Genomic DNA, 57,671 nt, shown 5'->3' with positions numbered 1-57,671 from the left:
TCGTCGCGCAATAAAATATTGTAGGGCGGACGCAGTTGTTTGATCAGCGTTTGTTCGAGCAGGAGGGCTTCAGTTTCCGTGCGCGTGACGGTTACCTGGACGTCGGCGATACGCCCTACCATGGCCTGGGTTTTAGTATTCAACTGGCCGCGGAAATAGCTGGCAAGGCGCGTTTTTAAGCGCTTGGCTTTGCCTACATAGAGGGTGTTGCTTTGCTCATCAAGCATCCGATAAATCCCAGGCGAGGAGCTTACCGAGCTCAAGAACTGTTTTGAATCAAAGGTCATATCAGCGTGTAGGTACCCAATAACAGCAGGAGAAAAAGGGGGTTATATTTGGGTGCCGTCAAACCCCTCGACCAGCCCGTGACGAAGCGCTAGGTGAGTAAGCTCGACGTCGGTAGCCACCTGTAGTTTATCAAAGAGTCGGTAGCGATAGGTATTGACCGTTTTAGGGCTTAGATGGAGGCGATCGGAGATATCTTGCACACGCTGGCAGTTAACAATCATGAGCGCAATCTGTAGCTCACGGTGGGAGAGGTGGCTAAACGGATTATCCTCATCGGTAAAGTGTGACATAGCCAGCCGCTGGGCGATTTCTTGACTGACATGGCGTCGGCCATGGAACACCTGGCGGATGGCGTCGGTCATTTCTAGGGCATCTGCCCCCTTGCTCAAAAAGCCCGAGGCGCCGGCTTCGAGCATGCGGCGCAGTACGCTGTCTTCCATGTGTGCGGTTAAGATCAGCACCTTAACGTCTTTCATGCTGCGGTTAATACGCCGAGTGGCTTCAAGCCCGCCGATGCCTGGCATGCGAATGTCCATCAACACGATGTCGGGTTTTAAATGGCGGCATTGGGTTACCGCACTTTCACCGTCGTCGACCTCGCCCACAATTTTAATGTCGCGCTCTTCGTTTAGCAGGTGAGCAATGCTAGTTCTGACTAGGTGATGATCATCGGCGATAAGTACAGTGATCAATGGACAGGCTCCTGCTTGGAAACATCATGGGCTCAGGCGTTGGCCTCGGGCGCTGCTTTATCGTGTCAGCTGCATATAGAGTGCCACAGCTAACGACAAAGGAGAATTAGTTGGCCGCTGATGATGTGGATACTTGACCAAGATAAATGTTCAACGTAGTATTCGCCTCGCTGTTGACAGATAGCATGTGGGGCCTTAGCTCAGCTGGGAGAGCGCAACACTGGCAGTGTTGAGGTCAGCGGTTCGATCCCGCTAGGCTCCACCATTATTTTGCGTTACAAAGATTCCAGAAAAAAGCCTCGTTTAACAACGAGGCTTTTTTTCGACTTTAAAAGCTGATTACGCAGCGATTTTTCCTAGCAGTAAAAATTCAATTAGCGCTTTTTGCGCGTGCAGACGATTCCCGGCTTCCTGCCAAACTACCGCACGCGGGTCTTCGAGCAGGGTGTGGCTAATCTCTTCGCCGCGATGCGCGGGCAGGCAGTGCAGAAAGAGTACGTCCTGGTTGGCTTGATCAAGCATCGCTTCGGTGACTTGGAAACCTGCAAAGTCGGCCTCACGTTTCGCCTGTTCCTCTTCTTGGCCCATAGAAGCCCAGACGTCGGTGGTGATTAAGTCAACCTGTTTTACCGCTTCCTGTGGGTCGTGCAGCAGCGTCACTTGATCGCCAGCGGCCGCCATAATGTCTGCACGGGGCTCGTAGCCTTTGGGGCAGCAAATGCGCAGATGAAAACCAAACTGGCGAGCGGCATTGATCCAGGAGTGGCACATATTGTTGCCATCACCGATCCATACCGCTGTACGTCCTTTTACACTGCCGCGTAGCTCGGTCCAGGTCATCACGTCGGCAAGTAGCTGGCAGGGGTGGTAATCATCGCTCAAGGCGTTAATGACCGGTACGCTGCTGGCGCTGGCGTAGGTTTCTAGCCCTGCGTGGGAGAAGGTGCGAATCATGACCGCATCGACCATTTCAGACAGTACGCGAGCGGTGTCTTCAATCGGCTCGCCCCGGCCTAGCTGGGTATCCCGGGGGGAGAGAAATAGTGCGTGGCCGCCAAACTGCGCCATTCCCGTTTCAAATGAAACCCGCGTACGCGTTGACGATTTTTCAAAGATCATCGCCAGGGTGCGGTTGGGTAATGGTGTATAAACAGGACCTTGGGCTTTGAGATTGGTTTTGATCGTAATGGCGCGCTGGATCAAATAGTCCAGCTCATCCGGGGTCAAATCTAGCAAGGTCAGGAAATGGCGTGTCGCCATAAGAGCTTCTCTCCGCGTAAAAACACTATCCTAGCGATGCTGCAGGGGATGCGCAACGCGGACGGCATGCGTAGAATGCCCTTTACACGTTAAAGCCGAGCGCTCTACTCAGGTACTAGTCTTAAGTACTATTCGGGTTCAAGAACCCGGTTCAAGGGCCAAGCCAAGTAGATGGGTGAGAGGGTATCGGTCATTGATAAGCGAGGAGATAGTATGAGCACGACTGCCGAAAACATTCAGCGTCAAATTAGCGAAAATCCGATCCTGATTTACATGAAAGGGTCGCCCCAACTGCCTCAGTGCGGGTTTTCTGCCCAAACCGTTCAAGCGCTGATGAGCTGCGGAGAGCGTTTTGCATTCGTTAACGTTCTGGATAACCCGGATATTCGCACCGAGCTGCCCAAAATTGCCAACTGGCCGACCTTCCCCCAGCTGTGGGTAGAAGGTGAACTCGTGGGGGGCTGCGATATCGTGGTTGAAATGCATCAAAATGGCGAGCTTGAAAAGCTGGTAAAAGCGGCCGCTGAGCGTGCCGGTGCGGCGGAAGGCGGTGATAACGCCTAGGCGTTGTCGATTACTCCGTCTGCTGCTGGCGGTTGGCGGGCTGCGGTGCAGCCGCTAGAATGGCGTTTGTTATCGCATCGTCTTTGTTATGCATCTTGGCACTTGCCTCGCGCTGGCTACAGCGTGAGGTAAGGCAGCCCGCCGAAGGATATACAGCTTCATGAGCTATCAGGTTCTGGCCCGCAAGTGGCGGCCGCGCACATTCCACGAACTCGTGGGCCAGGCCCATGTTCAACGCGCCTTGGTCAATGCCCTTGATCAGGGCCGTCTGCACCATGCTTACCTATTTACGGGTACCCGCGGGGTGGGCAAAACCACCTTGGCGCGTATTCTTGCCAAATGTTTGAATTGCACCGCCAATGGCCGTGGTGATGAAGGCATTACCTCTACTCCCTGTGGACAGTGCGATAGCTGTCAAGCGATTGATGAAGGCCGCTTTGTTGATTTAATAGAGGTCGATGCGGCGTCAAGAACCAAAGTAGAAGATACCCGGGAGCTGCTGGATAATGTTCAGTACGCACCGACTCAAGGGCGTTATAAGGTGTACCTGATTGATGAGGTGCACATGCTTTCCACCAGCAGTTTCAATGCGCTGCTGAAAACGCTGGAAGAGCCGCCTCCCCACGTTAAATTTCTGCTGGCGACCACCGATCCGCAAAAGCTACCGCCGACGGTTCTCTCGCGCTGCCTCCAGTTTACCCTCAAACATATGCCGCCAGAGCGCGTGGTTGAGCACCTGACCTATGTACTGGGTGAGGAGCACGTTGAGTTTGACGAAAGTGCGTTATGGCTATTGGGTAAAGCAGCGGAAGGTTCCATGCGTGATGCCATGAGCCTGACCGATCAAGCCATTGCGTTTGGTCAGGGGGCGGTGCGCCATGCGGATGTGGCCGCCATGCTGGGCACCTTGGATCACCGCCATATTCTTGGGCTGGCAGAAGCCCTGGCCGATGTGGATGTGCAGCGCCTGCTGGGCGAGGTAGCCCAATTAGCCGAACAAGGCCCTGACTTTGCCGCGGTGCTGGATGAGCTTTCGAGCATGCTACACCGACTAGCGGTGGCGCAGATGGTGCCGGACGCCGTGGATAACAGCCACGGTGATCGTGACGTTATCCTGCAACTGGCGAGCCGCTTTACCGCTGAGGACATTCAGCTCTATTACCAAATTGGTATTCAGGGCCGCGGGGACATGGTGCATGCCCCTGATTTGCGCAGTGCGTTAGAGATGACGCTGCTGCGCATGCTGGCGTTTCGCCCTCAGGGGGTGCCGAAACCGCCGCGTACCCCGCTACCGCTGCGCCGCGAGCCTTCAGAGACGGCAGCGACTCAAGCGTCAGTGGTGGAGGCGGCTTCACCAGCGCCGCAGCCCGCGCCAGAAGCTGATACCCCGTCAGAAGCTCCGCCGCCCGAATCTCAGTCAAAGCCGCCAGCAGAGCCCCATCCGCAAGCGTCCGTGCCTGCTGCCGAAGAGAAACCTCCGCTGCAAGAGCCACCTCCTTGGACTCTCGAAACTGATACAGCAGCGTCCGAGATTGATGCTCCCCAGCAAGCTGCTGAGCCAGCGGCGATGGCTGAGCCTGAGCGTGCTAATGAGCCAGAGCCAACCGTAACCCCTGAACCAGCCGCTGGGGCTGAGACTGTAGAGCCCACCACGGCTGAGGCGCCAACAGCTCAACCAGAGGCTCTTTCAGAAGCCAGTCCAGAAACTCAGTCAGAAGCCATTCCCGAAACCGTTCCTGAAGCCGTTCCTGAAGCCCTGTCAGGCAAGCTGGACAATGCTAAGTGGCTGGAGTGTTTTGACTCCCTGGGCTTGGGCGGCTTAACCCGTAACTTGGCGGGCAACTGCTTGGTCGAGAGCGACGACGGCACGTTGCTGACGCTGCGCTTAGATCCCAGTCAAGAAGCAATGCAGGCTGAGGTACACCAAACGCGTATTGAGCGGGCGCTCAAGGAGCAGGGTATACCCCGGCGAATAGCGTTTTACGTTGCCGAGTTGTCTAATAGCCTGGAAACGCCCCGCCAGCGCGAAGAGCGCCTTAATAAAGAGCGCCATGCCCAGGCGGTTGATCTACTCAATCACGACCCACATGTACAGAAGTTACAGCAGGCGTTTGGGGCAAAGCTGATAGAATCCAGCGTAAAGCCTGCCGACGCGATACGCTAAGCGCTTGTCATTGAGTCGAAGCATTAACATCTTTTTAACTAGAAAATTTTAACTACGTACGTTGGAGATCAGACCATGCTTAAAGGTGGAATGGGCAACTTGATGCAACAAGCCCAAGAAATGCAGGAAAAAATGCAGCGCGCCCAAGAAGAGGTAGCGAAAACCGAAGTACAGGGCGAAGCGGGTGCCGGTATGGTGAAGGTCACCATGAACGGTCGCCACGACGTTTCCAACGTGTCCATTGACCCCAGCGTGATGGAAGAGGACAAAGAGTTGCTGGAAGATTTGTTAGCGGCGGCGGTCAACGACGCAGTGCGCAAATTGGAAGTTAGCTCTAAACAGAAGATGGAAGAAGCCACGGCGGGTTTAAACCTTCCGCCTGGCTTTAAGATGCCGTTCTAAGCAATGCGTTTTTCTCCTCTCGTTGAGCAGTTAATGGAAGCGTTTCGCATACTGCCAGGCGTTGGGCCCAAAACGGCCCAGCGCATGGCGATGCACCTACTTGAGCGTGAACGACCAGGTGGGCAGCGACTAGCTTCGGTCATTCAACAGGCGATTGAAGAAGTCGGTTATTGCCAGCGTTGTCGAACGCTCACCGAAGCTGATATCTGTGCGCTGTGTGAGAGCCCGCGTCGGGATGATGCGCTGCTTTGCGTGGTGGAATCGCCCGCCGATCAACTGGCGATTGAAGAAGCCGGTGGCTTTAAAGGGCGCTATTTTGTGCTCCATGGGCACCTTTCGCCGCTAGATGGCGTGGGGCCAGAGTCGATTGGTTTAGACTTGCTGGAAGCACGCGTTGCTGAAGGGCTCATTGAAGAGGTGGTGTTGGCGACTAACCCCACCATCGAGGGTGAAGCGACTGCCCATTACATTGCTGCGCTGCTATCTGAACATGGCGTCAAACTTTCTCGGCTCGCTTATGGCGTTCCCATGGGCGGTGAACTGGAATACGTTGATGGCGGTACCTTAAGCCGTGCCTTTAATGGTCGTCTGCCGTTTGCCAGCGAATAAGCCTACCTAAAACGCAAGCGCGGTAGCGTTTGCGCCAACTTGGAAGAATGCTTTTGTCCTCTCTTACTCCCTCTTATCAATGGCTTGATACCCCTGATGCGCTTGATGCGGCATGCGAACAAGTAGCCGATGCGGCCGTGATTGCTCTGGATACCGAGTTTTTCCGAGAGAACACTTTTTTTCCAGTCCCCGCGCTGATTCAATTCACCGCCGGTGAAGAGGCTTATCTGATTGACCCGGTGGCCGTCCCGTGTACCGATAAATTTCGCGCTCTGCTGCAGAATAGTGCCATCAAGTTGCTGCACGCTTGCAGCGAAGATCTAGAAGTCTTCCAACACTGGGCGGGGGTATTGCCAGAGCCGCTCATTGACACCCAGGTGGTACAAGGCTTCTTGGGCGAAAACCCTGGCATGGGGTATCAAAAGCTGGTCGAATTTTGGGTCGGTGAAACCCTGCCGAAAGAGGAGACCCGCTCGAATTGGCTAGTGCGCCCGCTGTCGCCTGCGCAGTGCCACTACGCCGCGCTGGACGTTATCTATTTACTCAAAGTCTGGACGCTGCAGGCTGAAAAGCTTGCCATATTGGGGCGCCGTGAGTGGGTCGACGCTGAGTGCACAAGCCTAATTGAACAGGCGGGCCGCAGCGTTGATAACGACCAACAGTGGTATACCCGCCAACGCCAGCTATGGCGCCTCACGCCCCGTCAAATGGAAGCGTATCGGCTGATGACCACCTGGCGTGAAGGCGAAACGCGCCGTCGCAACTTGCCGCGTAATTGGTTGATTAGTGACAAGCTGCTGTTTGCGATCGCCGAAAAGATGCCGAGCAATCGCTTCGAGCTCGCCGAGGTGGAAGGCGTTAAGCCGATGCTCATCAAAAAAGAGGGCGATGCACTGCTGGCGATGGTCAAACAGGCCCAGCACTGCGATGAAATAGCCCTGCCCAAGCGCTGGCCGGACCCCATGCACCCGACGTTCAAGTCACGCTTTAAAGCGCTCAAGAAGGTGGTAACCGGCAAAGCCGATGACTTGGGGGTGGCACCGGAAATGCTGATGCGCCGCCGGGATATTGAAACACTGGTGATGCAGGACTTGGCGGGTGAGCCTTTCACTTGGCCGACCGGTTGGCGGGGCGAGTATTTGAATGGTGCGCTGGCCCAAGCCCTTGAGGAACGACCATCATGAGCGACAAGCTGATTTGCGAGGTTTTCAAAAGCTCGCGTAAAGATGAGATGTATTTATACCTCGATAAGCGTCAAGGATTTGCTAACGTCCCAGAGCAGTTACTGGAAACGTTTGGCAAGCCTGTGCCGGTGTTTACCATGCTACTGACCGCGGACAAAAAATTGTCACGGGTGAATGCCGCAGACGTGGTGGAAGGTATTAAAGAGAAAGGCTTCTATTTGCAAATGCCGCCGCCTAAAGAAGCCTATTTGCTTGACGTGCATCGCGCCCATGTTGCCTCGCGTTCTAATGCACGTTCTGATCAAGAGTAGCGACAGGCAGTTATGAATTTTCTTGCCCATGCCTGGCTGGTGAGCGCCGGAAGCGATGATTTTCTCTACGGAAATTTAATTGCTGATGGCGTTAAGGGTCGCGATTTAAGCGCTTGGTCTAGCGCCACTGCGCTGGGTATTCGCCATCACCGCCGGGTGGATGCCTGGGTAGATAGTCATACCTGCGTTGTTAATGCGCGACGCCGTGCGCCAGCTGACCAACGTCGCTATGCGGGTATTGCTCTGGATATGGTGTGGGATCATTTCCTGGCCCGGGATACGGCGGGCCAGGCGGATCAAGAGGCGATTGTGGAGCGTTGTTATCGGCTGCTCTCCGCGCGCCCTGCGCCAAATCGGTTGGCGGGTATGATGCCGATTCTCGTCAAGCACGACTGGTTAAGAGGCTACGCTGACTTTGCTTTCACCTGCAGGGCGATTGCCGGTATCGGGCGGCGTTTGTCTGGCCCCAATCAGTTGGCGGCCTTAGTGCCTTGGCTCCACGATGATTATCAAGCGCTAGAAAATGACTTCCAGACACTATGGCCCGAGCTATTGGCTGAATTAAGCTACTAAGCTACACCCCATAATAAAGAGTTTTTCCGTGACAATGAGGCATGACAGGAGGGAGACAGCGATGCGCGAACGTTTTTGGGAGCGCTTTACCCTTGAAGAGCTAACGCCCCAGGAGTGGGAGGCGCTATGCGACGGCTGTGGGCAGTGCTGCCTGCTAAAGCTGCACGATGAGGATACCCAGGAGTTGGCGGTGCTCAATGTGGCTTGCCGCCTGCTGGATATCCACAGCTGTCAGTGCAGTGATTATGCCAACCGCTTTGACAGCGTGCCCGACTGTACTCAGCTGACCCCTGCCTTGGTCAAAGAGTTTACCTGGCTACCGCAAAGCTGCGGCTACCGGCGGGTGGCGGAAGGGCGCAAGTTGGCAGGCTGGCACCCGCTGTTAAGCAATGACGCCGAACGGGTTCACCGCAAAGGGGTGAGCGTGCGCAGCTTTGCGGTGTCCCAAGATGAAGTGCCTGAACAGCAGCTAGAGTCGCACATTATTGCCGTGCTGCCGATGTGATGCCAACCATGCCTGCAGTGCTTCAAAAGGCATAGGCCGGGCGAATAGATAACCCTGAAACACATCGCACTTCAACGCCATCAACTGCTGTTGCTGCTGAGGCGTCTCTACCCCCTCCGCGACGACCGTCAGATCGAGGTGGTGAGCCAGGGCAATAATACCCTGTACGATAGCCGCGTCTTTGCTGTTGTTGGCGATATTGTTGATAAAACTGCGGTCAATTTTTACCTTATCAACGGGTAGGTGGCGCAGGTAACTCAGGCTTGAAAAGCCAGTGCCAAAATCGTCAATGGCAACGCTGATCCCCATTTCACGCAGCGCATGCAGCGTCTCAATCGCGGCGTCGGTATCGTTCATCAATATGCCTTCGGTTAACTCAAGTTCTAGCGATGTTGCGCTGAGCCCGGTGGCTTCAAGGGTAGCGCTGAGCGAGCTTAAAAAACTTGGCCGGTGAAACTGCATCGGCGAAAGGTTGACCGATATACGGCAGTGGCTGGGAAGCCGCGGCCGAAGCCTCAGGAAATCCCGCGCGGCGCGCTCTATTACCCACTGGCTTAAGGCGATAATTTGTCCTGTCTCTTCAGCAATAGGGATAAACAGCACCGGTGAGATAGCGCCTTTGGTCGGATGGTTCCAACGGACCAGCGCCTCGAAGCCCTTAACGTGCCCATCGGCCGTTAACAACGGCTGATAATGCAGTTCAAACTGCTCATTCAGAATCGCTTCCTGCAATTCATTTCTCAGCGTCACCCGCTGGGTTAGTTTTTGATTAATATCTTGAGTGAAGGTTTGTAAGGCATTGCGGCCTTGCTGCTTGGCTTTGTACATCGCCATATCGGCTTGCTGAAGCAGCTCTTCAGGTTGCGCCAGCTGTTTGTCATTGAGCGCAATGCCAATACTGGCTGAAAGATAAAGTTCATGTCGATCAATACAGTAGGGCAGTGCAAGCGCTTCAAGCAAACGCTCTCCAATGTCCTGCGCTTGCTGGGGGCTATGCAAATCCGGTAGCAGCAATACAAACTCATCGCCCCCGAAACGGCACAAGGTGTCGGAAGGCCTGATCGCCTGCTCAAGCCGTCTAGCGACGTTGATAAGCACTTGGTCGCCAATGCCATGGCCCAGGGTGTCGTTGATCGGCTTGAATTCATCCAAGTCAATAAACAGCACCGCTAAATGTTGATTGTGCCGCCGGGCGAGCTCAACATCATGGCGCAGATGATCCTCAAACAGGGCGCGGTTACCAAGGCCCGTCAGTGCATCGTGGGTGGCATGAAAAGCGAGCGCGTTCTCATGGTCCCGACGCTCAGAAATATCGTTAATACTGCCCACAAAGTGCGTGATATGACCGTTATGGGAGCGCACCGGGGAGAGAAATAGGTTATTCCAGAACGCTTGACCGTTTTTGCGGTAGTTACGTAGGGTCAAGGTGATATCGTGCTGCTGAGTAAGAGCATGCTGGATATCGGTCATTTGCTCTGGGTCGGTATCTTGGCCTTGTAAAAAACCGCAGTTGCGCCCTTTTGCCTCTTCCAGCGAATAGCCTGTTATGGCCACAAAGGCGGGGTTTACATAAACAATGGGGTAGTCAGGTTGCCGTGCCTCGCAAATTAAAATGCCATTGCTGCTGGCTTCAATGCTGCGCTGATAGATACGCAACTGGGACTCTTTTTGGCGCAGCGCGGTCATCTCCTTGGCAATTCCGTAAACACCTACCACTTGATCCATGACCACCGTGGGTAAAAACGAGACATCCAATTGGCGTACGTTGCCCTGTTGGCTGATGATTTCCAAATCGAAACGCTGGGCGATACCCATTAATGCTTGTTGGAAAGCAGTACCCACGATGGAGTGGTGTTCAGGCGCAACAACCTCTTTCCAATGACTGCCAATAATCTGTGCTTCGTTAATTTCAAGCAGGGTGAGTACGGATCGGTTGACGCTTAAGTGATAGCCGCTCAAATCTAGCGAAAACACTGCATCGGGGTTTTGTGTAAACAGAGAGCGAAACCGCTGTTCGCTATCTTGCAGGGTCTCTTTGGCTTTCGAAAGCTCACGGGAACGTTGGGCACGGGCAGATATCAAGGCAAGGCTGAAAATCAATTGATAGGTGAGTAGCAGGCCGGAGAGTCCAACACCAGCAGCAAGAAAATTGGTGGTGAGGAGGGGCTGATTTGATCGTTCCGAGAGTGCCAAAGTGATCACTGTTCCGCCCGGTAACGCCACCGTGTGCTGCGCTAGCGTCATTGCTGGTGGTGCTATTGAAGCAGTGGGTAGCAAGCCCTCCCCTTGGTTAATCAGGTGACCATTGGCGTGGATTATATGCAGCGTAAAAGCGCCGTTAACCGTGCTGGTTTCTTGCTCTACGAGCCGCGCTATATCGATAACGGCGACTAGCTGGTGGGGCTGGTCCTGAGGTTGGATGGAGAGAAGCGCTAGCGTAGGGCGTTCAAAATCGGGGAATGACCACTGAATGACACTTCGTTGCTGATTAAGCCAGGTCAATGTAGCCAGGTTAATTAATTGATCATCTAGCCAGAGTAGCGCGCTGCCATGGCGTGAACGGCGCCATATATCATTGGCGAGCGGGTTGAAGTATGCAATGGCGAGTATGCTTGGATAGTCTGTCCAGTAGCGCGCAACCTCCCGGCTGCGCGATGCTGGGTCTTCAAAGACCTGGTGCCAGCGCTCCGCCAAGCGTTCCAGTACAATCGCTCGCGATGCCAGCGTCTGGTTAATATTAACCGCAATGCTTTCCAGGTTCTGCTGAGCCCCTTGGCGCATCTCGTGGTGTTGATCCCAACTGACTAAAAACCAACCGCTCATACTTAAGCTAACGCCTAGGATGCCAAACAGTACGGCGGCATTGCTTAAGGATGTTTTTAGATGAGGAATATGCCGACTCACCATTAGCATCGCGATACCAAATAGAAAACCGACTAGGCCAGGGATAAGCGCGCTGGCGCGGGGTAACCAGTCCGGCACAGTTAAACCATAATGGACGGCAAAGGTAATGCAACCCACCACCCATAAAAACAGCCCGCCGAGCTGCCAAATAAGCCGCTGCCAACGTCCTTGAGGGCCGACCCAGAGGCAAAATGCAGCCATAAACAGTATGGGGGCGGTTTGGCTAGGCAGGCGTTGATGACCACTCAGCAGGGAGACCGTGTCATAAGTGGGGTCTAGGGCATTGTGGATCAGCGTATAGCTGGCAACCGCAGCCAGTGCGATAGAGGTTACTTTGCGAAAACGTTCGAAGTTAGCCATCACTGCGCTGAGGCCTAACCCGCAAAGTAAAATAACCAGCGCACTGTCCGGTAGCAGAGCGAGCGCATCGGGCTGGTGAACATCAGGAAAAAAGCCCATCAAGAAGCCACCTGCACCAATCACAATGGTGGCCACCAGCAGCATCAGTAAGCCCGCTTGAAGTGCCAGTTCGCGATTATTGACATCCATTAGTTATTATTTATGCATCCAGTGAAGGGTGTGTTTACGCCGATTCACATAAGGTACCTTTAGAAACCAATAGCTCACCAGGGGATATCATCAACGCAAGTTGGAAACATCTTTTTATTAACGCCAGCTGAATTTATTAAGTTTATGTATTTAATATTATTTTTGTATTCTGAGCTTAAGTTGAGTGGGGTTTTCTATGCATAAAGGATATGAGTGTTTTGATAAAAAATCTCAAGCAATATATGCATAGGCCTGCTGTACTTGCCGGAGCGCAGCAGGCCTGTGAGCACTTTACTCAGTGATTGCCAGTGTTTGCGGGTTCAGGCCCAGCGCCCAAAGAATAAACGCATCTTGCCGGGCGGTATCGCGCCAGGCCTTGAAGCGGCCAGATGCGCCGCCGTGGCCACTGCTCATATCGGTACGCATCAGAATTGGCGCTGATCCCTGTTGCTGCTGGGACACCTGGGCATAGAACTTGGCGGGCTCCCAGTAGCTGACCCGGGTGTCAAACCAACTGCCCTCAATCCACAGGGCTGGGTAGGTTTGGGGCTGGATATTGTCGATCGGCGAGTAAGCGCGGATTCGGGCGGCAACCTCTGGCTCCTCTGGGTTTCCCCACTCGCTGTACTCCGCGGTGGTTAGCGGTAGCTCTGGATTCTGCATGGTGCGCAGTACGTCTAAAAAGGGCACATCCAGCAGCGCCGCGCAAAATTTTTCCGGGGCACGATTAATACAGGTACCGACCAGTAACCCACCGGCGCTGGCGCCATAGGCTGCTATGCGCTGTGAATCGCTAATACCCTGTTCGACAAGTGCTTCACGCGCGGCCAGGAAGTCATTAAAACTGTTTTCCTTGTGCTCCATTTTACCGTTTAAATACCAGGGCTCGCCGCGTTCGCCACCACCGCGGACATGGGCAACCGCAAAGGCTGCACCGCGCTCCAGCAGCTCCAACCTGGCGATCGAGAACCAGGGGTCGAGCGCATCACCGTAGGCACCGTAGCCATACAGCAGTGTGGGTAGGGCCTGGCCCGCCAAGTCGGCGCGCATCACTACCGATACGGGCACCTGTTCACCATCTTGGCTGGTCGCCCAAAGGCGACGGCTGATTAACTGTTGCGGCTGTAAATTGCCGTAAACAGGTACCCGTTTCAGTAGTGTGCGTTCGCCGCTGATTAGATCAAGTGCGAACCAGCTGGGCGGCTGGGTAAATGACTCTTCACGTAGATGCACTATCTGTGTATCGAAGTGCGGCGCATCTTCCAGCATCTGGGAGCAGGGTTGTTCGGGCAGTGCCAGATACTCATCCTGCGTGCATCCGTGCTGGGCATCGAACAGCAAACGCCGCAACCGCACCTGCGCCTGTGCATGATCGCGCTCCGCCAGTATCAGCCCCCAGGCGAACGCATCAACGCCTTCCAGGGTAGCTCCTTCACGGTGGGCGATTAACGTTTGCCAATTCAATTGGGGCTGACCAAGCTGACTTTCGGGCAGGAAGTCGAGCTGGAAGTGAGCACCCGCCTGATTATGCAGACGATAAAAGCTGCCTGGGCGATGATCGATGCTGTACTCAACCCCTGCCTGTCGCGGCTGAATACACTGTGGTGTTGAAGTTGACGAGTCAGCGGGCAGTAGGTGGATTTCACTGGTGTCTTTTGAGCCGCTTTCGAGCAGCAGCCACGACCGTGAACGCGTTTTGCCGATGCCAAGCCAAAACTCAGGGTCCTCTTCGCGTAACACCAGAGCGGGCTCTTTGGAGGCCTCAGGTTTAGCCAGTGAGATCGAAAACCGCCAAACGCTATCGGGGCGCTGAGTGTCGTCAAAGCGCGTAAACAGCAAGGTAGCCTTGGTGGCAGTTTGATCTTCTGCCCAGCACAGCCCCGCACCAATATCGCTCAACAGTTGCACCGGCTCCCCGCTAGGCAGTGCTTTCAGCCATAGGGTAAACCGCTCATCGCCTTGGGTATCTTCTGTCCAGGCTAACCACTGCTCATCGGGGGAGAGCGCCATATCGCCCATATCGTAAAAGTCGTGTTCGGCGGCGCGGGCTCTCACATCGAAAAAGCATTCTTGCTGTTCGGAGTGGTGATTGGGATGGCGCCACCAACAGGGGTAATCATCGTCCGCACCTGTCTCGCTCCAGAACGTGAAGTGGTCAAGCGTTGTCTTAAGGCTGGTCACGGCTAATTCGCGGCGTGCCAAGTGGCTCTGGTATAACGCTTCCTCCAGCGGGGCAAGTGGGGCAAACCAATCGGCTTGTTGCTGGTTGGCGGCCTCTAAAAAGGCGCTGACCTGTGGGTCGTCGCGCTCTTCTAACCAGTGCCATTGCGGGTCATTAGCGCGATAATAGCGTGCAGCGGGTAAGCCTGAATGTATGCCTTGCTGTGCTTTCATAAATTGATAGGTACCATAACGGGAAATCAACGTCGGGTGAGTTCACCCATATGAGGGGTATTATGCTGTTTGCAAATTCAACGCCAATGCTTTGGTTGAGTTATTACGGGCTGTCGCTGCTAGTGATTGTCGCGGTCTATTTTGCGCTCACTTTTCTGCCTCGCTTGCCACGTCTTGTACTGACCTGGACGGTTGCCGGGGCGGTATGGGTGCCCGCGACTTTCCGGCTGCCGCTAATCGAAGAGGGTGAATTCTATACCGGTTGGGCACCTTCGGCGATGGTGGCGGCGGTTGGCTTTTTAGAAAATAACGGCTCGGCGCTACGTGGCGGGTTGATGTGGCTGGTATTAGGGATGGCGTTAGGTGCGCTTATTGGCGTTGCACTTTGGTGGTGGCGCCGCCCAGGCGAGGCTGAGTATGTCACCCAGGAAGAAGAAAGTGATGACGAAGGCGAATCGCCACGCCGTCGCGAACCGGTGATTGGTTGATGCCACGTTTGAACAATGTCTTGATGCCTCAGTATGTGCAAATCGTATGTATGAACCGTATGTGTAAAGCGTATGTGTGAACTGCTGGGTATGAGCGCCAATGTACCCACCGATATCTGTTTCAGCTTTTCGGGCTTTTTGCACCGCGGTGGGGGCACGGGCCCACACCGCGATGGCTGGGGAATCGCCTTCTACGAAGAGGGCGGCTACCGCGACTTTCGTGACCCTCACCCGTCGGTCGATTCGCCCATTGCGCGATTAATTTGTGACTACCCGATTAAGTCCAATGTGGTGATTAGTCATATTCGCCAAGCCAATGTAGGGGGCGTAAAGCTTGCCAATACGCACCCATTTACCCGAGAAATGTGGGGGCGGCCCTGGTGCTATGCCCACAATGGCCAATTAAGTGGCTGGGAGAGCCTAGCATTAGGTAATTATATCCCGGTTGGCAGCACCGATAGCGAGCACGCCTACTGCTGGCTAATGGGTGAGTTACGCCGCACCTTTCCTACGCCACCTGCTTCACCTGAAACACTCTGGGAGTACTTGCACCAGCTGTGTGAGCAGCTAAGAGCGCTTGGGGTGTTCAATATGCTGCTCTCCGATGGCCGCTATTTGTATACTTATTGCGCCACTAAGTTGGCGCACATTACCCGCTGTGCGCCCTTCGGCGATGCGGAACTTTCCGACGCTGAAATGACGGTGAACTTTGCCGAACACACCACACCAGACGATATTGTGTCAGTGATTGCCACCGAGCCTCTCACCCATAATGAAGCGTGGCAGCGCATGGTGCCCGGCGAACTATTGGTCTGGCGCGATGGAGAAATCCAGGCGCGTTACTGTCCATAAGCGTAGGTGTTGCTAAAGTGAAATAAGAGAAGTAGCAATGAATTAAGCGAGCCTGACTATGGGCTAAAGTTTAAACGTAAGTTTCAATCGATCGTTTTACAGCCTGTTATAGGTCGTATATCGTTGGGCGTCTTAAGCTATTTTCAGACAAAGCCCAGCGACAACAACAAGGTCGGTGATCCTACGCCGACGCCGATAGCGGAGATTGCCCATGAGCGAACACGCCAACGCCGCCGTTTTACGTGGCCCAGCGCTTGAAGGGTTGGATCAATACGATTCAGTCACGGATGTTTTTCATAACGCAGTAGCACGTTTTAAGGACAAGCCAGCTTTTTCCTGTATGGGGAAAACGCTCACCTTCGCTGACCTTGATCGCCTCTCAGCAGACTTTGCTGCTTGGCTTCAGCATGAAACCGACCTTGTTCCAGGCGATCGTATCGCAATCCAGTTGCCCAACGTACTGCAGTTTCCGGTGGCGGTATTTGGCGCGCTGCGGGCAGGCTTGGTGGTGGTTAACACCAACCCGCTGTATACCGAGCGGGAAATGGCCAATCAGTTCAAGGACTCTAACGCTAAAGCCATTGTGATTTTGGCCAATATGGCGGACAAGCTCGAAAAAGTGCTCGATAAAACAGATATCAAGCACGTGCTCGTCACCCAGTTAGCTGACTTGCACGACGTTCCCAAGCGCTGGTTAATCAATGCCGTGGTGAAGCACGTCAAGAAAATGGTGCCTGCCTATTCACTGCCCGGCGCGGTTGGTTTTCGCGATGCGCTGAAAAAAGGCGCCTCGCTAAGCCATAGCGAGGTCAAAAGAGGCCCTGATGATTTAGCCGCGCTGCAATACACCGGCGGTACTACGGGTATGCCAAAAGGCGCGATGCTGACCCATCGCAACCTCATCGCCAATATGTTGCAAGCGCGTGAAGCCATTGGCGCCCATCTGACCGATGGCGAAGAGCTGGTTGTCGCCCCGTTACCGGTGTATCACATCTATACCTTTACGGTTAACTGCCTGTTTTTAATGGAAACCGGTAACCACTCCTTGCTTATCACCAACCCTCGTGATCTGGATGGGTTTGTCAAAGAGCTCAAGGGGCTGCCTTTTACTGCCTTTATCGGCCTCAACACGCTGTTTAATGCATTGTGTAATCGCGACGACTTCAAACAGCTCGATTTTTCCAAGTTGAAGCTGACGATCTCCGGCGGCATGGCGCTGACTAAAGCAGCGGCGCAGCGTTGGGAGCAAACTACCGGTTGTCCTATCGCTGAGGGGTATGGTCTGACCGAGACTTCTCCCATCGTTAGCTTTAACCCCACCGATGCGATCCAACTGGGCACTATCGGCAAGCCTGTGGCAGGCACCGCGGTAAAAGTCGTCGACGCCGATGGCAACGATGTGGCGCTGGGTGAGCCAGGAGAGCTGTGCGTGCAAGGGCCGCAGGTGATGAAAGGCTACTGGCAGCGCGAAGACGAAACTCGCGATTCCATCGATGAAGATGGCTGGTTCCACACGGGTGATATCGCCGTGCTGCAGGATGACGGCTACATCCGCATCGTTGATCGCAAAAAAGACATGATTCTGGTCTCTGGCTTTAATGTGTACCCCAACGAAATTGAGGACGTGGTGGCTGCTCATCCTGACGTACTTGAATCAGCGGCGGTTGGCGTACCGGATGAAAATGCCGGTGAAGCGATCAAGCTGTTCGTAGTGAGCAAAAATGACCAGTTGGATGAGAAAACGCTACGCGATTGGTGCAAAAAAGAACTCACTGGCTATAAGGTCCCCAAGGTCATCGAGTTTCGTGATGAACTGCCCAAAACCAACGTGGGCAAAGTGCTCCGCCGCCAATTGCGCGACGAAGAGCCCTCAAAAACGTCATCAGATAGCCATTAATAAACACTCGATTAGCGGGCGAGGGCAGGTTGTAACAAGGGTCTTTCGCCATGGATGGCGAAAGTAGCGCCCACGGATGGGTTCACAGCGCCCTTGTGGAAACCTGGGCTCGCCCGCTTCCTGCTTGCTTTGTGGTTAGGCGTCGTGGAGCTGAAAGCGTTACACTATCCGACCCGCTCAATCGAGCGGGTCGTTTTTTTCTATCTCTTTTTAGACGTCTCTTGTTAAATGCCCAAGCGAATGGAAGCCGACTCAATCGTGACCACCGACACATCCCCAGCCCCCACCGATAGCCAACGTCTCGCGTCGCTGCAACAGGCGGCAGGGAGTGTGATGTTGCGTGATGCCGAACGGCTGGAACGTCGCTTGGCTGGTTTGTACCGCCGTCAGCGTGATAACAAGCCGATTAGTCGTGGTTTGGATGAAGTGCAGCGTGAGCTCGATCGCGCTCAGCAACAGCTCAGCTTGCGTGAAGCCCAACAAGTCGCGCTGAATTACCCACCTGAATTGCCGGTAGTTGAACGAAAAGAAGATATCGTTAACGCGATACGCGATCACCAAGTAGTGGTGGTGGCGGGGGAGACCGGCTCAGGCAAAACCACCCAGCTACCTAAAATGTGTTTGGAGTTGGGGCGCGGTCGCCGTGGTTTGATTGGTCATACTCAGCCGCGTCGTCTGGCTGCTCGCAGTGTGGCAGGACGCTTGGCAGAGGAGCTGCAGGTTTCCCTGGGCGAACAGGTGGGCTACCAGGTGCGCTTTAGCGACCAGAGCAGTCCGGGTACGCTGGTTAAATTGATGACCGACGGAATTTTGCTGGCCGAAACGCAGAATGACCCACTTTTGCTGCGTTACGACACTATAATTATTGATGAGGCCCACGAGCGCAGCCTGAATATCGACTTTCTGCTTGGCTACCTCAAGCGCTTGTTGCCCAAGCGGCCCGATCTAAAAATCATCATTACCTCGGCGACCATCGACGTAGAGCGCTTTGCCAAGCACTTCGGCACGGCTAAAACGCCCGCCCCAGTGGTGGAAGTCACAGGGCGCACCTACCCCGTTGAGGTGCACTACCGGCCATTGGTCCGCGATGAAGACGATGAAGAAGACCGCACGCTGCAAGAGGGCATTCTCCATGCAGTAGAGGAGATTGAAGCTGTTGAGCGCGAAAAAGGCTGGCTACACGGCCCCCGGGACGTGCTGGTGTTTTTACCCGGCGAGCGCGAGATTCGTGAAACCGCCGATACCCTGCGCCGCGCCGAGCTGAAAGGCACTGAAATCCTGCCGCTCTACGCACGGCTTTCCAACGAAGAGCAGAACCGCGTTTTTGCACCGCACCGCGGTCGGCGCATTGTACTCGCCACCAACGTGGCGGAAACTTCGCTGACTGTGCCCGGCATTCGCTACGTGATTGACCCAGGATTGGTGCGTATCAGCCGCTACAGCTACCGCTCCAAGATCCAGCGTCTACCGGTGGAAGCGGTTAGCCAAGCCAGCGCCAACCAGCGGAAAGGCCGCTGTGGACGGATCGCCGAAGGCGTGTGCATTCGCCTCTACAGCGAAGAGGATTTTCTCTCCCGGCCCGGCTTTACCGATCCCGAAATCCAGCGCACCAACTTAGCGTCGGTCATCCTTTCGATGCTGGGGCTAAAGCTTGGGGATATTGAAGCGTTTCCGTTTGTTGACCCACCGGATAGCCGCTTTGTTAAAGACGGCTTTCGACTACTGTTCGAGCTGGGCGCAGTGGATGAAAAGCAGCGCCTTTCCCCGCTGGGACGTAAGCTGGCGCGACTGCCGATTGACCCGCGCTTAGCGCGCATGGTGCTGTCGGGGGCCGAAATCGGCAGCCTGCGCGATGTGCTGATTGTGGTCTCGGCGCTGGCTATTCAAGACCCCCGCGACCGACCCGCGGATAAGCGTCAGGCCGCCGACCAAGCCCACCAGCGTTGGCACGACCCGGATTCCGACTTTGTCGCTTTGCTGAACCTCTGGCACGGCATTGAGAATGCCCGCGAGGAGCTGTCGGGCAATCAGCTGCGCCGCTGGTGCCGCGAGCACTACATCAACTACCTGCGCATGCGCGAGTGGCACGACACCTTCCGCCAACTGCGCCAATTGCTGCGCGATATGGACATTGACGTGCCCGCACCGCCGCCCCGCAATGACGACGAGAGCGAAGAGCAGGCGCGTCAAACGCGGCGTAAAACTTCAGGCAAGGTTCATCAGGCGCTACTTTCAGGGCTGCTCTCTAACCTGGGTACGCTGGTGGAGAACCGCGAGTACCTTGGTGCCCGCAACCGCAAGTTTATGATCCATCCTGGTTCAGGGTTAGCCAAGAAGTCGCCCAAGTGGATCATGGCGTTCGAGATGGTAGAAACCTCCAAACTGTTTGCCCGCACCGTGGCCAAGATCGACCCCCAGTGGATCGAACCCCAGGCGCAGCATTTGGTTAAGCGCAGCTACAGCGAACCCCATTGGGAAATGAAACGCGCCCAGGTAGTGGCCTTTGAGCAGGTTACGCTGTTTGGCCTGCCCATTGTGGCGCGGCGTCGGGTGCACTATGGCCCCATCGCCCCTCAGGAGTCTCGGGAGCTGTTTATTCGCCGGGCGCTGGTGGAAGGAGAGTTTCAAACCAAAGGCGCCTTCTTTGCTCATAACCGCGCACTGATCGACGAAGTCGAAGCGCTGGAAGATCGTGCTCGGCGGCGGGACATTCTGGTCGATGAAGATACGCTGTTTGATTTTTACGATCAGCGGATTCCGGCTGACATCGTCAACGGCAAGGGCTTTGAGCATTGGCGCAAACAGGCCGAACAGCAAGATCCGCAATTACTCCATTTCGATATTGATTCGCTTAAGGCGCGGGATGCCGATGACGTTACTCAGGCGCAGTATCCGGATCATTTAATGCTGGCGGGCGTGGCCTATCCGGTCAGTTACCACTTTGACCCTGAAGCCGAAGATGACGGTGTTACCCTGACTGTACCCGCCGCCATGCTGCCGCAAGTGCCGGTGCATGCTCTGGAGTGGTTGGTGCCTGGGCTGCTGCGTGAAAAGTGTATTGCGCTGCTGAAGTCGTTGCCGAAAAGCATCCGCCGACAGGTGGTGCCGATTCCCGATTGGGTGGATGCGGCGTTGGAAACCCTGGTGCCTGATCAACGCCCGTTAACCGAGGCGTTAGGGGAGTTTATTCGCCGCCGGACATCGACGCGGGTGCATCCTGACGATTGGCGCCTAGACTTGCTCGAACCGCACCTGATCATGAATATTCGCGTGGTCGATCATGCGGGCGAAACCTTAGGCCAGGGGCGCGATCTGCGCGCCCTGGAACAGCGCTTTGAAGCGGCAGCCAGCGCAGGAGCTCAGGCGCTGGCCGAACAGGTTAGCCATGAGCCCGCCGTTGCCGGGCTACCCAAAACGCCGCTGCCTGCCTCCCGGGTCACCACCCAGGCAGGCATTCGTGTAGAGGCGTATCCTGCCCTGGTCGCTGAAACCAGCGAGTTCAAAGTAGCGCTATTTGATCACCCTGCTAAAGCTGACGCTGCCCACCAGGAGGGCATCGCCCGGCTGGGCATTGCAAAGCTTCCCGAACAGGTTAAAGCGATTAAGCAACTGCCGGGTGTTGAGAAGTGCGCGCTGCTGTTCGCCAAAGTGGGCAGCAAGCAAGCCTTGATTGACGATCTGCTGCTTGCGGTGTTTACCCAGGTGATCGCTCAGCACCCCCTGCCGCGCTCGGAAGGGGAGTTTAGCCAGCGCCTAGCAGAAACACACAACCAACTGGTTGACGAAGCGCAAGCTCTGCTGGTGCGGGTAGAAGCCGCGCTACAGGGCCATCTGGCAGTTAGTAAGCTGCTCAAAGGCAAGCTTAATTTTGCCCTGGCGCTGGTGTACAGCGATGTTAGCGCGCAGATGCAGCGCTTGGTATATCCCGGCTTTATTCGCAATGCTGGCGCTTGGCTGGACGAATACCCGCGCTACACCGAAGCGGCACTCATTCGGCTTGAAAAAGCCGCTCGTGAACGCGGTCGCGATCAAATGATGATGCAAGAGGTCCAGTCATTAGAGGCCCGCTTTGATGCCCGCCGCGAGAGCGAGCGGCGCGGGCGGGTGGAAGACCCAGAACTGGTCGCTTTTGGCTGGTGGTTGCAAGAGCTTAGGGTGTCGCTATTCGCCCAGCAGTTGGGTACTAGTATGGTGGTGTCGGTAAAACGACTGGAAAAGCGCTGGCAAGAGATAATTAACGTTTAGCCGCGGGGTGGAAAAAAGCGCGCTAAACGCACACAGTAATGGTATGGGTGGCGGTTTAAGCTTCCTGGCGTAAGCCGCGGTGAAAAGGAGAGGTAGATGATAAATGCGGTGATTACCGGGACAGGGCTCTATACCCCGGAACACGCCATTGATAATGCAGCCCTGGTGGCGGCATTTAACGCTTGGGTAGACGCCGAGAATGGGCAACACGCCGAGTCCATCGAGCGCGGTGAGCTTGAACCGCTTGCCCACTCCAGCAGCGAATTTATCGAAAAAGCGTCCGGTATTCAGAGCCGCTATGTGCTCGACGCTTCAGGAATACTTGACCCACAGCGTATGCGGCCTAAACTGCCGCAGCGGGGTAATGACGAACCTTCGATTCAGTGCGAGATGGCGATCGCTGCCGCGCGCCAAGCGCTTGACGCTGCCCAAGTGGATGCTGCTGACATTGAACTGGTCATTGTTGCCTGCTCAAATCTAGAGCGCGCCTATCCTGCAGTGGCTGTAGAAGTACAGCAAACGCTGGGAACCAGCGGCTACGGATTTGATATGAACGTGGCCTGTAGTTCAGCGACGTTTGCCTTGGAAACCGCTGCCAATGCGATAGCCTCCGGTAGCGTCAAGCGCGCGCTGGTGGTCAATCCTGAAATCTGCTCAGCGCATCTTAATTTTCGAGACCGTGACAGCCACTTCATTTTCGGCGATGCTTGTACCGCTGTAGTACTAGAAAATAACGCCGATGCCGTGGCTGTTGAGCAGTTTGAAATACTCGGTACCCGCTTGGTCACCAAGTTTTCCAACGCGATTCGCAATAATGCTGGCTTTCTTAATCGCGTAACGGACAGTGACCCGATGGCCTTGGACAAGCTGTTTGTGCAGGAGGGTCGACGGGTATTTAGAGAGGTTTGTCCGATGGTGGCTAAATTGATCACTGATCATTTGGCCTCCTTGGAGTTAAGCGGTAGCGATCTCAAGCGTATGTGGCTACACCAAGCCAACCGACATATGAACGATTTGATTGCCCGCAAAGTATTGGGTTATGACCCCAGTGACATCCAGGCGCCGATCATTTTGGATCGTTATGCCAATACCAGCTCAGCAGGCTCCATCATAGCCTTTCATCTCCATCGCGAGGGGCTTGTAGCGGGTGATATTGGTGTGATTTGCTCCTTTGGGGCAGGTTATAGCGCAGGCAATGTGGTTATCCGGCGTCTATAAGTGCGCTGTGGAATTGAAAAAAGGAAAATGTCATGTGGCAGTGGTTAAATAAAGACAAGCCTGCGCTTTCGCTGCGTAGCAAAGGGGTGCCACTACTGCTGGTGACGTTACTCGCAACCGGCGGCTGTGCCAGCACGCAAATGGCAGAAAATGCTGCTCCAGAGGATCCCTGGGAAGGCTTTAACCGCAAAGTGTTTGCATTTAACGATGTGCTGGATCGCTATGCGCTTAAGCCGGTGGCAAAAGGCTATCGCACTATTACCCCTGACCCAGTGGAAACCGGGGTGGGCAATTTTTTCGCTAACTTAGGCGAAGTGCGCACTGCCATTAATAGTGTGCTGCAAGGCAAGCCTGCCAACGCAGGCCTGGCAACCTCCCGCTTTCTGATTAACTCCACGGTGGGTATTGGTGGCTTGCTGGATTATGCCACTCTGATGGAAATTACCGCGGATAAAGAAGATTTCGGCCAAACGTTGGCCGTTTGGGGCTGGCAAGATTCGCGCTATCTGGTGCTTCCTTTGTTGGGCCCCAGCACGCTGCGGGACACCACCGGCTTGCCTGCTGATATGACTTCGTATCCGTTGTATTACGTAGACGACGACGCCGTTCGACTAAGCCTGACGGCACTCAATGTGATTGATATTCGTGCGGGTTTGCTTGACCAGGAAGAATTAATTCGCGGTGATCGCTACCGTTTTATTCGTGACGCTTACTTACAGAGCCGCCAATTTGAGGTGAGCGATGGAGAATTGGGCGATGACCCCTTTGCCAGCGAAACATTCGAGTTTGATGACAGCGATTTTGAAGACAGTGACCAGGATGATAGCGGCTCTAGCGGCAACGTCGCTGATTGAGGCTTATGATGGATCACTCTAAGCAGTTGATCGCGGTGATCGACGAACCGGGTCGTGAGCGCGATGCGCTGGCTGAAGCAATTACCTGCGACGGCATGTGGGTTTTTGCATCGGATGATATCGAGCATTTGCCCCCTGACACGGCGCTTATTGTTGCTCACGCACGAGCGGTGCCCAGGCAGCAGTGGTCGCAGCTGACACGTCGCCTGCCGACACTGGTGGTCAGCGACTCGCGTCAGGATGCCGACTTGATTAAGGCGATTGATGTGGGGCTGGTGGATTATATCGTCCACCCACTGCGTCACGCTGAACTGCTGCGACGCATGATCCGCAAGGCCATTGAGCTTAACGATTTGGCGTTGGAGCGTGAGAGTGACCATGCGCGTCTGGCGGAGCTAAATGAGAGCCTGGAGACTCACTTGGCCCTGCTGCGCATGGATCAACAGAGCGGGGGGCATATCCAGCGGCGTTTACTACCGCTACGCCCCAAAGTGATTAATGGGGTGTATTACGATTACGTATTTGCCCCTTCGCTCTATTTATCCGGTGATTTTCTCGATTATCAACGCTATAACGAGCGTTACAGCGCCTTCTATTTCGCTGATGTATCGGGTCATGGCGCCTCGTCGGCGTTCGTCACGGTGCTGCTCAAATACTTATGCAACCGCTGGCTGAGTGAGTGGGATGGCCAGCACCCAGAAAATCTGCCTCCAGATTGGCTAAAGGCAATGAACCGCGAGCTGCAGGGCACCGATATCGGCAAACATGCCACCTTATTTGTCGGTGTTATTGACCATGAGGCGCATACTCTGCACTATTCGCTCGGCGCACAGCTCCCCATGCCCCTGTTAGCGGCTGGGGGAGAGCTACGCCGGTTAGAAGGCGAGGGAATGCCGGTAGGCCTTTTCCCCGATGTGGAGTATCCTGCGCTGAGCTGTACTTTGCCGAGTGACTTTCGGTTGTGGCTCTGTTCAGATGGTGTATTGGAATGCTTGCCGGGTAAAACGCTCGACACGCGGCTCAAGGAGCTTGAGCAATTAGTAAGTGAGAGTGTCACGCTTGAGCAGCTGCGCGACCGGCTGGCAGAAACAAACGCACCTCTTGCTGCAGGGGATGCGGAGTTCGATGCCAACCAAGAACGCGATGCTTTACCCGATGACCTAACAATCATGATGGTGAGCGGATTTGGTCATGCTGATTGAAGAAGGCCGCATTAAAGCGGCGTTCGATTCTGGTGTTTTTGTTTTAAAACTGTGTGGTGATGTGCGCTTGACGCTCTGCGCCACGCTGGATACCCAAGCTCAACGTCTCGCCGAGACGCCGGGGTTGCGTGCCGTATTGATTGACCTGCGTGAAGCGACCAATGTGGACTCCACGGCGCTTGGCTTTCTGGCCAAGGTCGCCATGGCGGTGAAAGGGCGCCTGGAGCAATCACCAACGATTATTGTCGATAATCCCGACGTGCGGCAGATGTTGGACGTGATGGGATTTGCGCGCTTTTTCACCCTAATGGAAGCGCCGCTACAGCAGGCAGCTACGCTCAATAATGCGCTTGAAGAGCTTCCCCAAGAGCCCGCAGATGAAGAAGGGCTGCGCGACCGGATCCTGGAAGCCCACCGCATTCTAATGCATATGAACGAGCATAACCGTGAGCAGTTTCAGCCACTGGTTGAGATGCTTGAGTCGCAAGATGCCACTACGCACCATTAAACATCCCTCACCCTGATAAGCCCCTGGCCATCTCCAGGGCTATTGCTCGATAGCATCCAGCCCCGACAAATGGCTTGAAATCGGCTATGATTAGCGGCCTATCTATTCCAGTGCGTATATCATCGCCTTAAGGAGACCCATGGATCTTAATCCTCGTCGGGTAGCCATGTTGGTTGCCGCCAACACGGCGCTGGCGCCCTTTGCTATCGACGCGTATTTGCCTGCCATGGGGGTCATTGCGGAGAGCATCGGCGCTAGTATTCACCGTACTGAGCTCTCCATTAGCGTGTTTTTGTTTGGCTTTGCGTTGGGACAGCTTTGCTTTGGGCCGCTATCGGATCGCTTGGGCAGGAAGCCTGTTCTTCTGAGTGGCCTAGTGGTTTTCATGCTGGCAAGCCTGGCTATTACCCTGGTGGACAGTTTGCCCACGCTGCTGGTCTGGCGGTTTATCCAGGCGCTAGGGGGCGGGGCCTGCGTGGTCAACTCGGCGGCGATCGTGCGCGACTGCTTTAGCGGGCGCGAGGCCGCCAAAGTGATGTCCACCATGGCGATGATCATGATGCTGGCACCGTTAGTGGCGCCTACCGTGGGGAGTTTACTACTGCATATTGCCGGCTGGTGGCTGATCTTTGTGTTCCTGGCTGTCTATGCGGGTTTTTTGCTCTGGCTGTTAGGAACGCGCCTGCCTGAAACCCGTGATATGTCGCTGCCTGCAGCTTCACCGCGGCAGGTAATCCGCAACTACGCCAGCGTGCTTAAACACCGGGAAGGCATGGGCTATATCTGCGCGGTAGCGGCTTCCTTTGCGGGGCTATTTGCTTTCGTGACCGCTTCCCCGTTTCTGTACCTTGATTATTTTGGTCTCTCACCAAGTACTTATCCGCTGGTCTTTGGGGTCAACGTGGTGGTAATTGCGCTCTCTAACCGGGTCAATATTCACCTGCTGCGCAAGCGCACCCCCCAGCAAAATTTGCGCCTAGGTTTGCTTATACAGCTGGTGGCGGCGCTAGGGCTAGTGGCGGTGACCGCCTTGGATATAGCGACGCTAGCGTTTGTGGTGCCGCTGATTATGCTATTTACCGGTATGATCGGGCTGATAACGCCCAACGCGATCTCGTCGCTGTTGGATCATTTTGGCCATATCAGCGCCACGGCCACAGCGCTGCTGGGCGGCATCCAATTTACCTGCGGTGCGTTCGCGGGCGTTATGGTAGGGCTCTTTGAGGTTGAGCACCTCTGGCCCATGGTACTCACCATGCTGGGTGCTGCGTTACTGGGCAATATCGGTGTACGCAAATTAACCAAGGCGCCCAGTGTTGAAGAGCAACAGGGATGAGCGGCACTGATGAATAGCCTGCTGGTGTGGGTCAATATGCCCATGAGTACCTGGTTGGCCTGTTCCGGCGTACTTCTGCTGGGCGCCTTTGTACAGCGCGCTACCGGTTTTGGTTTAGCCGTTATCGGTGCGCCGCTACTGTTGATGCTTGAGCCGCGGCTGGTGCCGGTCGTTCTGGTGCTATTTGGATTTACCGTTTCGCTGATGATGGTTCGCCACTACTGGCATGAGGTGCGCCTGGATTCCATTGGTATGGCGCTAGTGGGGCGTCTTCCCGGCAATGCGCTGGGTATTTGGTTGCTGCTCGCCGCCCCTATGTTTCTGCTAGAAAAGCTGATTGCGGTCATCGTCCTGTTTGCGGTACTTGTCACCTTGTGCCGCTTTCAACTGCCGGTAAACCGCATAACGCTGTTTGGCGCGGGGATACTCTCCGGTATTTTCGGCACCGTCGCCGCCATTGGCGGCCCGCCCATTGTGCTGCTGATGCATGGTCTTCCGGCGGATCGCGTGCGCGGCAATTTAGCCGCTTTTTTCATTTTGACCTCCCTATTGACCTTAGTCACTCTCACCCTGGCTGACCAGATTCAACTCTGGCATTTCCAGGTCGCGCTGACCTTCCTGCCCGCGGTGTTAATCGGTAATGCCTTGGCCGATACCGTCGCCCACCGATTGGATCGACGCCTACTGCAAGGTGCCTCGCTAGCGTTGTGCACCCTCGCTGCCTTAGGTTTGTTGTGGTGATGTAAAGCTTGGATGCAGCCACGTAACGAAAAATTCTTCACGTTTTGCTCGCTGTCATGAAGTTGTCATGGAACCCGTGCAAGGTATGCCTTGCGAAGGCCAGATCCCTACATGAACAGGAGTATTTCGCATGAACCGTATTCTAAAAACCACCGTTATCGCGGCTGCTGTAATGAGCGTTGCCGGTGTTGCCCAAGCCCGTGATCAAATCCGTATCGTAGGCTCCAGTACCGTTTACCCGTTTGCCAGCTACGTAACTGAAGAGTTCGGTGCGACGACCGGCAATCCGACGCCTGTTATTGAATCGACTGGTTCGGGTGGCGGTTTGCGCCTGTTCTGTAACGGTGTTGGTGAAGGCACTCCGGACATCACTAATGCTTCACGCCGCATGAAAGTGTCTGAGTTCGAGCGTTGTGAAGAGAACGGCGTTACCGATATCACCGAGGCTAAAATCGGTTCTGACGGTATCGTTTTAGGCCAATCCAACGAAAATGACGTTGTTGACCTGACGCTTGAGCAGATTTTCATGGCAGTAGCCGCTCAGGTGCCGGTTGATGGCGAGCTAGTTGATAACCCTTACACTAACTGGAGCGAAATTGATTCTTCGCTGCCAGACCGTGAAATCTCCATCTATGGTCCGCCGACAACTTCTGGTACCCGTGACGCTTTTGAAGAGCTCGTACTGGAATCTGCATCGCTTGAAATGGATGTTTACGGCGAAGAAGGCTACACCGATATTCGCTCTGACGGTGTTTACATCGACGCTGGCGAAAACGACAACCTTATCGTTCAGCGCTTGAGTGAAGATACCGGCGCAATGGGTATCTTCGGTTACTCATTCCTTGAAGAAAACACCGATACACTGAACGGTGCCACCATTGAGGGTGTTGCGCCAGAGCCAGAAGCAATCAGCTCGGGTGACTACCCTGTTGCGCGTTCACTGTGGTTCTACGTGAAGAACCAGCACGCCGATGAAGTACCGCCGATGGCTGACTACGTCGAGATGTTTATGAGCGAGCAGATGATTGGCTCAGATGGTTACTTGAAAGATATCGGCTTGATCGTGCTGCCGGAAGACGAGCGTGAAGAGTGGCGTCAGGCTGTAGCAGATCGCACTACAATGTCAGCAGACGTTCTTAAGTAAGCGGTTGATTTAGATGTAAAAAAGGCCGGCAGCGCAAGCTGTCGGCCCGTTATTGTTAATAGGCTTCTTAACCGGTGACGACGTGAGAGAGATGCGATGCAGACCAACCAGCTTCTTTTGATTTTTTGCGGTGCGTTATTACTGCTGGGGCTGCTGGCTTTTTTTGCTGGCCGTTCAAAAGCCACTCGTTTACGAAGCGCGGGCACGGCTATGTTTGCTCAGCCAGATCAGTACGCTTGGTTTACCGTGCTTTCCACAGCCGGTCCAGCCGTGCTAGTGAGCTCAGTTGGCGCTTTCGCGCTGCTGTTAATGGGTGCCGATATTCCTACGCTCTATTTGCTCGCGGCCAGTTTGGTCGTGGCAGCCATAGGATTGATGGTCAGTCTTAACCAAGTAAAGCCCGATTTTCATGCTCGTCAAGCTATTGAGCGGGTAATCCGCATGATCTTGGCCGGGGCAGCGTTAATCTCAATTTTCACGACGTTCGGTATTTTGTTCTCGATTATTTCCGAGGCGCTGCGCTTTTTCCAAATGCACAGCTTCTGGGAGTTTATTACCGGCACTACATGGAATCCCGGCGCCAGCTTTTTAGCGTCTGCGGGTCGTGGTGATGGAGGCGGCGCTGAGTTCGGCTCAGTGCCGCTGTTTGCCGGTACCTTTATGATTACCGCCATCGCTATGTTGGTGGCGGTACCTATCGGTTTGCTCTCGGCGATTTATATGTCTGAGTATGCGCCGAGCAAGGTGCGCACCGTTGCCAAGCCGGTGCTCGAAGTGTTGGCGGGTATCCCTACCGTAGTTTATGGCTTTTTTGCTGCCATCACCGTCGCGCCAATTATCGTCAATATTGCCGGTTTTTTTGGACTTGACGCTTCATATAACAATGCGCTGGCACCCGGTATTGTGATGGGCATTATGATCATTCCGTTTATCTCATCGCTGTCTGATGACGTGATTAACTCGGTACCCGATACCATGCGCCAGGGTTCGCTGGCGCTGGGGATGACCAAAGGCGAAACGATTCGTGACGTGGTGGTTCCTGCCGCAATGCCGGGGATTATTTCTGCAGCGCTCTTAGGCATGTCTCGGGCACTGGGTGAAACCATGATTGTGGTCATGGCGGCGGGCATGCGCCCCAATTTAACGTCGAATCCTTTGGAAGATATGACCACGGTGACTGTGCGAATCGTGGCGGCACTTACCGGCGACCAAGAGTTTGAAAGTGCTGAAACATTATCAGCTTTTGCGCTCGGATTGGTGCTCTTCGTGATCACCCTTGCACTTAATTTGGTGTCGGTTCTGATGATCCGTCGTTTCCGTGAAAAATATCGCGTGAATAACCTGTAACGCTGAGGAACTGTTTCGATGAGCAATACTTTTGACGAAATCAGCCAGCAGTTAAAGCGGCGTCACCGTAAGTCTTCACGCTTGAAGTGGATTTCCATGGGGGCGTTGGGCCTTGCCGGGTTGTTTCTGGTGCTGTTTTTTGCCGATATGCTGAATAAAGGCTTGCCTGCGTTTCAGCAAGCGTATGTCAAGACAGAGCTTAATTATACAGAAGAAGCTACTACTGATGCTCGTAAGGCAATTGCCGAAGAGTTGGTGCCATTAGTAAGCCGTACAGAGCTGCGTACTATCCCACTTGAGATGCGCAATGATGAAAGCATGATTGGCACCTCCGAAGAACGCTGGTTGCTGGTTAATAGCGAGGCTGATCAGTATCTTAAAGGCCATCGTCATCGTCTTAATGAAGAGGAACAGGCGGCCATAGACGAGCGTGTCGAATCTGGCCAGGTAAGTTTGCGCTTCAATACTACGTTTTTTGGGACAGGTGATTCCAAAATCGCCGAGAGCGCGGGTATTTTATCGGCAGTGGTCGGCACAGTGATGACCATGATCGTTACCCTGGCGATATCCTTCCCTATCGGTGTGATGACGGCAATTTATTTGGAAGAATTTGCCCCGGATAACCGTTTTACACAAGCGATTGAAATCAACATTAATAATCTGGCCGCGATTCCGTCGATCCTGTTTGGTTTGCTAGGTTTAGCGATCTTTATAAACTTCTTCGGTGTCCCGCGCTCATCACCATTGGTGGGTGGTATGACGCTGGCATTGATGACCCTGCCGGTCATTATCATTTCGACGCGTACTGCGTTGCGCAGTGTCCCGGATTCCATCCGCCATGCGGGTTTTGGTGTCGGTTGTTCGCGCTGGCAAGTAGTACGCGATCACGTTTTGCCGTTAGCAATGCCAGGTATCATGACCGGCTCTATTATTGGCTTGGCGCAAGCGATGGGTGAAACAGCACCGTTGATTATCGTAGGAATGGTGGCCTTTATCCCTGATGTGAGCGCGACATTTACCGAAGCGGCAACGGTGATGCCCGCGCAAATATTCACTTGGTCAGGTGAGCCTGAACAGGCGTTTGTGGAAAAAACCGCCGGTGGTATTTTGGTGCTTCTCACCATACTCATCTCACTCAACGCCTTTGCCGTTGTGTTACGTAAGAAATTTGAGCGTCGCTGGTAGGCCAGCGCGATAGAGGACATGACTATGAATAGCCAAGCACCTGTAATGAACGGCCAGCAGACACCTGCGGTTGGGCAACCCTATACACGAAATGATACAGCGTGCCACGACCTGAGTTTCCGGGTTCGCGATTTGAATCTGTGGTATGGCAAAAACCAAGCGTTGAATAATCTGAATATCGATCTTTTTCAGAAAAATGTGACGGCACTGATTGGCCCTTCGGGGTGTGGTAAGTCGACATTTTTACGCTGCTTGAACCGTATGAACGACTTGATTCCTAGCGTGCGTACCGAAGGTCTGGTCGAGATGGACGGATTAGACGTTAATGCGCCTAAAATGGACGAAGTGGCGCTACGTCGTCGGGTGGGCATGGTGTTTCAGAAGCCGAATCCGTTTCCTAAATCGATCTTTGAAAATATTGCCTACGCACCGCGTATGCACGATTTGGTTAGCCGTAAAGCCGAGCAAGAAGAGCTGGTTGAAAAGGCACTGCGCGATGCCGGGCTTTGGAACGAGGTGAAAGACAAGCTGCATGAGCCTGGCACCTCGCTTTCCGGTGGTCAGCAGCAGCGCCTGTGTATTGCTCGTGCCATTGCGGTACAGCCCGATGTCATCTTGATGGATGAGCCAACCTCCGCGCTGGATCCGATCTCGACGGCAACGATCGAGGATTTGATGGACAAGCTGAAAGAAAAGTTCACCATCATTACCGTTACCCACAATATGCAGCAGGCGGCGAGGGTGGCGGACTACACGGCGTTCTTCCACCTGGGTGAAATCATTGAGTACAACGATACCAAAGTGATGTTCTCAACCCCGGCGCAGAAGAAGACCGAAGACTATATCTCCGGTCGTTATGGTTAAGCTTTTTTAAAAGTAGGCCCATCGTTCATCGGTGGGCCTACTGGTTAATGCGCTTTTTTTTATGCATTAATATATGTTTTTCCGTATGTAGGTATTATGCTTTTACCCAATAGATTCATAAGGAGCTTCCATGACACTCAGTATCGGTATCAACGGTTTTGGACGTATTGGTCGCTTGGCGCTGCGCAGCTTGTGGGCGCAGGTAGAATCTGGTGCGGTAGAGCTTGAGCGCATTAATGACCCAGGCGGTGATGCGGCCACTTTTGCCCACCTGCTGGAGTTTGACTCGGTACACGGCCACTGGGCCCCTGGAAAGGGCATCTCCGCCCAGGAAAGTAGCATTATCATCGATGGTAAACCGATAGCATTTAGTTCTAATAAGGCCCTGGGTGACAGCGACTGGTCTGGCTGTGATGTAGTGATCGAGTGCTCGGGCAAAATGAAAACTACCGAAAAGCTGCAGGCATACCTTGATCTAGGGGTAGGGCGGATAGTGGTCAGCGCACCGGTCAAAGAGCCGAGTGTACTTAACGTGGTGGTAGGGGTGAACGACCATCTTTATGATCCTGCACAGCACCCCATTGTGACGGCGGCAAGTTGCACTACCAACTGCTTGGCGCCGGTAGTCAAAGTCATTCAGGAGAGCTTTGGTATTCGCCATGGCTCGATGACCACAGTACATGACATCACCAATACCCAAACGATTTTAGACGCGCCGCATAAAGACCTTCGCCGCGCCCGCGCTTGCGGCATGAGCCTGATTCCCACCACGACCGGTTCAGCCAAAGCCATCACCGCGATTTTCCCCGAACTGGAAGGCAAGCTAAACGGTCATGCGATTCGTGTGCCGCTGGCTAACGCTTCGCTTACCGATATGGTGTTCGAGCTTGAGCGTGAAGTGAGCGTCGACGAAGTCAATCAGGCGCTAAAAGCCGCTGCCGATGGCCCGCTGGCGGGCATTTTGGGCTATGAAGAGCGCCCGCTGGTGTCGATCGACTACCGCACCGATCCGCGCAGCTCAATTATTGATGCGCTCTCCACCATGGTGATCAACGGCACCCAGTTGAAACTTTACGCCTGGTACGACAATGAGTGGGGCTATGCTAACCGTACCGCTGAGCTGGCCCTGATGGTCGGGCGTGAGCAGGTGGCTCGTGGCTGATTCGCCGTTTTTGAAAATGCGTGCCCGCGTAAAGGCGCTACCTTTCGAGGTGCGCCAATACATGCTGATTACCGGCAACTACTGGGCGTTCACGGTAACCGACGGCGCTTTGCGCATGCTGGTGGTCATGCACTTCCACCAACTGGGCTACTCGCCGTTGGAAATCGCCATGCTGTTTTTGTTTTACGAAGCCTTTGGCGTGGTGACTAACCTGGTAGGCGGTTGGTTGGGCGCGCGGTTGGGGCTCAATCGCACCATGAATGTGGGGCTTGGGCTGCAAATCATTGCGCTCGCTATGCTGATGGTGCCCGCTAGCCTGCTGACCGTTGCCTGGGTAATGGCCGCTCAGGCGTTATCGGGGATTGCCAAAGACCTCAACAAAATGAGCGCTAAAAGCGCCGTTAAAGTACTGGTGCCTAAAGAGAGCGCCAACGCCAATAGCTCGCTTTACCGCTGGGTAGCGATGCTGACCGGCTCTAAAAATGCGCTTAAGGGGCTGGGCTTTTTTGTCGGCGGGCTTCTGCTCACCTTGATTGGCTTCCAGGCGGCAGTGTTCGTCATGGCAGTGATGCTGGGTGGCGTGCTGCTGCTTTCACTGCTGCGGCTAAAGGCGGATTTAGGCCGCCAAAAAGTAAAGCCCAAGTTCTCCGAAATCTTCTCAAAATCACGTGCGATTAACGTGCTCTCCGCGGCGCGTTTTTGCCTATTTTCGGCGCGGGATGTGTGGTTTGTAGTAGCGCTGCCGGTGTTCTTATACGACCAGCACGGCTGGACACACTGGACAGTGGGTGGACTGCTGGCTGTGTGGGTTATTGGCTACGGTGGAGTGCAAACCCAGGCGCCTAAATTAACCCGGCTGATCAAAGGCGATGCTCGGGCGCTTACCGCAGGCTGGGCCGCGGCGCTGGCGGTGCTGGCGATTGTGTTGGCGATGCTGCCCTTGGCGCAAGTGGGCTGGCTGGTCGTCGGGCTGCTCGCCTTTGGGGTGCTGTTTGCGATTAACTCCAGCTGGCACAGCTACTTGATCGTGCATTATGCCCGCGCCGATGGCGTCTCCATGGATGTTGGTTTCTATTATATGGCCAATGCCATGGGGCGTTTAGTGGGCACGCTACTGTCGGGCTGGCTATATATGGCATATGGGCTGAGCGTCTGCCTGTGGGTATCCGCCGCCTTAGTGGCTGCCAGCGCATTGATGGCCCTAGCGTTGCCTAAGCAAGTCGCATGATCCGCGCTTCGCCCAGGCTGGGTTTAACGCTCACTTTAGGCAGTGCACAAACTCTTGCCTGGGCCTCCAGCTATTACTTGCCCGCTATCCTTGCGGTGCCCATGGCCCGCGAGCTAGGGATGTCGCCAAGCTGGGTGTTTGCGGCGTTCTCTGTCGCCTTGCTGTTAACCGCCATGCTTGGCCCCAGCGTAGGACGCTTGATTGACCAGCAAGGTGGGCGAGGCGTGCTGATGGCATCCAACGTTGTTCTGGCGTTTGGCTTGGTCATCATGGCGCTGTCCCAAGGTGTGTTAAGCCTAATGCTTGCCTGGCTGATTACCGGCGTGGGCATGGCGATGGGGCTATACGACGCCGCCTTTGCTACTCTCGGGCGGCTATTAGGTCGCAGCGCCCGCGCTTCTATTACCGGTGTGACGCTACTGGCAGGGTTTGCCAGCACTATCGGTTGGCCACTAACGGCCTTGTTGGAAAATGAGTTCGGGTGGCGGGCCACCTGTGGCGCCTGGGCCATTATGCATATAGTGATGGGCCTACCGCTGAATGCCCGCCTGCCCAAAGCCGGTGATAGCACTCACCATTTCAATGACGAAACATCTGTACCATCGCCAGAGCGGGCCACGCCTGGCGATGATTTTATTAGCCTATGTATTTGCCGCAGGCTGGTTTGTGTCGACGGCGATGGCGGCGCATCTGCCCAGGCTTTTGCAGGAAACCGGCGTGTCGCTTTCGGTGGCCGTAGCCGCTGCGGCGTTGGTAGGGCCTGCGCAAGTAGCCGCACGGCTGGGCGAGTTTGCACTGCTTCGCCATTTGCACCCATTGGTGGCGGCGCGGGTGGCCACAACGCTCCACCCCCTTGGTGCGGCACTGCTAGCCACAGTGGGTATGCCCGCCGCGGGATTTGCGCTACTCCATGGCGCGGGCAATGGCATGATGACGATTGCCTCCGGCACGCTGCCGCTTGCGCTGTTTGGTCCAAAAGGGTTTGGTCAGCGTCAAGGTTTGATTATCGCCCCGGCCAGGGCTGCGCAAGCCTTTGCACCGCTGCTGTTTGGCTTATTGATAGAGCAAAATGGTGCTGGAGCGCTATGGCTGACTACGGGGTTGATGCTGGCGGCGTGTCTAGCGCTAGTGTTTATTCGTGTGCCCAGAGCTCGGGTATGAGCCATCCACATACAGGTGGCGCAACTTCCAGAACCCTTCAACGTCGACACGCAGTCCTTGGTAGGCAAGCTCTGTCGCAATGAAGAGAGTTATATCTTCATCACTATGGCGCTGGTAAAGCGAAGGGTCTTTGGGGGCACTCGCCTCGGCGACGGCAACGTTGGCGAGCCCCCCACAGCAGCCGTGGCGGGGTGATAAACGCACGGTCACCACGCCTCCCTGTTGCTTGATAAACGCTTTTGCATCGTCAGACGCATCGATAATTTCCAGCATTGAGACGCCTGTTAAAAGAGAGCTCCCAGCTTACCAGGAAGTAATAGGGGAGCCAGAGGGCAGTAGGTGAACTTGAGGCCTTTAGGCTTTCAGTATAGCTTCGATTTTTTTACGATCTGGAATACCCCCGCTGTGGGCAAGCTTGCCATTGACCGCGACCGCCGGGGTCGACATAACCTGATACTGCATGATGATTTGTGGGTCAGTGACTTTAGTCACCTCAACATCGGTGCCCAACTCTTTGGCAATAGTCGTAATTTGCTCCGCAGTGACGGTGCACTTTTTGCAGCCTGTGCCTAATACTTCGATCTTTTTCATGCTGTATCCTCTTGGGTTTATAAACTGCTGAATAACCAGGGTGCCAGCAGGTTAATTATCCAGCCCACCAACATAAAGTTGATAAGTAGAATGATGAAAATGGTGGCTAGTAAGCGCCACAGCATGACCTGCTTGAGCATGATAAATTCGGGAAAGCTCGCCGCGACGGTGCTCATGCAGAAGGCCAGTGTTGTACCCACAGGCAATCCTTTCGTGATCAAGCTTTCCATGATGGGAATAACGCCGGTAGCGTTGGAGTAAAGCGGTAAGCCCGCCAACACGGCCACCGGAACACTCCACCATTGGCCGCTGCCCAGGTTGTCACTGAACCAGCCATCCGGCACAAAGCCATGCAGCGCGGCGCCCAGCCCCACGCCGATGATGATCCACTTCCAAATCCGCGCGACAATGTCGAAAAGTTCATTGCGGGCAAATTCGTGGCGTTCTCTCAAAGTCAGTGACGCAGGTTCCGGAGCAGGCCGATTTGCTTGCGGGCTTGTTGCTGCGTTCTGATAGGCTTTCGCCGCAAAGTCTTTTAACCAGCGTTCAGCGCCTAAGCTATCGAGCAGTATGCCGCCGCCTATGCCCACGGTCATTCCGATGGCGATGTACACCAGAGTGAATTCCCAGCCTAGCAGGCTCCATAGCATGATGACGGCAACTTCATTAATAATCGGTGAGGTAAACAGAAACGCCATGGTAATGCCCAGAGGAATGCCTGCACTGGTGAACCCGAGAAACAACGGAATGCTTGAGCAAGAACAGAACGGTGTAATCGCGCCAAAACCAGCGCCTAAGCCGTAGCCTGCGAAACGGTTCTTTTGCTGAATGTAATAACGCACCCGCTCCAGATTGAGCGAGGCGCGTAACAAGGCAATGGCATAAATCATCACCACCAGTAACGCGAAAATTTTGCTCGTGTCCTCGACGAAAAAGTGCAGTGAGCTACCTAACTTGCTGTTAGGGTCAAAACCGCCAAGGCCGTATACCAGCCAACTGGCCAGCCAGGTATAGATCTCCAACATCGCTGCTTTCCTTTATATGAACGGTTCTATAAAGAAGACGAAGCAATGTGGAAAAGGACGCAGGGAAAAGCCAAATAAATATTCGCTAAGGTACTTATTCGGTAAAGGGTATCGCCCGATGGCAGCAGACATGGCCTTGATCATCAAAGACGATCCCGCACTGGGCAACCAAGGTTTCGCGGAGACGTTTCCGGGCGCGCAGTAGCCGCGCTTTGGTCGCAGGGAGCGTTAAACCATGACGCTGGGCATAGTCACTTTGCTTAACGCCGTTAAGGTCACAGGCACCGACAATATCGGCGTCTTCGTCAGTACAATGAGCCAGTGCCTTCGCGATGCAGGTAGCCAAGCTCGCTAAGGGAAGGTGGGCATCAGTGTGGTTATTAGGCAATGGCGCTGCTGTTGCGGTATCTAGCGATTGAGTGTCAGGCGTTGAGCGGCGCAACTCATCAATCCACTCATGTTTGGCGACCGTATAAAGCCATGCTTTGGGTTCTGCCAGTTGGCAAAACTGGGCGCGATGCGTCAGCGCTTTTACATAGACACGCTGCAAGATTTCGTCGGCGGCGTCCCTGTTGTTGCATAGTGCCAAGAGGTAATAGCGCAGTGCCTGATGATGGCTGTTCCAAGCCTCCTCAATGCAGGGTGAGGCAGCGTTTTTCCTCATGGGTAGGTCACTATGTCACCGTCTTCTTTGGTGAAGTGTTTGATCGGTTTTTCCAAAAGCGCTAATACTTGCTCTGAAGGGCGGCACAGGCGTGTGCCCTTATTGGTCACCACAATAGGGCGATTAATCAGAATCGGGTGGGCCATCATGGTGTCGATAAGTTGATCATCGCTCAATAAAGGATCATCCAATTTAAGTTCTTCATAGGGAGCACCTTTGCGACGTAGTAGCTCCCTGGGTGAGATCTGCATCATCGCCAATAGCTTTTCCAACTCTTCCCGGCTGGGCGGTGCTTCCAGATAATGGATCACCTCTGGTGTTTCGCCGGAGGCTTTGATCATTGCCAGGGTGTTGCGCGACGTACCGCAGTTGGGGTTGTGGTAAATAGTGACGGGCATGGTCTCCTCACGATCGATTAGTTGCTTTCACTGCCGGGCGCGTTGCGTTGCGAGGGCGCGGTTTTAAAAGCGGGCGATACCCGCGTTGGATCTACCTGCTGTTTATAGCTAGCCGCGGCTTCCGCCCACCACATGAGTTGGCCTAACGTGCGGCCAAAATAGCTTTCCCAACGTTCCTGCTCTTGCTCAAATTGCCCCTCTTCGTTTAGCGCCTCCTGAGCTTTAGGTATATGAATCATGGCTGATACGGGCAGGCAGCCAAGCTCGGAGAGAAACGCGCGCATGGCGACTGCTGCACGCACGCCGCCCCACTGGCCCATTGAGTAGGTCACGATGGCGCTGGGTTTAAACGCAAACAGCGATGCGCCGAAGTGGTTTATCAGATGGCTAAGCGCCGGGCTCATGGAGTGGTTATATTCTGGACTGACCATCACATAGCCATCGGCAGCGGCGATTTTATCAGCCAGCTCTGCTAAGTCCTCCGGCGCATCGTTTTTTGCGTAAGCAAAATGCGGCTTAAACGGATCGCTTAAGTTTAGCGCTAGCGGATCAATAATTTCCGCCGTTGTATGAGGGAGCGATGAAAGCAAGCGCTCGCACGCTTTTGCGACCCGCTCGCCAAGGCGAGCCGGGGAGGGCGGTGTGCTGGTGCGGGTTGAGCCTAGAAATACCAAATAGTGAGCCATAGCGCTTACTCCCGATTAATTCGCTTCTGCCGGAAAATGGTGGCGGGTCTTATTGGCAATTCTTACCAGTGCCAGCATCAGCGGTACTTCGACCAATACGCCCACTACCGTGGCCAGCGCCGCGCCCGACTGTAAGCCAAATAGCGCAATCGCTGCCGCGACGGCTAACTCAAAGAAATTGCTCGCACCAATCATCGCCCCCGGGGCGGCAATATTGTGCGGCAACTTCCAGGCTTTAGCCCAGCCATAGGTAATAAAGAAGATCAAAAAGGTCTGAATAATCAGCGGGATCGAGATCAGCACGATATGCAGCGGATTATTCAGAATGACCTCGCCCTGGAAGGCAAACAGCAGCACTAGGGTAATGATCAAACCAATCGGCGTGATCGGGCCAACGCGCTTCATAAAGACATTGTCGTACCATTCGGCGCCGCGTTTTTTAATCAAGCTCTGCCGGGTGATATAGCCCGCCGCCAGGGGAATCACTATATATAGGATCACTGATAGTGCGACGGTGTCCCAGGGCACCTGAATATTGGAAATGCCCAGTAGGAAGACCACGATAGGAGCAAACGCGAACAGCATAATCAGGTCATTAAGCGCCACCTGCACCAGGGTGTAGGCAGCATCGCCGCGGGTGAGGTAGCTCCACACAAACACCATGGCGGTACACGGCGCAGCTCCGAGTAGAATGGCACCGGCTAGATACTGACTGGCTAGCTCGGCGGGAATCAACGGTCGAAAGATCACCATTAGAAATAGCCAGGCAATGGCGAACATGGTGAAGGGTTTGATCAACCAGTTAACGGAGGTCGTGATGATCAACCCTTTTGGCTGGCGCCGGACACCTAATAAGGAGGTAAAGTCAATTTGCGCCATCATGGGGAATATCATCGCCCAGATGAGTATTGCCACGGGTATCGAAACCTGCGCCACTTCAAAGCGTGACAGCGTTTCCGGTACCGCTGGGATAAATTGCCCGACTAAAATGCCCATCACAATGGCAAGTGCTACCCATAGTGAGAGGTAGCGTTCAAAGACTCCCATGCCTTCGGCAGTGGAGGGCGATGCGTTATCTTGCAGTGCTGACATGTGAAGCTCCTGATTAAATGGCGCGTTGATTAACCCGTTTGGAGACTTCTTCCGCGCTCTCTTTGCGCTCCGAGTAACGATCCGTGAGCAGTTCGCTGCGGTCACGCACCAGCAGCGTGAATTTCACCAGCTCTTCCATAACGTCGACGATACGGTCGTAGAAAGGGGAGGCTTTCATCCTGTCGTTATCATCAAACTCCATAAAGGCCTTGGGTACGGACGATTGATTGGGGATCGTCAGCATGCGCATCCAGCGGCCCAAAATACGCAGTTGGTTGACGGTATTGAAAGACTGCGAACCGCCGCACACCTGCATCACCGCCAATGTCTTGCCTTGGGTGGGACGTACGCCGCCCAGGGAGAGCGGGATCCAATCAATTTGCGCTTTCATAATGCCGGTCATCGCGCCGTGGCGTTCCGGCGAGCACCACACCATCCCTTCGGCCCATTGGGCCAATTGGCGTAGCTCTTCAACTTTGGGGTGGCTGGCATCTTCACTATCCGGCAATGGTAATCCTCTAGGATCAAAGATGCGTGTTTCGGCGCCCATGGCATTGAGCAAGCGTGCGGCTTCCTCAACCATTAAACGACTAAAAGAGCGTTCACGTAGCGAGCCGTATAGCAGCAATATTTTAGGTGCATGTTCAGCACGTTGTGGTACTCCAAGCCGCTCGCTGCTGGGGGGCTCGAAAAGCGCGGCATCAATATTGGGTAAGTCATCAAGGTGGGACATTAGGTTCTACCTGTTCAAGCCATGATCGGTTAGTTGCTTCATGATATATGTTTTTCCGTATATTTCCAGCGCAGCCTGCCAGTTGCAATAATGCCGTCATGATCCAGGCGTAGATTGGCAGCCATCAATCAAATAAGAGGCTGTTTATTTATGTCGAAGCGCCGCGTGTTGTTTCTCTGCAATGCTAATTCTGCACGGTCGTTGATGGGAGAGGCGCTGCTTCGCTATTTGGCAGCTGATCAGTTTGAAGCCTTTAGTGCCGGGTCTGAACCCGATCAGCCCCATGCATTGACCCTTGAAGCGTTGCGCAAGCAGGGGTTGCCCACAGAAGGCTTGCGCAGTAAGTCGCTGGATGAGTTTGAAAGCGAAACCTTCGATTTTGTCATTGTGCTTTGCGACAAAGCCCAGCAAGCCTGCCGTGAATGGCAAGGAAAGGCGGGCGAGGTGCTGTTCTGGGATATTCGAGACCCTCGCCTGATTGGCAAGTCAGATGCTTATGAGCAGGCGTTATTAGAGATTCGTCGGCGCCTGCAGCTGTGGCTGCCCCTCCACACGTCTGATTAACCTTACTGAAAGGGGAGGGTTGAGATGAAATGGATTAATAATTTAAGCGTTAAAGCGAGTTGGACGCTGGTACTCGTCGCCTTGAGTGGCTTGGTGGTCGTTATTGGCGCGTTGGGGCTGTTCGCCAACCATTTTGGCCGTGAGGCATTCACGTCACTTCATGAAAGGGACATGGCGCAAATTAGCAACCTCGATAGCGCCTACTCCCAGCTATTGCGTTCGCGAATTCAGATGAACCGTGCGGCGGAGTTAATCCGTACCCCTTCATTTGATCGGCCTGACCCCTTGATAGAAGAAGCCCAGCGGTTGCTTGACTCGGCCACTGAGAATTTCTCTCAATTTACAGCGAGTGATTTTGATCAAAATCAACAGGCACTTGTGGATCAGTTAGCGTCGAGCTTTCAATCATTCGTTAACAATAATCTCAATCTTCAGATGATGATGCTGGAAGAGCGCGATATATCCGGTTTCTTCTCAGGCGAGTCGCGGGTGGATGATAGCAGTCAGCACTTTGTGGAGAGTGCCGAAGCATTTTTTGCAGCCTCAACCCAGCGGGGTAACGCGCTGTTCGCGCGCTTTGAGCAGGTTTCATCGCTGCTTTTTTGGGGCGTGATTGCGGCGCTGGGTACTGCACTGCTGGTAGTGACAGTAGTGGTATGGGGTGTGCGTAAAAACGTGCTGCGCCCATTAAAAACGATCACTGGGCATTTTCAGCGCATTGCTAGCGGTGATCTGTCAGCGCCGGTAACAGCACACTCAACCAACGAAATTGGTCAGCTGTTTAGTGAGTTGGACAAGATGCAGCACTCGTTGACGGCGACTGTTAAGCGACTTAACGCAAGTAGTCAGCAGGTGTATAGCAACAGCCAGGAGATGACCGAGCAGAACCAACTTCTGGCGAGCCAAACCGACACTCAAGTCTCAGCCTTGCAGCAAATGGCCGCGAGCTTGGAGCAGCTGACCGCCACGGTGAACCAGAATGCTGAAAGCGCGGCGCATGTTAATCAGTCCACGGCGGATGTGTCCCACAAAGCGCAGCAGGGTGACGAGGTAATTAGCCAGTTTATCGCTACGATGGAGGCGATCAATGATCACTCCGAAGAGATTCAAAGCATTATTCGAATGATTGAAAGTATTGCTTTTCAAACCAATATTTTAGCGCTCAATGCATCGGTTGAAGCGGCGCGCGCCGGAGAACATGGGCGTGGATTTGCGGTGGTGGCCAATGAAGTGCGTGCGCTGGCAACCCGCAGTGCCAGTGCCGCCAGCGATATACGGACGCGCATTGAAGCGTCGAGTGCGAGTGTTCAGCAGGGTAGCGTTCTGTCCCTACAGGCCGGCGAACATACTCGGGCGATCATGCAAGCGGCGAGTAACGTCAATACGCTGATGACGCAAATCACCCATGCCTCTGAGGAGCAGCGGCGAGGCATTGAAGAGGTCAATCAAGCGGTGACCCAAATTGATACCACCACCCAAGACACCATGCGTTTAGTCAATCAAGCAGCCCAGAGCGCAGAGGTGTTGTCTCAAGAAGCCTTGCAGATGCGTGAATATGCTGGCCAGTTTAGCGTGGTAGAGAACGACTCAAGCTTGGCTGAAGTGAGTGAAGAGCACGCCGAATATCCCGAATGGGAGCAGCTTAGCCATCAAGACACCGCCTTGGCTGATACCCAGGTTCGCCGTCAAGCCAGCTTAATGGCTTCTGCTTAGCATGCTGACGTGAGCAATTTACGTTTACTCAGAGTCAGTTAACGCTATCATGCGGTTTTCTCTGAGCGGTCTATGGCGTGTTTGCAACAAAGCGGTTAGCGACACCTGTTAGTGTGTTTGTTCAGCGTTTTCTTAACGATCCTATGCTGCTCTTTATGAGCGGCCTAGGCGGCGTTCTGTGGTGGCTGCAGCCCCAGTCGTTGATGGAGATGGCTGAACGTGTTCACTGGACAACCCTGGCAGTGTTGACGGGCCTGATGGTGCTTAGTAGAGCGTTAGAACTGAGCGGCTATTTAACCCTCTGGGGGCGGCGGTTGTTAGCCCACCTGCGTGGCGAGCGTCGCCTAGCGGTTGGGCTGGTAATGTTTTCGGGGCTGCTTTCCGCGGTAGTTACCAACGATGTGGCGCTGTTTATTGTGGTGCCGCTGACGCTTAGCCTGGCAGGAATGGCGGCACTGCCGATTGGGCGTTTGATTGTATTTGAAGCGCTGGCGGTCAACGCTGGGTCATCGCTGAGCCCGATAGGTAATCCACAAAACCTTTATTTATGGCAGCATTCAGGCGTTAGTTTTGGCGAGTTTTTATCCGTCATGCTGCCGCTGGGAGTGGGGCTGATGGTGCTGCTGTTGCTACTTGTTCCCTTGGCGTTTCCTAAAGCATTAATACGCCTGGATACAGTGGCAAGCGCGCCCAATGAGCGGTTACAAAAACCGTTATGGGCCGCGCTCATCGGCTACCCGCTGTTCTTGCTCGCCGTTGAAATGGGCTGGGCTGCCCAGGCAATGGCGGGCGTTCTGCTAGCGATGTTGCTCGTGGCCCGACGGGCGGTATTCAGCATTGATTGGCTGTTGCTGGTCGTGTTTGTCTTAATGTTTGTAAATTTGAGTGTGATCGGAGAGTTGGGCGTCGTTCGGCAGGCGATTGCTACGATGCAGCTGTGGCCGGGTGGCGATACCAGCGTCGGTGTGCTGCTCTCACAGCTGTTATCCAACGTGCCGGCAACGCTGCTGCTTGCCCAGCAAAGCGAGTGGCAGCCGCTCGCCTGGGGTGTCAGCGTGGGCGGTTTTGGTTTAGTGATTGGCTCAATGGCTAATTTAATTGCGCTGCGATTGGCGCGCCAGCCGGGGATGTTGATGGAGTTTCATCGCTGGTCGCTTCCCATGCTGGGGCTTGGTTGGTTGTTTGCCGCTGTGTGGCTAAGCGCCCTGGCTCGGTAACCGTGCCAGGGCGTTTTCCAGCAGCTTTCTCTTCTAGCTCTCTCTTCCAGCTCTCTCTTTAAAGATCGCGAATTAGTCGATTAGCTCGACGGCGATGGCCGTCGCTTCGCCGCCGCCAATGCATAAGCTAGCAATGCCGCGTTTGCCGCCTTTAGTGCGCAGGGCATGAATCAGTGTGGCAATAATACGCGAGCCGGTGGAGCCAATGGGGTGGCCTTGGGCGCAGGCACCGCCAAACACATTGACCTTGTCATGGGGGAGGCCCAAGTCATCCATTGCCATGAGTGTCACCACTGCAAAGGCTTCGTTAATTTCAAATAGATCAACGTCGTTCACGCGCCAGTCCAGCTTTTTCATAAGCTTATCAATGGCGCCAACAGGGGCGATGGTGAATTCACTAGGGTGTTGTGAATGGGTCGAGTGGCCCAACATGCGCGCCAGTGGCTTAATGCCGTGCTGATCGGCGGCTGCTTGGCTGGCCAAGATAAGTGCCGAAGCGCCGTCGGAAATTGAGCTGGCGTTGGCGGCGGTAATCGTGCCGTCCTTGGCAAAGGCGGGGCGCAGCTGGCGGATTTTGTCGAGCTTGGCTTGGAAGGGCTGCTCGTCGTGTTCGACCAGGATTTCACCCTGGCGAGAGGAGACCATCACCGGTGCCATTTCTGCGTTTAGGTGGCCCGCGTTGGTGGCAGCCATGGCGCGCTCAAGCGAGGCAATGGCAAAGTCATCCAGGCGCTCACGGGTATAGCCGCGATCCGAAGCGACATCTTGAGCAAACACGCCCATTAGTTTGCCCGTTTCGGCGTCTTCCAACCCATCCAAAAACATATGGTCTTTGAGCTCGCCGTGGCCTAAGCGATAGCCACCGCGTGCCTTGGTCAGCAGGTGTGGGGCGTTAGACATGGATTCCATGCCGCCTGCCAGCACAATATCGCCGCTGCCTGCCTTGATTAGGTCGTGGGCAAGCATGGTAGCTTTCATGCCCGAGCCGCACAGCTTATTGATCGTCGTGGCGCCATTGGCGTCGGGAATACCAGCTTGTCGCATTGCCTGACGTGCTGGGCCCTGATTAACGCCTGCAGGCAGTACACATCCCATAATGCCCTCGCTGATCGCAGCAGAGTCAATGCCTGACGCTTCAATCGCTGCTTTGATGGCAACAGCGCCAAGCTGTGGCGCCGTCATGTTCGCAAGGCTGCCCATCATGCCACCCATTGGCGTGCGTTTGGCGGCGAGAAATACAATATCGGTGGGGTTACTCATGGTCAATCTCCTTCAGTTTTATTGTGATTATCGTATCGAGTCGTGGGTGATACATTGACCCGTAGGCGGTGCTGTGGTTCTCTCCTGAGTAACCAAGCAAGCGCTAGTGTGAGTGACATGAATGTAATGAATGCATCCCCTCGTCGCAAGGAATTGACGCGCCTCGCCGCTCAGCTATTCGTCCAAGAGGGCTTTGACCGGACGACGGTGCGTATGCTGGCGCAGGAAATGGGCATTAAGTCCGGCAGCTTGTTTCACCATTTTAAAGATAAGCAGGAAATCCTCGCCGCGGTTATCGAAGAGGGCACCCAAAATGCCTTGGCGATTGCCCGCAAAGCCCTCGCTGAGTGTGCCGCTGAGCCTGAGATGCGGTTACGTGCCATGGCCCGTGCTCATTTAGAAACGCTATTTACCGACCGCAATGCGCATGTGGTGGCGCTCTTCGAGTGGCGTCGCCTGGATCCTGCGGCAAGTGCCCATTTGAGCCATCTACGCGATGCTTACGAGGCGCTGTGGGTCGCTGTGATTGACGATGCCTTGGCAGCAGGGTTGATTCATGGTGACCGCTTTCTTGTCTCGCGCTTTGTACTTGGGGCGCTCAACTGGACGGTTCGCTGGTACGACCCTAACGGCCCTCGCTCACCCGATGACCTTGCTGATGAGCTTGTCGCCATGATTATGCCTACCCCTGCTTGATGCCTCGATGACCACCGCCTCGACCAACGTCTAACGCGACAATTTATAACAGTGCTTGCTCTCTGCACCGATTACTTTTAGCGTTGCTATTATCTATGGGGTTACGTTAACGTCAACGGATAATTATAGCGACGGACTACTTTCCCACCTTTAATGCCTAGAGCTCGTTACCAACAACAATTATCAACGACATAAGAGAGCCATCATGACAGCGATATCACAATCACTGCCCGACTATCACCACTATCGCGATAGTTTCTCCGTGGATAGCGTTATTGCTCGCCTGGATGACCACCAGGACGGCTTGCTGAATGCCTTTGAGGCCTGCTGTGGTCGTCATGTGCGTGAGGGGCGTGGCGAGGTGCTGGCGCTGGTTCAAGAAGATACTCAAGGTGATTTGCATACCTTGACCTACGCCGAACTCGATGAGCAGAGCGCGAAGTTAGCGGGATGGTTTGAATCCCAAGGGTTGGGTAAAGGTGATCGCATTGCCTGTATGCTGCCGCGGTCACCACAGCTATTGATTGCAGTACTCGCCACATGGCGTATTGGCGCGGTTTATCAGCCTTTATTTACCGCTTTTGGCCCCGATGCGGTGGATTATCGATTAGGCCGTGCGGATACCAAACTAGTGATTACCGATCACGCTAACCGCTATAAGTTTGATGGCCTTAGCCAGTGCCCGCCGGTTTTGACTGTAGGTGGAGCGACCAGTGAACACGGCGAGGATCACGATTGGCTGTCAGCGTTGACGCATACGTCAATGAGCGACAAGCCGCCGCGACTCTCGCCCGAAGAGCCATTTCTGCAAATGTTCACCTCCGGCACCGTAGGCAAGCCAAAAGGCGTAGCTGTGCCGCTGGCAGGGATGACGGCTTTTGCGATCTATATGGAACTGGCCATTGACCTGCGTGACGATGACCGTTTTTGGAATATGGCCGACCCCGGCTGGGCCTATGGTCTTTACTACGCGATTGCCGGGCCTTTGCTACTTGGCGTGACGACGCATTTTTGCGAGGCAGGATTTAGCGCCGAAGGGGCGCTGGCGTTTATGAAGCGCCATCATATTACCAATTTTGCTGCTGCGCCGACGGCTTATCGGCTGATGAAGGCGTCAGGTCTGTTTGATGACGCCCATGAAACGTTGCAACTTCGGGCGGCTAGCTCGGCGGGTGAACCTTTAAACACGGAAGTGGTGACCTGGGTAGAGAGGTCGTTGGGTTGTCCGGTCATGGATCACTACGGCCAGACTGAGACCGGCATGACGTGTAATAACCACCATGCTCTTGACCACCTTAAGCATGTGGGCGCGATGGGTGTGCCGATGCCAGGGTATCGTCTGGCAATTTTGGATGCGGAGTATAAAGAGCTGCCTGCCGGTGAGCCTGGTGTCCTTGCGGTGGATATCAAGCAATCTCCAGCGCACTTTTTTCAGGGCTACACCTGGCAAGAGAAGAACCCTTTTGTAGAGGGCTATTACCTGACCGGTGACGTGGTTATCCGCAATGAAGACGGCACCTTCCAGTTTGCTGGCCGCGACGACGACATTATTACCACGGCGGGTTATCGCGTAGGGCCAACGGATGTCGAAAATAGCGTGATGACGCACCCTGCGGTCGCTGAGTCTGCGGCGGTTGGACAGCCCGATGAGATTCGCGGCGAAGTGATTAAGTCGTATATCGTGCTGCGCGAAGGCTATGAGGCAAGTGATGAGCTTGCAGATGAAATCAAGCAACGTGTGCGTGAGCGGCTATCAACCCACGCTTTCCCGCGCATTATTGAGTTTGTCGATGAGCTGCCTAAAACCCCCAGCGGCAAGATACAGCGCTTCAAATTGCGTGCCCAGGCGGTAGAAGAAGCCAAAACAGCTAAGTAAACATAACGACCATAGGGAATACGGTTATGCAGGTTAAGGAGAGTACTTTTTTAATTACCGGTGCCGCTTCGGGGCTAGGGGCAGCAACCGCTGAGCGGTTAGTCGCTGCAGGTGCCCGCGTCGTTTTATGCGACCTAAACGATAGCGTCAAAATCCATGCTGAGCAGTTGGGGGAGCAGGCCCAAGCGTGCCTGGCAGATATCACCTCAGCCGAACAAATGCAGCAGGCAGTTGATGCAGCGGTAGCGCTGGGGGGGGAGCGTGGGCTTTCGGGGGTGGTTCACTGTGCCGGCGTCGTTAGCGTAGCCAAGCTGGTGGATCGTGAGGGGAATCCAGCGGATTTAGACAGCTACACCAAAACGATAAATATCAACCTGGTCGGCACTTTTAACGTCATGCGCCTCGCGGCTGCCGCAATGGCTAAAAATGCGCCTAATGAGAGTGGCGAGCGGGGGGTGATTATTAATACCGCTTCTATCGCCGCTTTTGATGGGCAGGTAGGGCAGTGTGCTTACAGCGCCTCTAAAGCGGGCGTTGTGGGTATGAGCTTGCCTGCGGCGCGGGAGTTGTCGCGGCATGCTATTCGTGTCATGGCCATCGCCCCAGGTGTATTTGAAACGCCGATGATGAGCGAGATTCCCGACGAGGCCGCCCAGGCGCTAGCGGCCGCTGTGCCTTTTCCTAAGCGCTTGGGTAAGCCGGATGAATTTGCGCAATTAGCCGAGCAGATTATTACCAATCCCATGCTGAACGGTGAGTTGATCCGTTTAGATGGCGGCATTCGCATGCAGTAAGTAAGTGGTAAGTAGGTGGAAGGGAAATAGGGAAACTCGTCAGCTTTTAGCTGGCGAGTTTTTTATTATTGATGTCAATGGGTTACTCCGTAGGCGACCAAAGTTCTAGTGTGTTTCAAGGCTAAATTCAAACGCTCGCTTGACTCTGTGGGGCGCTCGCGATAGTTTTCAAACATGTGTTTGAAAGCCTTCTGTCAAAAGAATCTGATTGGCTTCCAAGCCCCCTATTTCAGGAGAAGTGTGATGCCCAGCTATCAGGCCCCCATTCGTGATATGCGTTTCGTTATGGACGAAATGCTCGACTACCCCGCTCACTACGCGCGTCTACCTAGTGGTGACGATGCATCGCCAGACGTGGTCAGTGCCATTCTAGAAGAGGGCGCACGCTTCGCCCGTGACGTACTGCTCCCGATCAATCAGAGTGGCGATGAAGAGGGTTGCCTGTTAGAGGGAGGCGAAGTCAAAGCGCCTAGCGGCTTTAAAGAAGCCTACCAACAGTACGTAGAAGGCGGCTGGCCGAGCCTTGCCGCTGATCCTGCCCATGGCGGCCAGGGCTTGCCGCCTTCATTGGCAATGCTGCTGTCGGAAATGATCTGCGCGACTAACCTGGCGTGGGGTATGTACCCTGGGCTCTCTCATGGTGCGGCGGATGCGCTGCGCCATCATGGCACCGATGAGCAGAAGGCGACGTATCTCACCAAGCTGGTTGAAGGTGTATGGACGGGCACTATGTGCCTAACCGAGCCGCACTGCGGTACTGACCTAGGATTGATCAAGACCCGAGCAGTGCCCGCTGATGGCGATGCCTATGCGATTACCGGCACTAAAATTTTTATCTCGGCCGGTGAGCATAATCTGGCTGAAAATATCGTCCATTTGGTTTTGGCAAAACTGCCCGACGCACCGGAAGGATCTAAAGGTATTTCGCTATTTGTAGTGCCTAAGTTCTTGCCTGATGCCCACGGCAGTGTGGGTGAGCGTAATGGCGTCACCTGCGGTTCGCTCGAGCACAAGATGGGCATTCATGGTAATGCCACCTGCGTGATGAACTTCGATGGCGCAACCGGCTATCTGGTGGGTGCCCCGAATAAAGGCTTGGCGTGTATGTTCACCATGATGAACGCTGCGCGTCTTGGGGTGGGGATTCAAGGGCTGGGGTTGATTGAAGCCAGTTTTCAGAATTCATTGAGCTATGCCCGTGATCGGTTACAGATGCGCGGCTTATCGGGCAAACAGGCTCCTGAAAAGCCTGCTGATCCGATTATTGTCCACCCTGATGTGCGCCGCATGCTGCTGACCCAGAAAGCCTTCGCCGAAGGCGGGCGTATGTTGGTGCTTTATACTGCGCAAATGCTCGATGTAGTGGAGCATGGTGAGCCGGGTGCAGAGCGAGATCACGCTGAAACCCTGCTTGGCTTGCTAACGCCTATTGTTAAAGCCTTCCTGACCGAAGTTGGTTTTGAAAGCACTAACGAAGGTGTGCAGATCTACGGCGGCCATGGCTTTATTAAAGAGTGGGGCATGGAGCAGTTGGTGCGTGATGCGCGTATTACTCGACTCTATGAAGGCACCACAGGCATTCAGGCGCTTGATCTGCTGGGCCGTAAAGTGCTCATGAGCCAAGGTGAGTCGCTAAAGGTTTTCACCAAAGAGATCCATAAATTTTGCAAAACCGAAGCTGACAATCCAGCCCTTAAGGAATTTGTCGAACCACTGGCGAAGCTCAATGCAGAGTGGGGCGAGCTAACCATGGGCGTGGGTATGAAGGCGATGCAAGACCGTGAAGAAGTCGGCGCGGCGAGTGTTGATTACCTTATGTATTCAGGCTACGTCACGCTGGCCTATCTATTTGCCCGCGCGGCCAAGCAGGCATCTACATCGCTAGAGGGCGACGATAAAGCTTTCTATGCCGCTAAGTTGAATACTGCCCGTTTCTATTACCAGCGGCTATTGCCGCGCACCAAGGCTCATGCGCAGATGATCCAGTCAGGCGCTTCCAGCCTAATGGCTATCTCCAGCGAAGATTTTGGTTTGGGTTTTGAAATTTGAAACGTCGATTGCTGAAGGCGTGAGCTAAAGCACGCCAACAGGCACTCTCTGGTCAGGCGTTCTGATCGGTGGTTTGCGGCAAAAGGGCAACCTTTTGCCGCTTTTTTATACGCAATACGTCTTTTACTTGCTATCTTGATAGTGAGGCCTTAAAGTACGCATCCGCTGCCGGGGACGCCAAGCGTTACCAGCGGTGCATAAGGTGTAAAAGCCTTGGTTTGTCAAATGGTTACCGCTTTTGCGATAGCTCGCGGTTTTGGGTGTAATGAGTACCACATCGAAAACAACGCCCTTGACAACCACCAGGAAATGCGTAGAATGCGTCTTCCTCGCTGCGGCAAGCCAGTTCAACGGCAGCCCGGTTACTTTCACAGTAACCCGACAGCGAAACAGCTCTTTAACAATTTGATCAGGTAATTCATGTGGGCGCTTGCTGATGTTGGTGACAAATCACCAAATATCAAGGCAAGCGACTCAAGCAATAAGGTTTTAAAGGATTCGTCCTTTGGGATCTGTTTTGAATGAATTCGTTTGAACCTTGAGCCAAGTTTGGTTCGCTTCTGTCACTTTCGAGTGGCGGGTAAGAACCGCATAGATCTTAAACTGAAGAGTTTGATCATGGCTCAGATTGAACGCTGGCGGCAGGCCTAACACATGCAAGTCGAGCGGTAACAGGGGTAGCTTGCTACCCGCTGACGAGCGGCGGACGGGTGAGTAATGCATAGGAATCTGCCCGATAGTGGGGGATAACCTGGGGAAACCCAGGCTAATACCGCATACGTCCTACGGGAGAAAGGGGGCTCCGGCTCCCGCTATTGGATGAGCCTATGTCGGATTAGCTAGTTGGTAAGGTAATGGCTTACCAAGGCAACGATCCGTAGCTGGTCTGAGAGGATGATCAGCCACATCGGGACTGAGACACGGCCCGAACTCCTACGGGAGGCAGCAGTGGGGAATATTGGACAATGGGGGCAACCCTGATCCAGCCATGCCGCGTGTGTGAAGAAGGCCCTCGGGTTGTAAAGCACTTTCAGCGAGGAAGAACGCCTATCGGTTAATACCCGGTAGGAAAGACATCACTCGCAGAAGAAGCACCGGCTAACTCCGTGCCAGCAGCCGCGGTAATACGGAGGGTGCAAGCGTTAATCGGAATTACTGGGCGTAAAGCGCGCGTAGGTGGCTTGATAAGCCGGTTGTGAAAGCCCCGGGCTCAACCTGGGAACGGCATCCGGAACTGTCAGGCTAGAGTGCAGGAGAGGAAGGTAGAATTCCCGGTGTAGCGGTGAAATGCGTAGAGATCGGGAGGAATACCAGTGGCGAAGGCGGCCTTCTGGACTGACACTGACACTGAGGTGCGAAAGCGTGGGTAGCAAACAGGATTAGATACCCTGGTAGTCCACGCCGTAAACGATGTCGACCAGCCGTTGGGTGCCTAGAGCACTTTGTGGCGAAGTTAACGCGATAAGTCGACCGCCTGGGGAGTACGGCCGCAAGGTTAAAACTCAAATGAATTGACGGGGGCCCGCACAAGCGGTGGAGCATGTGGTTTAATTCGATGCAACGCGAAGAACCTTACCTACCCTTGACATCTACAGAAGCCGGAAGAGATTCTGGTGTGCCTTCGGGAACTGTAAGACAGGTGCTGCATGGCTGTCGTCAGCTCGTGTTGTGAAATGTTGGGTTAAGTCCCGTAACGAGCGCAACCCTTGTCCTTATTTGCCAGCACGTAATGGTGGGAACTCTAAGGAGACTGCCGGTGACAAACCGGAGGAAGGTGGGGACGACGTCAAGTCATCATGGCCCTTACGGGTAGGGCTACACACGTGCTACAATGGCCGGTACAAAGGGCTGCGAGCTCGCGAGAGTCAGCGAATCCCTTAAAGCCGGTCTCAGTCCGGATCGGAGTCTGCAACTCGACTCCGTGAAGTCGGAATCGCTAGTAATCGTGAATCAGAATGTCACGGTGAATACGTTCCCGGGCCTTGTACACACCGCCCGTCACACCATGGGAGTGGACTGCACCAGAAGTGGTTAGCCTAACGCAAGAGGGCGATCACCACGGTGTGGTTCATGACTGGGGTGAAGTCGTAACAAGGTAGCCGTAGGGGAACCTGCGGCTGGATCACCTCCTTAAACGATGCGTCACAGTCGGTAAGCGTCCACAATGAATTACCTGATCAGATAGCTGTTGATGCGCAGTGATAAGCCAGCCGCCTACGGCGTTGCCTTATCACTGCGTATAGCAGTCGCTCTTTAACAATGTATATCATGCTGACAAGAACATACCGCAAGGTATGGTCTTAAATTGTGATACGTCTCAAGCGTATCCGGCAAAATGAAACGTGATCATTGCGACATCCAGACTCCTTCGGGTTATAGGGTCAAGCAATGAAGCGCACACGGTGGATGCCTAGGCAGCCAGAGGCGATGAAAGACGTGGTAGCCTGCGATAAGGCTCGGTGAGGTGGCAACAACCTGTGACCCGGGCATTTCTGAATGGGGAAACCCACTCATCATAAGATGAGTATCGTGCACTGAATACATAGGTGTACGAGGCGAACCAGGGGAACTGAAACATCTAAGTACCCTGAGGAAAAGAAATCAACCGAGATTCCCCTAGTAGCGGCGAGCGAACGGGGACCAGCCCTTAAGCATGTGACTGATTAGGCGAACACGTTGGGAAGCGTGGCCGTAGCGGGTGATAGCCCCGTAGTCGAAAATCTGATCATGTGAAATCGAGTAGGTCGGGGCACGAGAAACCTTGACTGAAGACGGGGGGACCATCCTCCAAGGCTAAATACTCCTGGCTGACCGATAGTGAACCAGTACCGTGAGGGAAAGGCGAAAAGAACCCCGGAGAGGGGAGTGAAATAGATCCTGAAACCGTGTGCGTACAAGCAGTAGGAGCAGACTTGTTCTGTGACTGCGTACCTTTTGTATAATGGGTCAGCGACTTATATTCAGTGGCGAGGTTAACCGTATAGGGGAGCCGTAGGGAAACCGAGTCTTAACTGGGCGACACAGTCGCTGGATATAGACCCGAAACCGAGCGATCTATCCATGAGCAGGGTGAAGATTGAGTAACATCAATTGGAGGCCCGAACCAGGATCTGTTGAAAAAGATTTGGATGACTTGTGGATCGGAGTGAAAGGCTAATCAAGCTCGGAGATAGCTGGTTCTCCTCGAAAGCTATTTAGGTAGCGCCTCACGTAGTACCGCCGGGGGTAGAGCACTGTTTCGGCTAGGGGGTCATCCCGACTTACCAACCCGAGGCAAACTCCGAATACCGGTGAGTAACGCGTGGGAGACACACGGCGGGTGCTAACGTCCGTCGTGAAAAGGGAAACAACCCAGACCGTCAGCTAAGGTCCCGAAATCCTGGTTAAGTGGGAAACGATGTGGGAAGGCTCAGACAGCTAGGAGGTTGGCTTAGAAGCAGCCATCCTTTAAAGAAAGCGTAATAGCTCACTAGTCGAGTCGGCCTGCGCGGAAGATGTAACGGGGCTAAACCAGGTACCGAAGCTACGGGTTCATCCTTAGGATGAGCGGTAGAGGAGCGTCGTGTACGCCAATGAAGGTGGATTGAGAAGTCTGCTGGAGGTATCACGAGTGCGAATGCTGACATGAGTAACGATAAAGGGAGTGAAAAACTCCCTCGCCGGAAGACCAAGGGTTTCTGTTCGACGCTAATCGGAGCAGAGTGAGTCGGCCCCTAAGGCGAGGCCGAAAGGCGTAGTCGATGGGAAACGGGTCAATATTCCGTACCGGACATGGTTGCGATGGGGGGACGAAGAAGGCTAGGTGAGCCAGGCGTTGGTTGTCCTGGTGAAAGTGAGTAGGCTGAGGGTTTAGGTAAATCCGGACCCTTTCAAGGCCGAGACACGAGATGAACTGACCACGGTCAGGAAGTCACTGATGCCACGCTTCCAGGAAAAGCCTCTAAGCTTCAGATCATGTGCGACCGTACCCCAAACCGACACAGGTGGTCAGGGTGAGAATCCCAAGGCGCTTGAGAGAACTCGGGTGAAGGAACTAGGCAAAATGGTGCCGTAACTTCGGGAGAAGGCACGCCGGCGTAGGGTGAAGAGACTTGCTCTCCTAGCCCGAACCGGTCGAAGATACCAGGTGGCTGCAACTGTTTATTAAAAACACAGCACTCTGCTAACGCGCAAGCGGACGTATAGGGTGTGACGCCTGCCCGGTGCCGGAAGGTTAAATGATGGTGTTAGCCGCAAGGCGAAGCTCTTGATTGAAGCCCCGGTAAACGGCGGCCGTAACTATAACGGTCCTAAGGTAGCGAAATTCCTTGTCGGGTAAGTTCCGACCTGCACGAATGGCGTAATGATGGCCACGCTGTCTCCACCCGAGACTCAGTGAAATTGAAATCGCCGTGAAGATGCGGTGTACCCGCGGCTAGACGGAAAGACCCCGTGAACCTTTACTATAGCTTCACACTGACGCTGATGTTGCCTGTGTAGGATAGCTGGGAGGCTTTGAAACTCGGACGCCAGTTCGGGTGGAGCCAACCTTGAAATACCAGCCTGGCATCATTGGCGTTCTCACTCAGGTCCGTTATCCGGATCGAGGACAGTGTGTGGTGGGTAGTTTGACTGGGGCGGTCTCCTCCTAAAGAGTAACGGAGGAGCACGAAGGTACCCTCAGCACGGTCGGACATCGTGCATTGAGTGCAAGAGCATAAGGGTGCTTGACTGCGAGACAGACACGTCGAGCAGGTGCGAAAGCAGGTTCTAGTGATCCGGTGGTTCTGTATGGAAGGGCCATCGCTCAACGGATAAAAGGTACTCCGGGGATAACAGGCTGATACCGCCCAAGAGTTCACATCGACGGCGGTGTTTGGCACCTCGATGTCGGCTCATCACATCCTGGGGCTGAAGTCGGTCCCAAGGGTATGGCTGTTCGCCATTTAAAGTGGTACGCGAGCTGGGTTTAGAACGTCGTGAGACAGTTCGGTCCCTATCTGCCGTGGGCGTTGGATGTTTGAGAAGGGCTGCTCCTAGTACGAGAGGACCGGAGTGGACGACCCTCTGGTGTTCCGGTTGTCCACGCCAGTGGCATTGCCGGGTAGCTATGGTCGGACGGGATAACCGCTGAAAGCATCTAAGCGGGAAGCCCCTTCAAGATGAGACATCCCTGAGGCCTAGAGCCTCCTGAAGGGCCCAGCGAGACCAGCTGGTTGATAGGCACGGTGTGGAAGCGCTGCAAGGCGTTGAGCTAACGTGTACTAATGGCCCGTGAGGCTTGACCCTATAACACCCAAGGGGTCTGGTCGTAATGATGACGCAACATTAAAACACCGGATACGCAGCGTGGCCTGACTCAAACGAGCAGGCGGCACAATGAGACGATCACAAACAGCATGATGTACATTAACAGTTACGCCTGACGACCATAGCACGCGTGAACCACCTGATCCCTTGCCGAACTCAGAAGTGAAACCGCTTAGCGCCGATGGTAGTGTGGGGTCTCCCCATGCGAGAGTAGGTCATCGTCAGGCACTTATTACGAAAAATCCCCCAGGGCTGATGCCTTGGGGGATTTTTTTTGTGTTGGGTGAAGGGTAAGTCGTGAATCGTGAGTAGAAAACGTTGGTGAATGGGGTCTCCCCAATATCCTGTTCCGCCTCACACCTCACACCTCACACCTCACACCTCACACCTCACACCTCACACCTCACACCTCACACCTCACGCCTCACGCCTTAGCTAGATAAATGCTATGATGCGCCCCAATTAATTAGGCAGCCCTCACCGTTTGTGATGGGCGGAATCGAGGTGAAGAGGTGAGTGAAACGGTACCTACGTCATGGTTAGTTTACTGCCGTCCTGGGTTTGAGAGTGATGCGCTGGCAGAGCTACAGCATCACGCAGCATTACAGGGCATTCCCTGTGAATCATCTCATGGGGAAGGGTGGGTAAGCTTAACGCGTGTCGATGGCGAAGCGGTGAATGATTTACACCGTCAGGCAGCGTTTAAAAAGCTGATTTTCGCGCCAGAGCTTAGCGGCCTTGCCTGCGCTCACTCTTTCACGTGACGACCGTCTTACCGCGATCTTGGAACAGGTCAAAGCCAGCCGCTGGAGCTTTGAAGAGATTTGGCATGAAACGCCGGATACCAACGATGGCAAGCGCTGGCCGGCTGATTAAGGCGCTTACCAAGCCACTGGAAAGTATGTTGAAAAAGCGTGGTGCGTTAAGGCGCAGCGCGGGCGCACGACGCTTACATATTTTCTGGACTGATGGTGATCAAGTGCAGCTGGCGATGAGCTTCCCAGGCAATCGCAGCGATTTAATCAATGGTATTCGTCGATTGCGCTTTCCCTCTCGTGCCCCCAGCCGCTCAACGCTTAAATTGGAAGAGGCGTGGCACGAGTTTATCCCTAGGGAAGAGTGGGAGACGCGCCTTGCACCGCATATGCAGGCAGCTGACTTGGGGGCTGCCCCGGGCGGCTGGACATGGCAAC

The 57,671-nt window shown here is 54.4% G+C and carries 46 protein-coding genes, 1 tRNA gene, 3 rRNA genes and 2 pseudogenes (1 of these 52 running past the window's edge); 38 read left to right on the top strand and 14 right to left on the bottom strand.

What is annotated here, in order from left to right; translation table 11 throughout:
- Together uvrC and uvrY are read right to left on the bottom strand one after the other, a co-directional pair.
- A protein-coding gene (gene uvrC / locus U738_RS18360) for an excinuclease ABC subunit UvrC (RefSeq protein ID WP_035583893.1) crosses the window boundary here: on the bottom strand, nucleotides 1–287 show its start. It extends 1,528 nt beyond the left edge of the window; the window shows 287 of its 1,815 coding nt (coding positions 1–287); the start codon lies at nucleotides 285–287; the stop codon falls past the left edge of the window.
- A 42-nt stretch (nucleotides 288–329) separates the two neighbouring features.
- Nucleotides 330–980: a UvrY/SirA/GacA family response regulator transcription factor gene (gene uvrY, locus U738_RS18355; protein WP_035583891.1), complete on the bottom strand. Its 651-nt coding sequence runs from the start codon at nucleotides 978–980 to the stop codon at nucleotides 330–332.
- A gap of 189 nt (nucleotides 981–1,169) precedes the next feature.
- Between uvrY and U738_RS18350 the strand changes: the two genes are divergently transcribed.
- A tRNA-Ala gene (locus U738_RS18350) sits at nucleotides 1,170–1,245 on the top strand.
- 74 nt (nucleotides 1,246–1,319) lie between these two features.
- Here U738_RS18350 and argF read toward each other — a convergent pair.
- Entirely contained in the window at nucleotides 1,320–2,240 is a 921-nt protein-coding gene (argF, locus tag U738_RS18345; protein ID WP_035583889.1) for an ornithine carbamoyltransferase, read from the bottom strand.
- Nucleotides 2,241–2,453: 213 nt separating this feature from the next.
- Here argF and grxD point away from each other — a divergent pair, with 213 nt between their 5' ends.
- From grxD to U738_RS18305, 8 genes are all read left to right on the top strand, one after another.
- The gene (grxD, locus tag U738_RS18340) at nucleotides 2,454–2,804 is read left to right on the top strand and encodes a Grx4 family monothiol glutaredoxin (RefSeq protein WP_035583887.1); all 351 of its coding nucleotides are present in this window, start codon (nucleotides 2,454–2,456) and stop codon (nucleotides 2,802–2,804) included.
- A gap of 160 nt (nucleotides 2,805–2,964) precedes the next feature.
- Nucleotides 2,965–4,968, top strand: a complete 2,004-nt coding sequence (gene dnaX / locus U738_RS18335) for a DNA polymerase III subunit gamma/tau (RefSeq protein WP_035583885.1) — start codon at nucleotides 2,965–2,967, stop codon at nucleotides 4,966–4,968.
- Between the two features lie 75 nt (nucleotides 4,969–5,043).
- Entirely contained in the window at nucleotides 5,044–5,370 is a 327-nt protein-coding gene (locus U738_RS18330; RefSeq protein WP_035583883.1) for a YbaB/EbfC family nucleoid-associated protein, read from the top strand.
- 3 nt (nucleotides 5,371–5,373) lie between these two features.
- Nucleotides 5,374–5,979 (top strand): recombination mediator RecR, encoded by a 606-nt coding sequence (gene recR, locus U738_RS18325; RefSeq protein ID WP_035583881.1) that lies wholly within the window; start codon nucleotides 5,374–5,376, stop codon nucleotides 5,977–5,979.
- A 47-nt stretch (nucleotides 5,980–6,026) separates the two neighbouring features.
- The gene (rnd, locus tag U738_RS18320; RefSeq protein ID WP_035583878.1) at nucleotides 6,027–7,163 is read left to right on the top strand and encodes a ribonuclease D; all 1,137 of its coding nucleotides are present in this window, start codon (nucleotides 6,027–6,029) and stop codon (nucleotides 7,161–7,163) included.
- On the top strand, nucleotides 7,160–7,474 hold the full coding sequence (locus U738_RS18315; RefSeq protein ID WP_035583876.1) for a YcgL domain-containing protein: 315 nt from the start codon (nucleotides 7,160–7,162) through the stop codon (nucleotides 7,472–7,474). Before rnd ends, U738_RS18315 begins: the two co-directional genes overlap by 4 nt.
- Nucleotides 7,475–7,486: 12 nt before the next feature.
- Nucleotides 7,487–8,047 (top strand): acyl carrier protein phosphodiesterase, encoded by a 561-nt coding sequence (locus tag U738_RS18310; RefSeq protein ID WP_035583874.1) that lies wholly within the window; start codon nucleotides 7,487–7,489, stop codon nucleotides 8,045–8,047.
- A 61-nt stretch (nucleotides 8,048–8,108) separates the two neighbouring features.
- On the top strand, nucleotides 8,109–8,552 hold the full coding sequence (locus U738_RS18305; protein ID WP_211596093.1) for a YcgN family cysteine cluster protein: 444 nt from the start codon (nucleotides 8,109–8,111) through the stop codon (nucleotides 8,550–8,552).
- On the opposite strand, the gene U738_RS18300 is transcribed toward U738_RS18305, so the two are convergent.
- Entirely contained in the window at nucleotides 8,517–12,005 is a 3,489-nt protein-coding gene (locus U738_RS18300) for an EAL domain-containing protein (protein ID WP_035583870.1), read from the bottom strand. The two genes, U738_RS18305 and U738_RS18300, sit on opposite strands and share 36 nt — an antisense overlap.
- 291 nt (nucleotides 12,006–12,296) lie before the next feature.
- Nucleotides 12,297–14,399, bottom strand: coding sequence for a S9 family peptidase (locus U738_RS18295; RefSeq protein ID WP_035583868.1), 2,103 nt, complete (start codon nucleotides 14,397–14,399; stop codon nucleotides 12,297–12,299).
- Nucleotides 14,400–14,461: 62 nt separating this feature from the next.
- Here U738_RS18295 and U738_RS18290 point away from each other — a divergent pair, with 62 nt between their 5' ends.
- The 18 genes and pseudogenes from U738_RS18290 (at nucleotide 14,462) to U738_RS23620 (ending at nucleotide 35,831) form a co-directional block, all read left to right on the top strand.
- The gene (locus U738_RS18290) at nucleotides 14,462–14,887 is read left to right on the top strand and encodes a hypothetical protein (protein WP_035583866.1); all 426 of its coding nucleotides are present in this window, start codon (nucleotides 14,462–14,464) and stop codon (nucleotides 14,885–14,887) included.
- Between the two features lie 72 nt (nucleotides 14,888–14,959).
- Nucleotides 14,960–15,739, top strand: coding sequence for a class II glutamine amidotransferase (locus U738_RS18285; protein ID WP_035583864.1), 780 nt, complete (start codon nucleotides 14,960–14,962; stop codon nucleotides 15,737–15,739).
- A 211-nt stretch (nucleotides 15,740–15,950) separates the two neighbouring features.
- The gene (locus tag U738_RS18280; RefSeq protein WP_035583862.1) at nucleotides 15,951–17,636 is read left to right on the top strand and encodes an AMP-binding protein; all 1,686 of its coding nucleotides are present in this window, start codon (nucleotides 15,951–15,953) and stop codon (nucleotides 17,634–17,636) included.
- 240 nt (nucleotides 17,637–17,876) lie between these two features.
- Nucleotides 17,877–21,881 (top strand): ATP-dependent RNA helicase HrpA, encoded by a 4,005-nt coding sequence (gene hrpA, locus U738_RS18275; RefSeq protein ID WP_035583860.1) that lies wholly within the window; start codon nucleotides 17,877–17,879, stop codon nucleotides 21,879–21,881.
- Nucleotides 21,882–21,977: 96 nt separating this feature from the next.
- Nucleotides 21,978–23,099: a beta-ketoacyl-ACP synthase III gene (locus U738_RS18270; protein WP_035583858.1), complete on the top strand. Its 1,122-nt coding sequence runs from the start codon at nucleotides 21,978–21,980 to the stop codon at nucleotides 23,097–23,099.
- A 32-nt stretch (nucleotides 23,100–23,131) separates the two neighbouring features.
- Nucleotides 23,132–23,953 carry an MlaA family lipoprotein gene (locus U738_RS18265; protein ID WP_035583856.1) on the top strand — a complete coding sequence of 274 codons (822 nt, stop codon included), beginning with the start codon at nucleotides 23,132–23,134 and terminating at the stop codon, nucleotides 23,951–23,953.
- An 8-nt stretch (nucleotides 23,954–23,961) separates the two neighbouring features.
- Nucleotides 23,962–25,155, top strand: a complete 1,194-nt coding sequence (locus U738_RS18260) for a PP2C family protein-serine/threonine phosphatase (protein WP_035583854.1) — start codon at nucleotides 23,962–23,964, stop codon at nucleotides 25,153–25,155.
- Entirely contained in the window at nucleotides 25,145–25,663 is a 519-nt protein-coding gene (locus U738_RS18255) for an STAS domain-containing protein (protein WP_035583852.1), read from the top strand. The genes U738_RS18260 and U738_RS18255 overlap by 11 nt, the downstream gene beginning before the upstream one ends.
- Before the next feature lie 139 nt (nucleotides 25,664–25,802).
- Entirely contained in the window at nucleotides 25,803–26,999 is a 1,197-nt protein-coding gene (locus U738_RS18250; RefSeq protein WP_035583850.1) for a Bcr/CflA family multidrug efflux MFS transporter, read from the top strand.
- A gap of 9 nt (nucleotides 27,000–27,008) precedes the next feature.
- Nucleotides 27,009–27,740, top strand: a complete 732-nt coding sequence (locus U738_RS18245) for a sulfite exporter TauE/SafE family protein (protein WP_050713361.1) — start codon at nucleotides 27,009–27,011, stop codon at nucleotides 27,738–27,740.
- 130 nt (nucleotides 27,741–27,870) lie between these two features.
- Nucleotides 27,871–28,884, top strand: a complete 1,014-nt coding sequence (locus U738_RS18240; protein ID WP_035583848.1) for a PstS family phosphate ABC transporter substrate-binding protein — start codon at nucleotides 27,871–27,873, stop codon at nucleotides 28,882–28,884.
- Nucleotides 28,885–28,980: 96 nt separating this feature from the next.
- Nucleotides 28,981–30,231: a phosphate ABC transporter permease subunit PstC gene (pstC, locus tag U738_RS18235; protein ID WP_035583846.1), complete on the top strand. Its 1,251-nt coding sequence runs from the start codon at nucleotides 28,981–28,983 to the stop codon at nucleotides 30,229–30,231.
- A gap of 18 nt (nucleotides 30,232–30,249) precedes the next feature.
- On the top strand, nucleotides 30,250–31,416 hold the full coding sequence (gene pstA / locus U738_RS18230) for a phosphate ABC transporter permease PstA (protein ID WP_035583844.1): 1,167 nt from the start codon (nucleotides 30,250–30,252) through the stop codon (nucleotides 31,414–31,416).
- A gap of 24 nt (nucleotides 31,417–31,440) precedes the next feature.
- A complete protein-coding gene (gene pstB / locus U738_RS18225) occupies nucleotides 31,441–32,280 on the top strand; it encodes a phosphate ABC transporter ATP-binding protein PstB (RefSeq protein WP_035583842.1) in 840 nt (279 codons plus the stop codon).
- 130 nt (nucleotides 32,281–32,410) lie between these two features.
- Nucleotides 32,411–33,442, top strand: coding sequence for an ArsJ-associated glyceraldehyde-3-phosphate dehydrogenase (locus U738_RS18220; protein WP_035583840.1), 1,032 nt, complete (start codon nucleotides 32,411–32,413; stop codon nucleotides 33,440–33,442).
- Nucleotides 33,443–33,458: 16 nt separating this feature from the next.
- A complete protein-coding gene (gene arsJ, locus U738_RS18215; RefSeq protein ID WP_035585626.1) occupies nucleotides 33,459–34,670 on the top strand; it encodes an organoarsenical effux MFS transporter ArsJ in 1,212 nt (403 codons plus the stop codon).
- Nucleotides 34,667–35,158 (top strand): annotated as a pseudogene (locus tag U738_RS23625) (MFS transporter); the annotation flags it as partial. The gene arsJ and the pseudogene U738_RS23625, both read left to right, overlap by 4 nt.
- Nucleotides 35,159–35,252: 94 nt before the next feature.
- Nucleotides 35,253–35,831, top strand: coding sequence for a hypothetical protein (locus U738_RS23620; RefSeq protein ID WP_231896867.1), 579 nt, complete (start codon nucleotides 35,253–35,255; stop codon nucleotides 35,829–35,831).
- Here the strand turns inward: U738_RS23620 and U738_RS18205 are convergent.
- The 8 genes from U738_RS18205 to arsH form a co-directional block, all read right to left on the bottom strand.
- Entirely contained in the window at nucleotides 35,796–36,104 is a 309-nt protein-coding gene (locus U738_RS18205; protein ID WP_035583838.1) for a CC/Se motif family (seleno)protein, read from the bottom strand. The genes U738_RS23620 and U738_RS18205 overlap by 36 nt on opposite strands.
- 81 nt (nucleotides 36,105–36,185) lie before the next feature.
- Nucleotides 36,186–36,422, bottom strand: a complete 237-nt coding sequence (locus U738_RS18200; protein ID WP_035583836.1) for a thioredoxin family protein — start codon at nucleotides 36,420–36,422, stop codon at nucleotides 36,186–36,188.
- A gap of 17 nt (nucleotides 36,423–36,439) precedes the next feature.
- Nucleotides 36,440–37,447, bottom strand: coding sequence for a permease (locus tag U738_RS18195; RefSeq protein ID WP_035583835.1), 1,008 nt, complete (start codon nucleotides 37,445–37,447; stop codon nucleotides 36,440–36,442).
- 94 nt (nucleotides 37,448–37,541) lie between these two features.
- Complete coding sequence (locus tag U738_RS18190) at nucleotides 37,542–38,111, bottom strand: RNA polymerase sigma factor (RefSeq protein WP_035583832.1); 570 nt, start codon at nucleotides 38,109–38,111, stop codon at nucleotides 37,542–37,544.
- Complete coding sequence (gene arsC, locus U738_RS18185) at nucleotides 38,108–38,509, bottom strand: arsenate reductase (glutaredoxin) (protein WP_035583830.1); 402 nt, start codon at nucleotides 38,507–38,509, stop codon at nucleotides 38,108–38,110. The genes U738_RS18190 and arsC overlap by 4 nt, the downstream gene beginning before the upstream one ends.
- A gap of 17 nt (nucleotides 38,510–38,526) precedes the next feature.
- Entirely contained in the window at nucleotides 38,527–39,195 is a 669-nt protein-coding gene (locus tag U738_RS18180; protein WP_035583828.1) for an NADPH-dependent FMN reductase, read from the bottom strand.
- A 15-nt stretch (nucleotides 39,196–39,210) separates the two neighbouring features.
- Nucleotides 39,211–40,287, bottom strand: a complete 1,077-nt coding sequence (arsB, locus tag U738_RS18175; protein ID WP_035583826.1) for an ACR3 family arsenite efflux transporter — start codon at nucleotides 40,285–40,287, stop codon at nucleotides 39,211–39,213.
- Between the two features lie 13 nt (nucleotides 40,288–40,300).
- Nucleotides 40,301–41,020: an arsenical resistance protein ArsH gene (arsH, locus tag U738_RS18170; protein WP_035583824.1), complete on the bottom strand. Its 720-nt coding sequence runs from the start codon at nucleotides 41,018–41,020 to the stop codon at nucleotides 40,301–40,303.
- Between the two features lie 150 nt (nucleotides 41,021–41,170).
- Between arsH and U738_RS18165 the strand changes: the two genes are divergently transcribed.
- From U738_RS18165 to U738_RS18155, 3 genes are all read left to right on the top strand, one after another.
- Nucleotides 41,171–41,584 carry an arsenate reductase ArsC gene (locus U738_RS18165; RefSeq protein ID WP_035583822.1) on the top strand — a complete coding sequence of 138 codons (414 nt, stop codon included), beginning with the start codon at nucleotides 41,171–41,173 and terminating at the stop codon, nucleotides 41,582–41,584.
- Nucleotides 41,585–41,608: 24 nt separating this feature from the next.
- Nucleotides 41,609–43,297, top strand: a complete 1,689-nt coding sequence (locus U738_RS18160) for a methyl-accepting chemotaxis protein (RefSeq protein ID WP_035583820.1) — start codon at nucleotides 41,609–41,611, stop codon at nucleotides 43,295–43,297.
- Nucleotides 43,298–43,374: 77 nt separating this feature from the next.
- Nucleotides 43,375–44,514: an SLC13 family permease gene (locus U738_RS18155; RefSeq protein WP_231896833.1), complete on the top strand. Its 1,140-nt coding sequence runs from the start codon at nucleotides 43,375–43,377 to the stop codon at nucleotides 44,512–44,514.
- Between the two features lie 72 nt (nucleotides 44,515–44,586).
- Here the strand turns inward: U738_RS18155 and U738_RS18150 are convergent, their stop codons facing one another.
- Complete coding sequence (locus U738_RS18150; RefSeq protein WP_035583818.1) at nucleotides 44,587–45,774, bottom strand: acetyl-CoA C-acyltransferase; 1,188 nt, start codon at nucleotides 45,772–45,774, stop codon at nucleotides 44,587–44,589.
- A 126-nt stretch (nucleotides 45,775–45,900) separates the two neighbouring features.
- Here U738_RS18150 and U738_RS18145 point away from each other — a divergent pair, with 126 nt between their 5' ends.
- The 8 genes and pseudogenes from U738_RS18145 to rlmM all read left to right on the top strand — a co-directional run.
- A complete protein-coding gene (locus U738_RS18145; protein WP_035583816.1) occupies nucleotides 45,901–46,470 on the top strand; it encodes a TetR/AcrR family transcriptional regulator in 570 nt (189 codons plus the stop codon).
- A 205-nt stretch (nucleotides 46,471–46,675) separates the two neighbouring features.
- Nucleotides 46,676–48,346, top strand: coding sequence for an AMP-binding protein (locus tag U738_RS18140; protein WP_035583814.1), 1,671 nt, complete (start codon nucleotides 46,676–46,678; stop codon nucleotides 48,344–48,346).
- Nucleotides 48,347–48,372: 26 nt separating this feature from the next.
- Complete coding sequence (locus U738_RS18135) at nucleotides 48,373–49,140, top strand: SDR family NAD(P)-dependent oxidoreductase (protein WP_035583813.1); 768 nt, start codon at nucleotides 48,373–48,375, stop codon at nucleotides 49,138–49,140.
- Between the two features lie 243 nt (nucleotides 49,141–49,383).
- Nucleotides 49,384–51,189 carry an acyl-CoA dehydrogenase C-terminal domain-containing protein gene (locus U738_RS18130; RefSeq protein ID WP_035583812.1) on the top strand — a complete coding sequence of 602 codons (1,806 nt, stop codon included), beginning with the start codon at nucleotides 49,384–49,386 and terminating at the stop codon, nucleotides 51,187–51,189.
- Nucleotides 51,190–51,789: 600 nt separating this feature from the next.
- A 16S ribosomal RNA gene (locus U738_RS18125) occupies nucleotides 51,790–53,322 on the top strand.
- Between the two features lie 246 nt (nucleotides 53,323–53,568).
- Nucleotides 53,569–56,457 (top strand): 23S ribosomal RNA (locus U738_RS18120).
- Between the two features lie 132 nt (nucleotides 56,458–56,589).
- Nucleotides 56,590–56,705, top strand: a 5S ribosomal RNA gene (gene rrf / locus U738_RS18115).
- The 16S, 23S and 5S rRNA genes sit together here, the layout of an rRNA operon.
- 285 nt (nucleotides 56,706–56,990) lie before the next feature.
- A pseudogene (gene rlmM / locus U738_RS23040) lies at nucleotides 56,991–57,671 on the top strand (23S rRNA (cytidine(2498)-2'-O)-methyltransferase RlmM); the annotation flags it as partial.

Source organism: Halomonas sp. TG39a, from assembly GCF_000744395.1.
Taxonomy (GTDB): Bacteria; Pseudomonadota; Gammaproteobacteria; order Pseudomonadales; family Halomonadaceae; genus Vreelandella; species Vreelandella ventosae_B.
Note: the sequence above shows the minus strand (reverse complement) of the source record. Positions and strands in the feature narration are given on the sequence as shown.

Bases quoted from the DNA above. Each gene is read 5' to 3' on its own strand.
- argF (WP_035583889.1), bottom strand. From the start codon at position 2,240: ATGGCGACACGCCATTTCCTGACCTTGCTAGATTTGACCCCGGATGAG.
- grxD (WP_035583887.1), top strand. From the start codon at position 2,454: ATGAGCACGACTGCCGAAAACATTCAGCGTCAAATTAGCGAAAATCCG.
- dnaX (WP_035583885.1), top strand. From the start codon at position 2,965: ATGAGCTATCAGGTTCTGGCCCGCAAGTGGCGGCCGCGCACATTCCAC.
- U738_RS18330 (WP_035583883.1), top strand. From the start codon at position 5,044: ATGCTTAAAGGTGGAATGGGCAACTTGATGCAACAAGCCCAAGAAATG.
- recR (WP_035583881.1), top strand. From the start codon at position 5,374: ATGCGTTTTTCTCCTCTCGTTGAGCAGTTAATGGAAGCGTTTCGCATA.
- rnd (WP_035583878.1), top strand. From the start codon at position 6,027: ATGCTTTTGTCCTCTCTTACTCCCTCTTATCAATGGCTTGATACCCCT.
- U738_RS18315 (WP_035583876.1), top strand. From the start codon at position 7,160: ATGAGCGACAAGCTGATTTGCGAGGTTTTCAAAAGCTCGCGTAAAGAT.
- U738_RS18310 (WP_035583874.1), top strand. From the start codon at position 7,487: ATGAATTTTCTTGCCCATGCCTGGCTGGTGAGCGCCGGAAGCGATGAT.
- U738_RS18305 (WP_211596093.1), top strand. From the start codon at position 8,109: ATGCGCGAACGTTTTTGGGAGCGCTTTACCCTTGAAGAGCTAACGCCC.
- U738_RS18300 (WP_035583870.1), bottom strand. From the start codon at position 12,005: ATGGATGTCAATAATCGCGAACTGGCACTTCAAGCGGGCTTACTGATG.
- U738_RS18295 (WP_035583868.1), bottom strand. From the start codon at position 14,399: ATGAAAGCACAGCAAGGCATACATTCAGGCTTACCCGCTGCACGCTAT.
- U738_RS18290 (WP_035583866.1), top strand. From the start codon at position 14,462: ATGCTGTTTGCAAATTCAACGCCAATGCTTTGGTTGAGTTATTACGGG.
- U738_RS18285 (WP_035583864.1), top strand. From the start codon at position 14,960: ATGTGTGAACTGCTGGGTATGAGCGCCAATGTACCCACCGATATCTGT.
- U738_RS18280 (WP_035583862.1), top strand. From the start codon at position 15,951: ATGAGCGAACACGCCAACGCCGCCGTTTTACGTGGCCCAGCGCTTGAA.
- hrpA (WP_035583860.1), top strand. From the start codon at position 17,877: ATGGAAGCCGACTCAATCGTGACCACCGACACATCCCCAGCCCCCACC.
- U738_RS18270 (WP_035583858.1), top strand. From the start codon at position 21,978: ATGATAAATGCGGTGATTACCGGGACAGGGCTCTATACCCCGGAACAC.
- U738_RS18265 (WP_035583856.1), top strand. From the start codon at position 23,132: ATGTGGCAGTGGTTAAATAAAGACAAGCCTGCGCTTTCGCTGCGTAGC.
- U738_RS18260 (WP_035583854.1), top strand. From the start codon at position 23,962: ATGGATCACTCTAAGCAGTTGATCGCGGTGATCGACGAACCGGGTCGT.
- U738_RS18255 (WP_035583852.1), top strand. From the start codon at position 25,145: ATGCTGATTGAAGAAGGCCGCATTAAAGCGGCGTTCGATTCTGGTGTT.
- U738_RS18250 (WP_035583850.1), top strand. From the start codon at position 25,803: ATGGATCTTAATCCTCGTCGGGTAGCCATGTTGGTTGCCGCCAACACG.
- U738_RS18245 (WP_050713361.1), top strand. From the start codon at position 27,009: ATGAATAGCCTGCTGGTGTGGGTCAATATGCCCATGAGTACCTGGTTG.
- U738_RS18240 (WP_035583848.1), top strand. From the start codon at position 27,871: ATGAACCGTATTCTAAAAACCACCGTTATCGCGGCTGCTGTAATGAGC.
- pstC (WP_035583846.1), top strand. From the start codon at position 28,981: ATGCAGACCAACCAGCTTCTTTTGATTTTTTGCGGTGCGTTATTACTG.
- pstA (WP_035583844.1), top strand. From the start codon at position 30,250: ATGAGCAATACTTTTGACGAAATCAGCCAGCAGTTAAAGCGGCGTCAC.
- pstB (WP_035583842.1), top strand. From the start codon at position 31,441: ATGAATAGCCAAGCACCTGTAATGAACGGCCAGCAGACACCTGCGGTT.
- U738_RS18220 (WP_035583840.1), top strand. From the start codon at position 32,411: ATGACACTCAGTATCGGTATCAACGGTTTTGGACGTATTGGTCGCTTG.
- arsJ (WP_035585626.1), top strand. From the start codon at position 33,459: ATGCGTGCCCGCGTAAAGGCGCTACCTTTCGAGGTGCGCCAATACATG.
- U738_RS23620 (WP_231896867.1), top strand. From the start codon at position 35,253: ATGACGAAACATCTGTACCATCGCCAGAGCGGGCCACGCCTGGCGATG.
- U738_RS18205 (WP_035583838.1), bottom strand. From the start codon at position 36,104: ATGCTGGAAATTATCGATGCGTCTGACGATGCAAAAGCGTTTATCAAG.
- U738_RS18200 (WP_035583836.1), bottom strand. From the start codon at position 36,422: ATGAAAAAGATCGAAGTATTAGGCACAGGCTGCAAAAAGTGCACCGTC.
- U738_RS18195 (WP_035583835.1), bottom strand. From the start codon at position 37,447: ATGTTGGAGATCTATACCTGGCTGGCCAGTTGGCTGGTATACGGCCTT.
- U738_RS18190 (WP_035583832.1), bottom strand. From the start codon at position 38,111: ATGAGGAAAAACGCTGCCTCACCCTGCATTGAGGAGGCTTGGAACAGC.
- arsC (WP_035583830.1), bottom strand. From the start codon at position 38,509: ATGCCCGTCACTATTTACCACAACCCCAACTGCGGTACGTCGCGCAAC.
- U738_RS18180 (WP_035583828.1), bottom strand. From the start codon at position 39,195: ATGGCTCACTATTTGGTATTTCTAGGCTCAACCCGCACCAGCACACCG.
- arsB (WP_035583826.1), bottom strand. From the start codon at position 40,287: ATGTCAGCACTGCAAGATAACGCATCGCCCTCCACTGCCGAAGGCATG.
- arsH (WP_035583824.1), bottom strand. From the start codon at position 41,020: ATGTCCCACCTTGATGACTTACCCAATATTGATGCCGCGCTTTTCGAG.
- U738_RS18165 (WP_035583822.1), top strand. From the start codon at position 41,171: ATGTCGAAGCGCCGCGTGTTGTTTCTCTGCAATGCTAATTCTGCACGG.
- U738_RS18160 (WP_035583820.1), top strand. From the start codon at position 41,609: ATGAAATGGATTAATAATTTAAGCGTTAAAGCGAGTTGGACGCTGGTA.
- U738_RS18150 (WP_035583818.1), bottom strand. From the start codon at position 45,774: ATGAGTAACCCCACCGATATTGTATTTCTCGCCGCCAAACGCACGCCA.
- U738_RS18145 (WP_035583816.1), top strand. From the start codon at position 45,901: ATGAATGCATCCCCTCGTCGCAAGGAATTGACGCGCCTCGCCGCTCAG.
- U738_RS18140 (WP_035583814.1), top strand. From the start codon at position 46,676: ATGACAGCGATATCACAATCACTGCCCGACTATCACCACTATCGCGAT.
- U738_RS18135 (WP_035583813.1), top strand. From the start codon at position 48,373: ATGCAGGTTAAGGAGAGTACTTTTTTAATTACCGGTGCCGCTTCGGGG.
- U738_RS18130 (WP_035583812.1), top strand. From the start codon at position 49,384: ATGCCCAGCTATCAGGCCCCCATTCGTGATATGCGTTTCGTTATGGAC.